The sequence below is a fragment of the Mesorhizobium sp. RCAM 05104 genome (assembly GCF_059683645.1).
On record NZ_CM185033.1, the window covers coordinates 2,023,073 to 2,080,049 of the forward strand.

54 protein-coding genes, 1 tRNA gene and 4 pseudogenes (2 of these 59 cut by a window edge) are annotated in these 56,977 nt (G+C 61.1%); 11 read left to right on the forward strand and 48 right to left on the reverse strand.

The window, feature by feature from the left end; genetic code table 11:
- From AC56QP_RS10090 to AC56QP_RS10240, 31 genes and pseudogenes are all read right to left on the reverse strand, one after another.
- On the reverse strand, positions 1-349 hold the beginning of the coding sequence (locus AC56QP_RS10090; RefSeq protein ID WP_497103992.1) for a hydantoinase B/oxoprolinase family protein. Its footprint begins 1,418 nt before the window's first position; the window shows 349 of its 1,767 coding nt (coding positions 1-349); the start codon lies at positions 347-349; the stop codon falls past the left edge of the window.
- A gap of 175 nt (positions 350-524) precedes the next feature.
- The gene (locus tag AC56QP_RS10095) at positions 525-2,552 is read right to left on the reverse strand and encodes a hydantoinase/oxoprolinase family protein (protein ID WP_497100575.1); all 2,028 of its coding nucleotides are present in this window, start codon (positions 2,550-2,552) and stop codon (positions 525-527) included.
- 530 nt (positions 2,553-3,082) lie between these two features.
- Positions 3,083-3,247, reverse strand: a complete 165-nt coding sequence (locus AC56QP_RS10100; RefSeq protein ID WP_489859837.1) for a hypothetical protein — start codon at positions 3,245-3,247, stop codon at positions 3,083-3,085.
- 33 nt (positions 3,248-3,280) lie between these two features.
- A complete protein-coding gene (locus AC56QP_RS10105; RefSeq protein WP_489859836.1) occupies positions 3,281-3,820 on the reverse strand; it encodes a LysR family transcriptional regulator in 540 nt (179 codons plus the stop codon).
- A 1,278-nt stretch (positions 3,821-5,098) separates the two neighbouring features.
- Complete coding sequence (locus tag AC56QP_RS10110) at positions 5,099-5,299, reverse strand: transporter substrate-binding domain-containing protein (protein ID WP_489859835.1); 201 nt, start codon at positions 5,297-5,299, stop codon at positions 5,099-5,101.
- 177 nt (positions 5,300-5,476) lie between these two features.
- Positions 5,477-6,862 (reverse strand): annotated as a pseudogene (locus AC56QP_RS10115) (VirB4 family type IV secretion/conjugal transfer ATPase); the annotation flags it as partial.
- 10 nt (positions 6,863-6,872) lie between these two features.
- Complete coding sequence (locus AC56QP_RS10120; protein WP_489859834.1) at positions 6,873-7,154, reverse strand: VirB3 family type IV secretion system protein; 282 nt, start codon at positions 7,152-7,154, stop codon at positions 6,873-6,875.
- Positions 7,154-7,438 (reverse strand): TrbC/VirB2 family type IV secretion system protein, encoded by a 285-nt coding sequence (locus AC56QP_RS10125; RefSeq protein WP_489863636.1) that lies wholly within the window; start codon positions 7,436-7,438, stop codon positions 7,154-7,156. The genes AC56QP_RS10120 and AC56QP_RS10125 overlap by 1 nt, the downstream gene beginning before the upstream one ends.
- 44 nt (positions 7,439-7,482) lie before the next feature.
- The gene (gene trbB, locus AC56QP_RS10130) at positions 7,483-8,466 is read right to left on the reverse strand and encodes a P-type conjugative transfer ATPase TrbB (protein WP_489859833.1); all 984 of its coding nucleotides are present in this window, start codon (positions 8,464-8,466) and stop codon (positions 7,483-7,485) included.
- A gap of 242 nt (positions 8,467-8,708) precedes the next feature.
- The gene (locus AC56QP_RS10135) at positions 8,709-9,641 is read right to left on the reverse strand and encodes a nucleotidyl transferase AbiEii/AbiGii toxin family protein (RefSeq protein ID WP_489859832.1); all 933 of its coding nucleotides are present in this window, start codon (positions 9,639-9,641) and stop codon (positions 8,709-8,711) included.
- On the reverse strand, positions 9,599-10,459 hold the full coding sequence (locus AC56QP_RS10140; RefSeq protein WP_489859831.1) for a type IV toxin-antitoxin system AbiEi family antitoxin domain-containing protein: 861 nt from the start codon (positions 10,457-10,459) through the stop codon (positions 9,599-9,601). Before AC56QP_RS10140 ends, AC56QP_RS10135 begins: the two co-directional genes overlap by 43 nt.
- Positions 10,460-10,634: 175 nt before the next feature.
- Positions 10,635-11,072 carry a CopG family transcriptional regulator gene (locus AC56QP_RS10145; protein WP_489859830.1) on the reverse strand — a complete coding sequence of 146 codons (438 nt, stop codon included), beginning with the start codon at positions 11,070-11,072 and terminating at the stop codon, positions 10,635-10,637.
- A gap of 5 nt (positions 11,073-11,077) precedes the next feature.
- Positions 11,078-13,065 (reverse strand): annotated as a pseudogene (locus AC56QP_RS10150) (conjugal transfer protein TraG).
- A gap of 21 nt (positions 13,066-13,086) precedes the next feature.
- Entirely contained in the window at positions 13,087-14,826 is a 1,740-nt protein-coding gene (locus tag AC56QP_RS10155) for a relaxase/mobilization nuclease domain-containing protein (protein ID WP_489859829.1), read from the reverse strand.
- Positions 14,827-15,380: 554 nt separating this feature from the next.
- The gene (locus tag AC56QP_RS10160; RefSeq protein WP_489859828.1) at positions 15,381-16,469 is read right to left on the reverse strand and encodes an IS110 family RNA-guided transposase; all 1,089 of its coding nucleotides are present in this window, start codon (positions 16,467-16,469) and stop codon (positions 15,381-15,383) included.
- Positions 16,470-16,683: 214 nt separating this feature from the next.
- Positions 16,684-17,334 carry a lytic transglycosylase domain-containing protein gene (locus tag AC56QP_RS10165; RefSeq protein ID WP_489859827.1) on the reverse strand — a complete coding sequence of 217 codons (651 nt, stop codon included), beginning with the start codon at positions 17,332-17,334 and terminating at the stop codon, positions 16,684-16,686.
- Positions 17,335-17,460: 126 nt separating this feature from the next.
- Positions 17,461-17,796 carry a DUF736 domain-containing protein gene (locus tag AC56QP_RS10170; RefSeq protein WP_489859826.1) on the reverse strand — a complete coding sequence of 112 codons (336 nt, stop codon included), beginning with the start codon at positions 17,794-17,796 and terminating at the stop codon, positions 17,461-17,463.
- A 69-nt stretch (positions 17,797-17,865) separates the two neighbouring features.
- Positions 17,866-18,411, reverse strand: coding sequence for a S26 family signal peptidase (locus tag AC56QP_RS10175; RefSeq protein ID WP_489859825.1), 546 nt, complete (start codon positions 18,409-18,411; stop codon positions 17,866-17,868).
- Positions 18,408-18,926: a DUF2840 domain-containing protein gene (locus AC56QP_RS10180; RefSeq protein WP_489859824.1), complete on the reverse strand. Its 519-nt coding sequence runs from the start codon at positions 18,924-18,926 to the stop codon at positions 18,408-18,410. The genes AC56QP_RS10175 and AC56QP_RS10180 overlap by 4 nt, the downstream gene beginning before the upstream one ends.
- 104 nt (positions 18,927-19,030) lie before the next feature.
- Positions 19,031-19,312 (reverse strand): helix-turn-helix transcriptional regulator, encoded by a 282-nt coding sequence (locus tag AC56QP_RS10185; protein WP_489859823.1) that lies wholly within the window; start codon positions 19,310-19,312, stop codon positions 19,031-19,033.
- Positions 19,313-19,441: 129 nt separating this feature from the next.
- The gene (locus tag AC56QP_RS10190) at positions 19,442-19,942 is read right to left on the reverse strand and encodes a DUF2285 domain-containing protein (RefSeq protein WP_489859822.1); all 501 of its coding nucleotides are present in this window, start codon (positions 19,940-19,942) and stop codon (positions 19,442-19,444) included.
- A 124-nt stretch (positions 19,943-20,066) separates the two neighbouring features.
- Positions 20,067-20,147 (reverse strand): annotated as a pseudogene (locus AC56QP_RS10195) (transcriptional regulator domain-containing protein); the annotation flags it as partial.
- Positions 20,148-20,319: 172 nt separating this feature from the next.
- Complete coding sequence (locus AC56QP_RS10200; RefSeq protein WP_489859821.1) at positions 20,320-20,589, reverse strand: DNA -binding domain-containing protein; 270 nt, start codon at positions 20,587-20,589, stop codon at positions 20,320-20,322.
- Positions 20,590-20,766: 177 nt separating this feature from the next.
- Positions 20,767-21,093 (reverse strand): DUF736 domain-containing protein, encoded by a 327-nt coding sequence (locus AC56QP_RS10205; protein ID WP_489859820.1) that lies wholly within the window; start codon positions 21,091-21,093, stop codon positions 20,767-20,769.
- A 1,439-nt stretch (positions 21,094-22,532) separates the two neighbouring features.
- Positions 22,533-22,742: a cold-shock protein gene (locus tag AC56QP_RS10210; RefSeq protein WP_489859819.1), complete on the reverse strand. Its 210-nt coding sequence runs from the start codon at positions 22,740-22,742 to the stop codon at positions 22,533-22,535.
- 406 nt (positions 22,743-23,148) lie between these two features.
- A complete protein-coding gene (locus tag AC56QP_RS10215) occupies positions 23,149-24,024 on the reverse strand; it encodes a PfkB family carbohydrate kinase (RefSeq protein ID WP_497103996.1) in 876 nt (291 codons plus the stop codon).
- A complete protein-coding gene (locus tag AC56QP_RS10220) occupies positions 24,021-24,890 on the reverse strand; it encodes a MurR/RpiR family transcriptional regulator (RefSeq protein WP_489859817.1) in 870 nt (289 codons plus the stop codon). The genes AC56QP_RS10215 and AC56QP_RS10220 overlap by 4 nt, the downstream gene beginning before the upstream one ends.
- On the reverse strand, positions 24,887-25,864 hold the full coding sequence (locus tag AC56QP_RS10225; protein ID WP_489859816.1) for an ABC transporter permease: 978 nt from the start codon (positions 25,862-25,864) through the stop codon (positions 24,887-24,889). The genes AC56QP_RS10220 and AC56QP_RS10225 overlap by 4 nt, the downstream gene beginning before the upstream one ends.
- Before the next feature lie 3 nt (positions 25,865-25,867).
- A complete protein-coding gene (locus AC56QP_RS10230; RefSeq protein ID WP_497100571.1) occupies positions 25,868-27,388 on the reverse strand; it encodes a sugar ABC transporter ATP-binding protein in 1,521 nt (506 codons plus the stop codon).
- A gap of 64 nt (positions 27,389-27,452) precedes the next feature.
- Positions 27,453-28,508 (reverse strand): sugar ABC transporter substrate-binding protein, encoded by a 1,056-nt coding sequence (locus AC56QP_RS10235; protein WP_489859814.1) that lies wholly within the window; start codon positions 28,506-28,508, stop codon positions 27,453-27,455.
- Positions 28,509-28,563: 55 nt separating this feature from the next.
- Entirely contained in the window at positions 28,564-29,550 is a 987-nt protein-coding gene (locus AC56QP_RS10240) for a sugar phosphate isomerase/epimerase family protein (RefSeq protein WP_489859813.1), read from the reverse strand.
- Between the two features lie 640 nt (positions 29,551-30,190).
- On the opposite strand from AC56QP_RS10240, the gene AC56QP_RS10245 reads away from it, so the two are divergent.
- Positions 30,191-30,835 (forward strand): VC0807 family protein, encoded by a 645-nt coding sequence (locus AC56QP_RS10245; RefSeq protein WP_489859812.1) that lies wholly within the window; start codon positions 30,191-30,193, stop codon positions 30,833-30,835.
- A 350-nt stretch (positions 30,836-31,185) separates the two neighbouring features.
- On the opposite strand, the gene AC56QP_RS10250 is transcribed toward AC56QP_RS10245, so the two are convergent.
- Positions 31,186-31,647 carry a phasin gene (locus AC56QP_RS10250; RefSeq protein WP_489859811.1) on the reverse strand — a complete coding sequence of 154 codons (462 nt, stop codon included), beginning with the start codon at positions 31,645-31,647 and terminating at the stop codon, positions 31,186-31,188.
- Between the two features lie 769 nt (positions 31,648-32,416).
- On the opposite strand from AC56QP_RS10250, the gene AC56QP_RS10255 reads away from it, so the two are divergent.
- From AC56QP_RS10255 to AC56QP_RS10275, 5 genes are all read left to right on the forward strand, one after another.
- Positions 32,417-32,854 (forward strand): hypothetical protein, encoded by a 438-nt coding sequence (locus AC56QP_RS10255; protein ID WP_489859810.1) that lies wholly within the window; start codon positions 32,417-32,419, stop codon positions 32,852-32,854.
- Between the two features lie 212 nt (positions 32,855-33,066).
- Positions 33,067-33,504, forward strand: coding sequence for a c-type cytochrome (locus AC56QP_RS10260; RefSeq protein ID WP_489859809.1), 438 nt, complete (start codon positions 33,067-33,069; stop codon positions 33,502-33,504).
- Between the two features lie 520 nt (positions 33,505-34,024).
- Entirely contained in the window at positions 34,025-34,258 is a 234-nt protein-coding gene (locus AC56QP_RS10265) for a hypothetical protein (protein WP_489859808.1), read from the forward strand.
- An 83-nt stretch (positions 34,259-34,341) separates the two neighbouring features.
- Positions 34,342-34,545: a hypothetical protein gene (locus AC56QP_RS10270; RefSeq protein WP_489859807.1), complete on the forward strand. Its 204-nt coding sequence runs from the start codon at positions 34,342-34,344 to the stop codon at positions 34,543-34,545.
- A gap of 304 nt (positions 34,546-34,849) precedes the next feature.
- A complete protein-coding gene (locus AC56QP_RS10275; protein ID WP_489859806.1) occupies positions 34,850-35,044 on the forward strand; it encodes a hypothetical protein in 195 nt (64 codons plus the stop codon).
- A 1,053-nt stretch (positions 35,045-36,097) separates the two neighbouring features.
- On the opposite strand, the gene AC56QP_RS10280 is transcribed toward AC56QP_RS10275, so the two are convergent.
- Positions 36,098-36,826 (reverse strand): hypothetical protein, encoded by a 729-nt coding sequence (locus AC56QP_RS10280; protein WP_489859805.1) that lies wholly within the window; start codon positions 36,824-36,826, stop codon positions 36,098-36,100.
- Between the two features lie 169 nt (positions 36,827-36,995).
- Between AC56QP_RS10280 and AC56QP_RS10285 the strand changes: the two genes are divergently transcribed.
- Entirely contained in the window at positions 36,996-37,637 is a 642-nt protein-coding gene (locus tag AC56QP_RS10285; protein ID WP_489859804.1) for a TetR/AcrR family transcriptional regulator, read from the forward strand.
- A gap of 90 nt (positions 37,638-37,727) precedes the next feature.
- Entirely contained in the window at positions 37,728-38,108 is a 381-nt protein-coding gene (locus AC56QP_RS10290) for a hypothetical protein (RefSeq protein ID WP_489859803.1), read from the forward strand.
- Between the two features lie 180 nt (positions 38,109-38,288).
- Here AC56QP_RS10290 and AC56QP_RS10295 read toward each other — a convergent pair whose 3' ends face one another.
- Complete coding sequence (locus tag AC56QP_RS10295; protein ID WP_489859802.1) at positions 38,289-38,456, reverse strand: hypothetical protein; 168 nt, start codon at positions 38,454-38,456, stop codon at positions 38,289-38,291.
- A 210-nt stretch (positions 38,457-38,666) separates the two neighbouring features.
- Between AC56QP_RS10295 and AC56QP_RS10300 the strand changes: the two genes are divergently transcribed.
- Positions 38,667-39,710, forward strand: coding sequence for an IS110 family RNA-guided transposase (locus AC56QP_RS10300; RefSeq protein WP_489859762.1), 1,044 nt, complete (start codon positions 38,667-38,669; stop codon positions 39,708-39,710).
- Between the two features lie 505 nt (positions 39,711-40,215).
- On the opposite strand, the gene AC56QP_RS10305 is transcribed toward AC56QP_RS10300, so the two are convergent.
- The 5 genes and pseudogenes from AC56QP_RS10305 to AC56QP_RS10325 form a co-directional block, all read right to left on the reverse strand.
- Positions 40,216-41,145, reverse strand: coding sequence for a DUF2493 domain-containing protein (locus tag AC56QP_RS10305; RefSeq protein ID WP_489859801.1), 930 nt, complete (start codon positions 41,143-41,145; stop codon positions 40,216-40,218).
- Positions 41,146-41,466: 321 nt separating this feature from the next.
- Positions 41,467-42,528 (reverse strand): DUF7146 domain-containing protein, encoded by a 1,062-nt coding sequence (locus AC56QP_RS10310; protein ID WP_489859800.1) that lies wholly within the window; start codon positions 42,526-42,528, stop codon positions 41,467-41,469.
- A gap of 221 nt (positions 42,529-42,749) precedes the next feature.
- Positions 42,750-43,337: pseudogene (locus AC56QP_RS10315) on the reverse strand (ParB/RepB/Spo0J family partition protein); the annotation flags it as partial.
- 65 nt (positions 43,338-43,402) lie between these two features.
- A complete protein-coding gene (locus AC56QP_RS10320; protein ID WP_489859799.1) occupies positions 43,403-43,810 on the reverse strand; it encodes a DUF2958 domain-containing protein in 408 nt (135 codons plus the stop codon).
- Positions 43,811-43,937: 127 nt separating this feature from the next.
- Positions 43,938-44,027 (reverse strand): zincin-like metallopeptidase domain-containing protein, encoded by a 90-nt coding sequence (locus AC56QP_RS10325; RefSeq protein WP_497109058.1) that lies wholly within the window; start codon positions 44,025-44,027, stop codon positions 43,938-43,940.
- A 457-nt stretch (positions 44,028-44,484) separates the two neighbouring features.
- Between AC56QP_RS10325 and AC56QP_RS10330 the strand changes: the two genes are divergently transcribed.
- A complete protein-coding gene (locus tag AC56QP_RS10330; RefSeq protein ID WP_489859662.1) occupies positions 44,485-45,231 on the forward strand; it encodes a tetratricopeptide repeat protein in 747 nt (248 codons plus the stop codon).
- Between the two features lie 242 nt (positions 45,232-45,473).
- On the opposite strand, the gene AC56QP_RS10335 is transcribed toward AC56QP_RS10330, so the two are convergent.
- The 9 genes from AC56QP_RS10335 to AC56QP_RS10375 form a co-directional block, all read right to left on the reverse strand.
- Positions 45,474-46,406: an ArdC family protein gene (locus AC56QP_RS10335; protein ID WP_489859661.1), complete on the reverse strand. Its 933-nt coding sequence runs from the start codon at positions 46,404-46,406 to the stop codon at positions 45,474-45,476.
- Positions 46,407-46,628: 222 nt separating this feature from the next.
- Positions 46,629-47,069 carry a hypothetical protein gene (locus tag AC56QP_RS10340; protein ID WP_489859660.1) on the reverse strand — a complete coding sequence of 147 codons (441 nt, stop codon included), beginning with the start codon at positions 47,067-47,069 and terminating at the stop codon, positions 46,629-46,631.
- Positions 47,066-49,228 (reverse strand): hypothetical protein, encoded by a 2,163-nt coding sequence (locus tag AC56QP_RS10345; protein WP_489859659.1) that lies wholly within the window; start codon positions 49,226-49,228, stop codon positions 47,066-47,068. The genes AC56QP_RS10340 and AC56QP_RS10345 overlap by 4 nt, the downstream gene beginning before the upstream one ends.
- On the reverse strand, positions 49,228-51,069 hold the full coding sequence (locus tag AC56QP_RS10350; RefSeq protein WP_489859658.1) for a site-specific integrase: 1,842 nt from the start codon (positions 51,067-51,069) through the stop codon (positions 49,228-49,230). Before AC56QP_RS10350 ends, AC56QP_RS10345 begins: the two co-directional genes overlap by 1 nt.
- Positions 51,066-52,487 (reverse strand): tyrosine-type recombinase/integrase, encoded by a 1,422-nt coding sequence (locus AC56QP_RS10355; protein WP_489859657.1) that lies wholly within the window; start codon positions 52,485-52,487, stop codon positions 51,066-51,068. Before AC56QP_RS10355 ends, AC56QP_RS10350 begins: the two co-directional genes overlap by 4 nt.
- 251 nt (positions 52,488-52,738) lie before the next feature.
- Positions 52,739-53,599, reverse strand: coding sequence for an ArdC family protein (locus tag AC56QP_RS10360; protein ID WP_497109037.1), 861 nt, complete (start codon positions 53,597-53,599; stop codon positions 52,739-52,741).
- A 334-nt stretch (positions 53,600-53,933) separates the two neighbouring features.
- Positions 53,934-55,295 (reverse strand): DUF6538 domain-containing protein, encoded by a 1,362-nt coding sequence (locus tag AC56QP_RS10365; protein ID WP_489859798.1) that lies wholly within the window; start codon positions 55,293-55,295, stop codon positions 53,934-53,936.
- Positions 55,296-55,420: 125 nt separating this feature from the next.
- A tRNA-His gene (locus tag AC56QP_RS10370) sits at positions 55,421-55,497 on the reverse strand.
- 348 nt (positions 55,498-55,845) lie between these two features.
- A complete protein-coding gene (locus AC56QP_RS10375) occupies positions 55,846-56,304 on the reverse strand; it encodes a phasin (RefSeq protein WP_489859797.1) in 459 nt (152 codons plus the stop codon).
- Positions 56,305-56,553: 249 nt separating this feature from the next.
- Between AC56QP_RS10375 and AC56QP_RS10380 the strand changes: the two genes are divergently transcribed.
- Positions 56,554-56,977, forward strand: the 5' portion of a protein-coding gene (locus tag AC56QP_RS10380; RefSeq protein WP_489859796.1) for a PAS domain S-box protein. Its footprint extends 3,440 nt past the window's final position; 424 of the gene's 3,864 nt are visible here — the first part of the coding sequence; its start codon is at positions 56,554-56,556; its stop codon lies off the right edge, out of view.

The window sequence follows — 56,977 nt, forward strand, 5'->3', positions numbered from 1 at the left end:
TGAAGACAGTATGCTCTGGAGTGTGCAACCCCCCCCGATAGGGATCATTGTGAAGAATTACGTCTCCCTCCTCGATCGTGTCGAGAGGCGTTTCCTGGATCATTGTTCGGACGAGGAGCGGTATCCCGCCGATCTGCGACGGGCAGTGGTCGCCGTTCGCGATCAGTTCACCTGTTGGCGTGGCCAGTCCGCAACTGAAATCTTCTGACTCACTGAAGAGAGAAGAGTAGGCGGTACGCATGAGATTGATGCCCATCTCGCGACAGATGGACGTCAGCAAGCCTTCGATCACCGAGATGTCCACCGCCGATGCCGTGGCAACCGCACCTCCGCCGGCGTCGGTGCCCAATGGGATCTGCGGTGAGGCGATACCCCGCGCCTTTTGCGCGGACCACTCATTGCACCAGGCTGAACAGAACAACGTTTCTGATCCAACGTGGGTCTGACCCGCAAAAAGTAGCGCCCCGCAGTTTCTACACTTTAGGTATTTTTCGACGTAATACTTGTTCGGTGATAATTTCATGTTAGCGGAGTCCACTCTTGCGCGAAATAATCAAGTTGCCGAACTGATCCACCTTCATTGTTGCGTATTCAGGTACGACCGTCACCGAAGCAATTTCTTCTACCAGTGCTGGTCCATCAATCGTTGAACCCGCCCCAAGGTTAGATCGCCAGTATACTGGCGTATCCCGTGGCCCGTCCTCAAACACCACACGACGCATTCCAGTGGGCTGAACGTTCCTACCCGCCTCTTCGATCGTTTCGAATACCGGCTTTTCGGTCGCGCCGACCGCTGTCAGCTTGAGATTCACTATCTCAAGTTTTTCCTCGGGATTGTGATAGCCGTACCGCGATTGATGTGCTTCGTTGAATTTTCGGAAAAGACTCTTGGTGTTTGCCTCGTCGAAATTCATAAAATCGATGGGGACCTCGAGTTCATGACTCTGACCGAAATAACGCATCTCCACACTCGGCATGAGAATGACGTTGCCCCGATAGCCCTGCTCCTCCAATTCCTTCTCGGCTGCTTGTCTCAGAGCGCCAAGCACTTCCGTCAGCTTGTCACCCTGGAATGTGTTGGATGTCATGGGGACAGTGCGTTCGAGATCAACCCGAGCATCTGCTCGCAGAAAGCCGTAAGCGGAGAACTGACCGGGATAGTTTGGAACGATTGCTTTCTTGAGATCGCCTTCGGCCATGAGTTCCGCCACATGCAGCGGACCAGCTCCGCCAAAGCCAACAAGTGCGAAATCGCGCGGATCATGCCCCCGCTCAGTTAGCACAGCGCGCAGCGGCCCAAGCATGTTGTTGTTAACAATGCGCAGGATCGACCACGCGGTTTCTTCGAGTCCCAGCCCGATGGACTGTCCCAGGACTTCGATCGCGTGGACTGCCGCGTCCTTATCTAAACGATAGCTTCCCCCGAGGAAGTTATTTGGATCGATCCGCCCAAGGACCACATTTGCATCCGTGACGGTCGGCTTGGTGCCACCCCGTCCGTAGCAGATTGGCCCAGGCATTGCGCCGGCGCTCATAGGCCCAACGCGCAGCATTCCTCCCGTATCAACCCAGGCGATTGAACCTCCTCCCGCTCCGAAAGTCCTAATGTCGATCATCGGTACCTGGATGGGCAGGCCGAACTCGATCTCAAAGTTCGTCGTAAATGCTTCTGTAAAGTCAACGATGCTGGCGCAGTCTGTTGATGTTCCGCCTATATCGAGCGTAACGACATGGCTCTCGCCGATGGCCTTCGATAGATCACGCGCGCCGATGACGCCGCCAGTCGGCCCTGACACGGCGAGATTGATAGGCACCTTCGCGGCCGCGGTGAGCGCGACCTCGCCGCCGTTCGATTTCATCATAACGACGCGTGGATCGTCAGCTCTAGAGGAGAAGTACTGATCAATGCGCGCAACTTGCTGTTGAAGGAGCGGCTTTACATAGGCATCAGAGATCGTCGTTTGTGCCCGGGCGTACTCCTTCCACCTCGGCATCACGTCAAATGAAATCGAGATCGCGTGGTCCGGGAGTTCTTCGGCTAGTATCTCTCGCAGGCGCCGTTCATGTGCTGGATTAGCGTAGGAGAACAACAGGCACACAGCCACGGCATGAACTTGGCCTTTTGAACGGATCTGCCTAGCCACTTCCCGTGCGCCATGTTCGTCCAACGGCTTCAGGATCTTGCCATCGGCATCTATCCGCTCGTCCACCTCATAAGCATTTCGCCGTTGAATCAGAGGGGCCGTCTTGACCCAGGTGATATCGTAGCTTCCCTTGCGCTTTCCGCTCTGGATGAACGGGATATCCCGAAAGCCTCTTGTGGTTATATATGCAACGTCTGCGCCGCGGCGCTCCAGAAGTGCATTCGTAGCAATTGTCGTTCCAAGCCGAAGATATTCGATTGAATAGTCGCCGAACTTCTCCAGGCCTGTAACGATTCCTTTGATTGGATCGCCAGACGTAGTTAGGTTCTTCCAGGCTTCGACTTTTCCTGTTTCGCGGTCAAACGATACGAAATCCGTAAACGTCCCACCGACGTCTACACCAAGCATTTTTCCCACTAGATGACCCTTCAGGTTCCCACTGTCGGCACTTCTTGCGCCGCCGGTCCGTTAGTTCCCGCAACGTTATGAGGTCGCTGAGGCCTCGCAGCACTCTACAAAATTCGCCTGCTCTCATCGCTCGGCTTTGGAAGACGGAAACAGAGTTTCACAAAGGAAACAAAATGTCAACGGTGAATTTTTGTTGCGCAGACTGAACCGTCTGTTGCAAGAGTTGAAATGGTTCTTGTTGGATTCCGCACTCAACAATCCACCGGGAGCTGCCGGAATGGCCTCCTTTAGTCCAGCGCGGTCGAGATTTTACGACGCATACCGCACATGCTGCGAAGAGGTTGTGCTTCCGCCCAGCAGACCCGATTGCAATCGCCCTGAAGACAGGTCCGCGTGAAATCAGAAATTTCCCTCGTGCAACTAGGTTTCTCTTGCGAAAAAATGAGCGGTAGCTGTTGGTTGGCCAGGGCCCAATCTCACTAACCGGCACTTGCGAAGGGAATAATGCGGGCATTCAGCGCCTCGCTTGCTCAGCATTGGCGGCAGGTGTGGTCGATCGGGGTGATGCTTATGCCGCGGCCGGAGGCAACCGCCTGAAGCCCGGAGTTGACGGTGGCCGCCTTGAAGACCACGTTGGCCGGCCTGTCGAAGCGGTATTCATTGGCGAGCCAGTAGTCGCGCCATACGCCGGGCACCGGGGCGGCGACGTCGGCTCGTCGAATATGTCATCAAGTTCGACGAGCGAGATGGTGCCCCGTCGGCAGGCACACGACGCATTTCTCGATGTTGACAATTTCGATGTCGTCGAGATCGACAGGTGGCCGAATGATGCCGCAATCGACCTTGCCGTCCCCCAGGCCTGCCGTCGGATCCGAGAAATCGAACTCCTGCAGGTGCAGTGAGACACCCGGGCGCATTCGTTCGAACTCACGAATGATCGCCGGAATGAACTGAACGGCGGTGCCGATCATGTAGCCGACGTGCAAGCTGTTCTTCAGGGCAAGCTGCAGCGCCCTCGCCTCGCCCTGGAACAATTCGATGTCCTTGTCCCGCGTCCGCGCTCTTACCAGCAGCCTCTCTCCGGACTGGGTCAGGCTCACGTTGCGGGTGGTGCGCTCGAATACCGGAAAGCCAAGCGTCTCCTCGAACTGGATGATGGTCTGCGAAAGCGCCGGTTGCGAGACGTTCAGCCTTTCAGCGGTGTGCGCAAAGCTCCTTTCCTCAGCCACGGCGATGAAGGCGCGAATATGCCGGGCTTGGATATTCATAAGCCTCACCTATTAATCGTTCCGTCATTCGTCCTTGTTTTCAAGTGCTCCACATGAATAATCGCAAACTAGGCCATAAGTTGAGCTGAGCCATGAGTATCAGCCATACAGAGTCTTCCAGGGTCACCGCGTCTTGGAGCGCGGCATGCGATCTCTAATCCATGACCCGGTGAAGGGCGACAAGTCCAAGCTCACCCTGGTGCGTGCCAGTGGTAGGCTTTGGGCTCTGCTTTATTCCGACGCTGTCGGCATCGCTCGCCCCCCGCTTGCTCGGCGCGCCGTGCGGCGTGCTCAACGGCATGTCGATAGCGCAGCAGTTCGGCGAGTCCGGCACGTGCTCGGCGCGGCCACGGGCGATTCCACGTCCTGTTCGCCTCGCTGTCGAGCCGGCCGAACTTTCCCTATCCTCCGGAGTTCGACTTCAGGAGCTACATCAGGCTCTACGCCAACACCGTTTATCAGAGCGCCTTCCTCAGCAGCCTGATCATTGCGAGGTGCACTACGGCGTTAAGCCGGAGCCTTCTCAATGAGGCTTTGAAGTAGCGCGTATACCGTGAAAGATGCCGGCCCCGGCAACCGTCGGCACGCTAAGGAAGAAGGGCGTATAAACTGCAGTCCTGCGCGCGTCCGCAACAGTGGACGGTTGTCGCGCGCAGGACGGAGGAAATTCGCCCCCGCCGCGGGCGGTTAACGGGACAGCCGTAGGAGCGTCAGCATAGCGCCGGCCGCAGCACGGGACGCGGGACCGACTGTCCCCGTCCGCGGCGGTCCGCTTTTTTTGCGTCAGGATGGAAGCCAACCGGCCGAGATCGCGCGATCCCCATTCTCGACAAGTCCGGCGGCTGATCGGCGACGATTCTCTGCCTTCGGTGACCAAAGGGTTTGTCGCCGCTCGACTTGTTTCGGTCAGCCGCAGCAGCGAAGCCGGAACTGGTGGTTTGATGAGTGGGGGAAAGGCGGTAGCGCTCTCCCGCTACCAAAATCTAGTTAACTAACTGAAAAATATGAGAAAAGCTCCTCTTATGGTAGCGCCCCCGAGTGAAATTTCGCAATAAAATCAAGGGAGCATCCCAATCAAACCGCGCCTCACTGAGGCGTCACGTCGATACCAAAAACCGAAGCCGACGGTGACCTAATCGTGCCATCCTGCTAGGCCTTGTCGAACATTGCCTTGAGTTCGGTGCCCTGCTTGCGCATACCGACGCCAGCGCCATTGCCCATCACGCAACCTTGAAAACAGGGTGTCGCAAATGTGTAGCAGATCGAAGCACACGGTTTTCAAAAGGCGATAAGCTCTTCGCGCTCCCGCGTTGTGGCGACGTCGGCCATGAGAGCATCATACTTGCCAACGTTGAGTGCCGGGATCATGTTGTCGAAGGAGCAGTCAGCCGTGATCGCGTATTTGACCTTCATTCTGGCGCAGTGATCAGTGGCAAAACCAATTTCGAAGCCGGCGAGCGTACCATCCGGCTTGGTCATTCCTTGGCAGATTGTTTGATCCACCCGTTCGCAATTGCATCAACAAATATCATTTCGGCAGCGATGGCGAGTTCAGGAGCATTCTGATGGATTGCTTCTGTCAGCTTTCGCACTCTGGCCTCGTCGACGGCGAAGTCGACCCATGTGCCGCCTCCGACAACATGATCTAGCAAAAGTGGCTGAAAACGCAAGAAGCACCGACTTACCCGCGCCGGTGGGGCCGACGACGAGCGTGTGGCCAACATCACCGACGTGCAGGGACAACCGGAACGGGGTGGAGCCTTCGGTTTTGCCGTAAAGCAAAGGGGGGCTACCGAAATGCTCGTCCCGTTCCGGCCCCGCCCACATGGCAGAGAGGGGAATCATGTGGGCGAGATTGAGCGTCGAGAGAGGCGGCTGGCGGACATTGGCGTAGGCATGTCCGGGCAATGAGCCGAGCCAAGCATCGACGGCGTTGACGGTTTCGACCATAGCCGTGAAATCGCGGCCCTGGATGACCTTTTCGGCAAGGCGCAGTTTCTCGTCTGCGAGACGCGGATCGGCATCCCAGACTGCGATCGTCGCAGTGACATAGGCCAAGCCCGACATGTCGGCGCCGAGTTCCTGCAAGGCCATGTCGGCGTCGACCGCTTTGTTGGAGGCGTCCGTGTCCATCAGCACGGACGCCTCGTTGGTCATCACCTCCTTCAGGATCGCTGCTATGCTCTTGCGTTTGGCAAACCACTGGCGCCGGATTTTCGTCAGCAGCTTCGTGGCGTCGACCTTGTCGAGCAGGATCGCGCGCGTCGACCATCGATAGGGAAAGGCAAGCCGGTTGAGCTCATCGAGCAGACCCGGCGTCGTCGCGGTCGGAAAACCGATGATGGTGAGCATGCGAAGATGCTGGTCCCCAAGACGCGGCTCGAGCCCGCCCGTTAGGGGCTCGTCGGCCAACAGCGCATCGAGATAGACAGGCGTCTCCGGCATGCGCACACGATGGCGCTTCGTCGAAACAGTGAAGTGCAGGTAGGTCAGCGTCTCGACATCGTCCAGCCAACGGCATTCCGGCATGAAGCCATCGAGCAGCGAGAGCACGCGCTCGGTGCGGTCGACAAAGGCGCGCAGGATCTCACGCGGATTCACGCCGGACTGTTCGCGTCCCTCGTAGAGCCAGCCTTCCGTACGCGTGGCCTCCTCGGCGGGCGGCAGATAGAGGAAGGTGAGGAAGTAGCTCGAGACGAAATGGACGCCTTCTTCCTCGAAGTCAGCCTTGCGTTCGGCATCGACCAGGCCGGAGGCCGCGTCGGGAAACTGGCTCTCGGGATACGTTGCCGCCTCGTGGCGCTGAGCCTCCACAAAGATGCTCCAACCAGAGCCGAGGCGACGGAAGGCATTGTTGATGCGCGAGGCGACCGCGACCAATTCGGCCGCGACGGCGGAATCGAGATCGGGTCCGCGAAACTTGGCGGTGCGCTGCAAGCTGCCGTCCTTGTTCAAGACGACGCCAGGGGCGACAAGAGCGGCCCATGGCAGATAGTCGGCAAGGCGGCTGGCGCTACTGCGAAATTCGGCAAGGTTCATCATGGCCACGTCCTCAAACCGACAAATGACTGGGAAGTCGCAGATGCCGGCGGCCGACTTCGAAAAACAGCGGATCGCGCTTCGCGGCCCATACCGCGGCGGCATGGCCGAGCGCCCAGATGATGAGGCCGACCAGCCAAAGGCGCAGGCCGAGACCGACCGCGCCGGCAAGCGTGCCGTTCAGGATCGCGATGGAGCGCGGCGCGCCGCCGAGCAGGATGTGCTCGGTCAGTGCCTTGTGAACAGGAACGATCCATCCCGGCACCGCGTCGAGCTGTTCGAAAGCGGTCGCCATCAGATCAATGCTCCGCCGCCGAACGAGAAGAACGACAGGAAGAAGCTGGAGGCCGCGAAGGCGATCGACAGGCCAAAGACGATCTGGATCAACCGCCGAAAGCCGCCCGACGTATCGCCGAAGGCGAGCGTCAGCCCCGTCACAATAATGATGATGACGGCAATGATCTTGGAGACCGGCCCCTCGATAGACTGCAGGATCTTCTCGAGGGGCTGCTCCCACGGCATCGACGAACCGGACGCATTGGCGGCGGGAGCAATGGCGACATTGACAATAAGGATCATGGCAACGGCAACCGCATTGCGGTAGCCGCGTGTAAGGGCGGCGATCATGAGTTCTCTCCTGTGTCGGTAGGTTTGGCTTGAATGATGCGATAGTCGCCGTCGGGGCCGAGACCTTCGACGCGCGCGAGTTCGGCAAGCCGCCGCGCCGAGCCGCGTCCGGCAACCACCGCGACGAGGTCGATGGTTTCGGCAATCAGCGCACGAGGAACGGCGACGACGGCCTCCTGGATGAGTTGTTCGAGCCGACGCAACGCGCCGATACCGGAGCCGGCATGGATGGTACCGATTCCGCCGGGGTGGCCTGTGCCCCATGCCTTGAGCAGGTCGAGAGCCTCCGGACCGCGAACTTCGCCGATCGGTATGCGATCGGGCCGCAGACGCAGCGACGAGCGAACCAGGTCAGACAGGGTAGCAACGCCATCCTTGGTCCGCATGGCGACAAGATTGGGAGCCGCGCACTGCAGTTCGCGCGTGTCCTCGATGATGACCACGCGGTCAGACCCTCTGGCGACTTCGGCAAGCAAGGCGTTGGTCAGCGTCGTCTTGCCGGTTGATGTGCCGCCGGCGACAAGGATATTGTGACGGGTGGCGACGGCGGCGCGCAACGTCGCTGCCTGTTGTGCGCTCATAATGCCTGCCGCCACATAGTCTTTGAGTGTGAAGACAGCGACAGCAGGTTTACGGATTGCGAAGGCAGGCGCTGTCACGACAGGCGGCAGCAACCCTTCGAAGCGTTCTCCGGTGTCCGGCAACTCCGCCGAGACGCGCGGCGAGCGGCTATGCACTTCCGCGCCGACATGATGGGCGACCAGTCGCACGATCCGCTCGCCGTCTGCGGCTGAGATCATCTCGTCCGTCCCGGACAGACCCTCGGCGAGCCGATCGACCCAAATCCGGCCATCCGGGTTCAACATCACTTCGACGATTTCGGGATCGTCCAGGAACCGGCTGATAGCCGGCCCGAGCGCCGTGCGCAGCATGCGCGAGCTGCGCGCTCGTCCTTCGGTATCGTTGTGCGAAGCAGCCATGTTGTCCCCGTTTCGGTCGGGAACAATTCAGTCGGTCCCCGCTTGGGGATGATCAAAAGAGCCAGAAATTCCGCTGATTCAACAAGTTTCCATTGTCGTCGTAGCACAGCGTGCAAATACAGGTGAACGGCGGCGGGCCCGAGAACGTCAAATGCCGGGCGGCCGGCCTCCGCCAAGCTTGGTTACGCTTGAACGTCGATGTATTCGCTAATCAGCTTGGGATTCGTTGACCAGCGGCAGACCTACTTGGCTTGCCTGGAACTGAGGCCGAGCGCATTCTCCAACTTCTCATATGCCTGACGGTGCTTGTCTCGCTGCATGCGTTCCAGATTGTGCATTTTCCAGCGAACCGCGGGAAGCTTGTCGGCCTCTTCGATACCTAGCAGGTTCCAATCCGGGCGCCTTGCCTTGAAGGACAGGAGGAATTTGCGCTGATCCTCGGTCAGGGCCTTGTTGAGGTCTGCGATCAGGCGTTCGCGGACGGCCAGCAGTTCGTCGAGGCTGACCTCGATCTGGGACATACGAACGAATTCGCCCTCGTAGATGCCGGCGATATCCTTGCGCGTTGGCTGCAGCAGTTCGGCCATAGTCCGGTTGTGGCTGATCAGGTAGACCAGAAATGTCCTGACCAGGTCCTCGGTGAGGCCCTCGTTTTCAAAGAGCAGTTTCACATCGAAAAGATCCCGCGGGTGCTGCCTGTCGAGCGCGGCGCAGATCTTTCCGGCATAGAGGTCCGGGATGGAAAGAAGCTGCATTTCGATGTAGCCAAACTGCTCCTCGACCGCGGGCGACACTTCGCGCGGTTCCTCGGGAAACACGGATCCACGCAGGACCGGCGAGAGCTCGATCTTGATGCGATCGCTGCCTTGCGCGACGAAGAGGCGAAGTGCATCTGCCTGATGCTCGAAAGAGCGAACAATCTCGGTGCCAGGCATCGCGGCGATGACGGCGTCCGCGATGCGGGCAAGCGCCTCCGCGACGTTCCTCAATGCCGCGTCACGATCGTCCATTGGCAGATAGACAAGATCGATGTCGACAGAGAGGCGCGGCAGGTCGCGGATAAAAAGATTGATCGCCGTGCCACCCTTTAGGGCAAACGACTTCTCCACCGCCACCAGCGGCAAGATGCGGGTCAGGAGGCGGACTTGTCCGTAGTAGGGGCTGGCGGTGTCCACATCTCCTCCGGAACGGTTATGCGATACTTTGGATCGAGTCTGCCGCCCTTGGCCAGAACTCTGTTGCCGCTGCCAAGGCCGAGATCATCGAGCGCTTCGGGAGGGGGCAGCTTTTTAAGCCATGCGTAAGCGTTGCGTTCTGCCATCCAATAGAACAGCCGGCGGACCTTGACGTTGGTGCATTTGCGCAGCAGCTGCTCCATGCGCCGCGGCGAAAGCGTCGTCATACCCTGAAGCAGCTGATTGGCATGTTCGAAGGAGATCGCCTCGGGAACATCCATCAGCACCTCAAGGTAGGCCCGTTCTGGCGACGACAAGGTGACAGGCCAATAAACTTGCCGCCGGCCCGGAGGTTCGACATCTTTGAGTGTGCGCTCGACCGGATCATACTCCCGGTGAACGAAGCCGAATCCCAACAGCGAGGAAAGGCGGTTGTGGCGGACGAACCGTACGGCCGGTATCGCATGGTTCAGCCAGGCCGGCAAAGCATCCTTGCTGTAAAGATGCACTGATCGTTGGCGCGACAGCGGCAGGTAGTGCGCAAATCCTTGCAATTCCAGTGCGGTAAGCCCACCGACATTAAGATCCTTGCTGAATATGGTTTCCAAGGCGGCCACGACGCCTTGCCAGGTCAAATGCGTGCCTGGCCGCACATATACGCCCGGCGCCAGCGCTTTGAGCTGCTTGCTTTTGAGCAGGTTGTCGAGGGCGTGACGATCAAACTGCGGGCTTTGCTGCGTCAGCCAATGCTTCGTCACTAGAAGCCCCTCGGGCATCAGGGTTTGAAGCAGTTCTCGGCGATCGGCATTCGTGGGCATTGGGTTTATAGATTTTGATGTATGCGGCAATCATCGCCGCATTTCTTCATTTCGATAAACTAGCACATGTGGCCGCAGTTTACAATAATGTCAATTTGCGGCGACCATCGCCGCAACTATGAAAAACTGTAAACGCCGCCAAAGTAGAGGCGCCACTCTCGTGGCCACTGTCAGCCTAAATCCCACCTGTCTCGGTCGGGTGGATATCGTCCGAAATCTCCTGTCGCAGTTTCGGCCCTTTCGCCAGCCGCCTCCCCAAGGCGGTGACGAAGGCTTCGTAGCGTTCGGCGGCCTTGCCCCGCGCGGCCTGGGCGGCGGGCTCTGGCAAGGCAGGCGTTGCCGCGAGCCAGAAGCGGACGAACACCGCCAGGGTCTCGACCGCGATGCCTATATCCCGTTCCTGCCGGGCCAGACGGCGATCGACCTGGTCAAGGCGCTTGGCGATCGCCGCTTCGCGGCGCTCATCCGCATCCGGCGACAGGAACGACGCAATCGCAGCCTCCGCGATCATGGATTGGGATTGATCGCGCCGGGCCGCATAATCGCCAAGCATCGTCATAATGGTCTGATCGAGGTAGACCGAAATCTGCACCTTCTTCTTGCCACCTGTCATGGGAGCTACAACTCCATGCCATCATCAGGGTCGAGCGAGACCTGCCGCGCGACGCCCTGCATCAGGCGCGCTAGGCGCCGATTGCGAACCGCATCATCGTCGTCGCTGTCGTCGGCCGGGCTGATCTCGAACTCATTGTCGATCGGAGCGGTTTTTTCGACTGGCCGCGCACGATTGAGTTCGGGTTGATGACGTCGCTCCGATCCCGTCGGATCTCCATCGTCCTGCTGGGGCATGAGGAGATCCTCGCTGACTTCAGCGTGGACCAGCGACTGCAGGTGACTCCAGTCGTCAACATTGGCCGATTGGGATCGGCCCAACTCGGGTGGCGGGAGGACGCGTTCGCGGAAGCGGACATCCTCATAGTAGCGCGCCTTCTTCGCCCGGATCGGCGGTGCTCCCGCCACCATGACGATCTCGTCGGTCGGGGGAAGCTGCATGATCTCGCCTGGCGTCAGCAACTGGCGGGCTGTCTCTTGCCGCGAGACCATCAGATGTCCGAGCCAGGGCGAGAGCCGATGGCCGGCATAGTTCTTCATCGCCCGCATCTCGGTCGCAGTGCCTAGCGCGTCAGAGACGCGTTTTGCGGTCCTTTCATCGTTCGTGGCGAAGCTCACACGAACATGACAGTTGTCGAGGATAGAGTTGTTCGGACCGTAGGCCTTCTCGATCTGGTTCAGCGACTGCGCAATGAGAAAGCTTTTCAGCCCATAGCCGGCCATGAAGGCCAGGGCGGACTCGAAGAAGTCGAGCCGGCCGAGGGCCGGAAACTCGTCCAACATCAAAAGCAGCCGGTGGCGGCTGGCCTTGGTATGCAGATCCTCGGTGAGGCGACGTCCAATCTGATTGAGGATAAGGCGAATAAGGGGTTTGGTCCGATTGATGTCCGAAGGCGGCACGACGAGATAGAGCGTTGCCGGGCGTTTCTCACCGACGATGTCGGTGATCCGCCAGTCGCAATGCCGGGTTACCTCGGCGACGACGGGATCGCGGTAGAGACCGAGAAAGGACATCGCGGTGGAGAGCACACCCGAGCGTTCATTGTCGGATTTATTCAGCAGCTCGCGCGCCGCACTGGCGATGACCGGATGCGGGCCAGCGTCTCCTAGATGCGCGGTCTTCATCATTGCTGCCAGGGTGGACTCAATCGGACGCTTTGGATCGGAGAGGAAGCCAGCGACCCCGGCCAGTGTCTTGTCCTTCTCGGCATAGAGGACATGCAGGATCGCGCCAACCAGCAGCGCGTGAGAAGTCTTTTCCCAGTGGTTGCGCTTCTCGAGACTCCTTCCGGGTCGACCAGAATGTCGGCGATGTTTTGGACATCGCGGACCTCCCATTCGCCGCGGCGCACTTCCAGCAAGGGATTGTAGGCCGACGATTTCGAATTGGTCGGGTCAAAGAGCAGCACACGACCGTGGAGAGCGCGGAAGCCGGCTGTGAGCTGCCAGTTCTCGCCCTTGATGTCGTGGACGATCGCCGAGCCCGGCCAGGTCAACAGCGAAGGCACCACCAGGCCGACGCCCTTGCCGGATCGGGTCGGAGCGAAGCACAGCACATGCTCGGGACCATCGTGGCGCAGGTAATGGCGTTCATAGCGCCCGAGCACGACACCGTCGGCGCCGAGCAGGCCGGCAGCCTCCACCTCCCTCCTCTCGGCCCATCGCGCCGAGCCATAGGTGTAGACGTTCTTGAGCTCACGCGCCCGCCACACCGACATGCCAATTGCAACGACGATTGACAGGAAGCCGCCGGACACGGCGATCAATCCGCCTTCCACGAAGATACCTGGTGCATAGGCGTCGTAGAAGTACCACCACCAGAACAGTGCGGGCGGATAGTAGACGGGCAGTCCGGCAACCTCGAACCAGGGGTGACCGAGCCCCGTCTGGAAACCGAGTCTCCATGCGGTCCATTGCGTCGCCCCCCAGGTCGTCAACAGGACGATCAGGAAGACCGTGAGGATCTGACCCCATAGGATTTTCGTGGCGGACATTGCAGGTCCTTTCTGGGGTTGTCAGAGGCCAAGCCCCCTCTTACGGCCAAAGCTCCAATCGACACCTCCGCCATCACGGGCAACACCGGAGACGTGCTGGCCGAGATGCTTTTCGAGAGAGGGCGTCCAAGGAACGAGCTGGAAGCCGAGGCCGTCGTCGATCATGGCGAAGCGGCCGGAGGCCAGCATCAAGCGCTGACGATAAGTGCCGGCGACATAGCCTCCGGTAGCGACACGGTTGAAGGGCCGTCCGGTTTCGTCCGCGAGCTTGTCGCCATGCATCTCCAGTTCCCGGCGGCGCAGCGTGTCGAGTAGGTTGCGAGCGAAGACAACCCGCCTTCCCTGCCGCTCTGCGAGCCCCTGATCGACAAGGTGTTCGGCGCGCCTGTTCAAGGCGTGGCGGACCTCGTCGCCGAAGCCAGCTTCGGCCATGGCGACAGGCTCGCGGGCGATCGCCTGGCGGTCGAGCCAGGTCGCACCCGATGCCGCAACTTGTTCATCCAAACCAAGATCGGAGCGCACTGCCAGAGCTGCCCGGCGTTGGCCGCGCGCGTCATCGAATTTGCGCAACTCGACGATCGATCCGGGCAGGCTGTCGCCCGAAGCTTCCAGGTCGGAAAGTTTGATGTGATGCGTGCGTCCGTCGACGCCGTCAATGACAGCATAGGCTGTCCCGCGCAGTTCGTCGTCGAGCCCACGCTCGAGCAGCCGCCCGATAATGGGCGCATCAAGACTCTCTGCAGCCAGAACGTAGCTCGCTGGACCGCGCTCGATGCTTTGTTCACTCAGCGCGCGGTGCATGCGTTTGATGATGTCGCCACGTTCGCCGAGCTCGCGCAGCGCGGCTTCGGCCCGCTCGTCGACTATCCATTGACCAGGTCCGAGTTGCTCGGCGAGACCGAGGGATTCGAGCTTGCGCAGGCGGCCGACCTTCATCGCATGAAACTCGTCGGGTGGCTTGTCGGCCCGTGGGGCGAGATCGATGACACCGTCGTCGCGCCCGTCGCGAACCAGCTGGCGGTCCAGTTGTGTCCAACGCTCGGACTGGATCTGGCTTTCGAGCGTCCGGCGGATATCGAGATCGGTGCGTGGCCCCAATTCCTGGGTGATCAACTCCCGAGCCCGGTCACGCATGCCTTCCTTGATATAGTCACGCGAGATGACCAGATCCTGGCCGTCGTCACGAACACCACGCACGATCAGATGGAGATGCGGATGCCCGGTGTTCCAGTGATCGACCGCTACCCAGTCGAGCCGCGTGTCCAGGTCCTTCTCCATCTGTCCCACCAGTTCGCGGGTGAAGGTTTTGAGGTCCGCCATGTCGAGGGCGTCGTCCGGCGAGACGATGAATCGGAAATGGTGCCGGTCGTCCTTGGCGCGCATAGCAAAGGCCGCACCATCGGCTTCCTCGGCCCCCGGGCCAAACAATTTCGCCTTCTCTCCGTCGCGGGTTACTCCCTCGCGCCGCAAGTAGGTGAGGTGTGTGCCAAGCGAGGCGGCCCGCAGGGAGTGGCGGACAACGCGTGCCTTGACGACAGCGCCACGCGATCGTGAGGTGACGAAGCGATTGGCTTGGATGCTGGCACGCTGGCCGTGGCCAAAACGGGAGCGGTTGCTGGGAACAATCCGGCCCGAGCGCGAGATGGCGCCGCCAGCCTTTTTCGCCGCGGCGAGGGCCTGCGCGATGAAAGGCCGGGCCTGCTGGGCGCGGGTCGAGCGGATCCGGCCAGGCCGAATGCGAAACTCCCGCTCCCTATCCATCGCGCGTCACCGCAACGTGTAGAAAAAGGCGCAAATTCAGTAATGTAGGCGTTTCGCACACATTGCGCCGGTGGTTGGCAATGTGCGCAACACGCCAGAATATCGAGCAAGAACAACCGCCCAACCGACGCACAATGTGCGGCCTTTTATCCTGCCGTCTTAATCGGTCGTATTTTCCGCGACTTTCTTTCCATCGTCGTTCCTCTTCAAAATTACGATAATAGACTATTCTATGCCCTAAACCACGATCCCGTACTCTTGCGTCGAGTTCCGATGCGCCGTGCAGTCTTCCGCGCTCTGCGACGGCGTAGCAGCGCTGCTTATTTGCAGCACGGGAACCGTCGTGGCGCACTTTTCCATCGGAGTGACGGAGCATCGTCACAGGCAATCCGGCGCGGTCCGGCCGTCTCGCGATCGGCGCGGCCGCAGGCAAGATAACGTGCGTTCCGTCGTTCCTGGTCTGCATCGGTCCTCATCCGCCGGAGCGGATTCCTTGTCTCAGATGGCGTCCGTCAACGTGCCGGTGCCATGCGTTTCAACTGTCGGTCTTCTGCTCATCGATGCGCTCCGAGCAGCTTGCGGGCTTTGTCATGGGCACGGCGCGCGGCGTCCGCCTGGCTTGCCGCCGGATCGCCGACATAGAACGTGCCGTCGGTCCAGATCGCGTGCATGATCACCGCCAGCTTGCGCGCCACGGCGACACAGGCCTTGCGGTGGCAGGAGCGTTTGGCGATCGCCTGGCCCCAGCTCTTAACCTTGTCCCTGCCCTTGAAGCGCGTCATCAGCCCCGACGCCGCCTCGTAGAGCGAGCGTCGAACATCGGCATCGCCGGCCTTCGATATACGACCCTGAACGTCGATCGAGGTGCCCGACTGCCAGCGCCGCGAGGTCAGCCCGAAGTAGGCCGCGACGTCGCGTGAGCGACGGAAGCGTGACGGATCGTCAATCGCCGTCATGAACGAAAGTGCTGTGACGGGGCCGACGCCAGGAATTGCCATGAAGCGTCGGCACAGTTCGCTGCGCGCCACCATTTTCACGACGAGATCGTGCAGCCGGCAATACTGTCTCCACAGCGCTGCGCGCGCCGACAGCATGGCGTCCATCAGCTCGGACGACAGCGGGTCGTCCGCCACCGCGGTGCGCACCGTCTGCTCGAAAGCCCCTCGACCGACCTTGCCTAGGCGGATGCCGAACGCCTTCAGCGAATGGCGGATGGCGTTCTCAAGGTCGAGGAACTTGGCCTTCAGATTGCGCCGGTGCGTCAGCAGAAGCTTGGTCCGGTAGCAGCTTTCCGACTTGATATGGGCCTGGCGGAACCAGCCGGTGCGCATGATATGGGCGATGCCGAGCGCATCGGCCTTGTCGGTTTTGTTGCGCTGCGCCGACATCGCGGCGCGCACGTGCTGCGTCTCCAGGCAGACGGCCGGCAGGCCGAGTTTCTTGAGTTCCGGATGCAGCCAGGGCGACAGTGATCCTGCTTCGTGGCCCACACGCCGCAGGCGCGGCAGAAACGGCTTCAACGTCGCAAACAGCGCGTCGGGATCAGTCACCGTCGTCATCTCAAGATGCACAACGCCATGATCGTCGACGACGCACACCGCTGTTTCGTCCATCGCCACGTCCAGTCCGCAAAAGAATTCCATCGTTCGCCTCCTGCGTTGCTTCACAGGAGCAGATTTTGCCGCCGAGTCGCCGGCCATCGCCAGTTGACTAGCGGTCGACGCACAGTTTTGCTGCTCGGCCATGCGCTCGCCCCGATTACGGGCGGCAATCCCCCGGTCGTGGTGCCTGCCCCTGTCCTTTCCGCGCGCCTTGGCACGCTGAAGCACGAGATGATGCGACGGGCCCCGGGGTGTCTCATGGCGCGGCCCTTTCGTTTGTTTTAGGCACGAACAGGCCAGTTGACTGCGGCGCGACGTTTGGCGGTCCGCCCTTTGTCTGGGACCTTGAGGCGTCATCGCGCGGACGGCCCTGCTGCATTGCATAAGCGGTCGCACTTCCGTTCCGCTGCGCGACGAAGAGCGGCGCAAACTTCCAGCCAGGCCGTGCGGATACTGCCGAACTGATTGCTTTTGTCATGCCGTCGTCGACGATGGCGGCCGCAACGGCGGCGACATAGGCGCGCGTCTCCGCAGGCAGGCGCCGGCCTTGTAAGGACATCTCGTAGCGCCCCGGACCAGCATTGTAGGCAGCAATCCAGCCAGGGAATCCGTAGCGATCAAGCAGTTCGCGAATATAGGCCGAGCCCGCGATGATGTTGTCGCGTGGATCGTAGGGATCGCCGCCAAGGCGATACCGGGCGCGCAGATCGGACCAGGTCTCGGGCACGATCTGCATGAGGCCCATCGCGCCCTTGCGCGATGTGGCGCGTACGACGCCAGCGCTCTCGGCGGCAAGGACCGCGCGGATCCATGCGGGCGGAAGACGGAAGCGACTTGCCGCTTCCGCGATGTGGGCCTCATAAGGACTTCGCACCGACGGCGTGACGACTGTCCGGTCGTGCGCCACCGCAAGTGCAGGAAGGACGCATGTGATGCAGAGGCCGCCAAGCAGCGCGAGAGCCGGCCGTGTGGCCGAGCGCAGCAGGCTGTGCGATCCCGGATGGCGTGTCGACCGTCGGCGCGCGGACATCGCTCAGTCCTTCTCGGCGCGGTCGCGCGGACGGGACCACTGCAAGGACCAGGACTTCTTGTCGTGGCTGTTCTGGAACAGATTGGCGCGGATCGGTTGCGCGAAGGTCGGGTCATCTATCAGGAGCGACACGAACTCGCCGGCCTTTTCACCGGAGCGTTTCCACCCAGCCCCGATCGCGGGGCCGTCCTCGCTGCCAGCGTGCACCCGGTAGTCGGGCGCGTTTTCCACATCGCTGGCTTCGGCCGCGATGATCGCGACATCGAGGTCGAGGCTGAGTGTTAGGATGTGTCCCGAATAGCCGGTTGTATTGCGCGTGAATTCTCCGATCTGAGGCATGTCGTGTCTCCTGGGGCTGATAGACCGCGGTGATGAGAGGCGGCATGAAATGGACCGCCGTTAGCGCGCTCACCGCGTTCGCGCGCGCCATTCAAAGCGACCGTCGCCTTGCTCGTCGGTCCACAGCGGGACCGCGCGGCCAATAATCTGATCGGTGGAGACGAGGCCGAAATATCGGCCGTCGAGGCTGTCTCGTACCTGCCGGTTCATGAGGAAGACGGCGCCGACCGGGATACGCTGGCAGCCCTGCCAGCGTGGCAGATCGCGCCCGGCGCGATCGCGCTCAAGTGCAACGCCGACTACCAGACCATCTACCGAGATGGTGAGTTCATGCCGGCACAAGGTTTGACCGGAAACCGCCACGATGTGCTTGAGCAAAAGCACGCCCTTCGGTAGATAGGCTCGGGCGGCAAGGAATGTTGCGAGCGGCTCAGGCGGCACGACGGCGACGAGTTCGCTCACCGACAACGGCCCGCCGCCGTCGATCCGGTAGAGGCCAACCGGAGCGCTGGCCGAAGCATTCCAGACCAGCTTTGGCGTCAGAACGGTGAGACCGGGGAAGAGCACGCCTACGGTCGCCAGCCCAGTAGCGAGCATAATTGCGGACCGGCTCATAGCTGCACCTGCCGCCGAAGCAGGTAAGCTCGATGAAGATCAAGCGTGTAGGCGCGAGGATCCTGGCCAGCCGTCATCCGGTTGTGGACGTGCCGCCAGTGGTCGGGCGAAACCGCTTCCGGATCGATGTCGAGTTGCTCGATACCGTCGATCGTCTGCAGCACACGCTCGACCTTGGGCCAGCCTTCCATCTTGAGCAGGATGTCGCCGCCAGGGCGCACGAAAGGCAGCGTCTGATGGGCTTGGCTCTGCCCGACAGCGCGCACGATATCGACGCGCGAGATGATCGTGCCGAAGTCGTTTGCGGCCCAGCGGACGAAGGCAAAGACAGTGCCGGAGCGAAATGAAACGATGCGCCGGCGTCGATCGAGTACCTTCTCCCTGGCAACCGCACCGAAGCGGATCCAGTACTCGATCTTCTTCTCGACCCATGTCAATTCGACATGCGTGAGGTCTTCGTCCTGCATGGCGCCGGGCGCCGATCTGCCTGTACGGAAGTCAACGACAACGGCCATCGTCTGTCTCCTCATCTTGTGGGCGAGCACGGCTGCGTTGCGCTGTTGCTGTTGCTGTCCCTGGTCTGCCTGCGCGATGAACGGCCGCGCAGATCGTCCGCGGCTTAGCGCCCATACCGTCCGGTCTGGCTCGAAGGCGTTGGCAAATGGCGCTTGGCGGGAAGGACGGAGCCGCGCGGATCAGAGGTTGAGGTCACGGCCCCGCGTTCGGCCCAGGCCTGCAGATCATCGACGGCATAGACGACGCGGCCGCCGAGTTTGCGATAGGCAGGACCGGTGCCGTAGGTGCGGTGCTTCTCGAGCGTGCGGGCTGACAGGCTGAGGAATTCGGCGGCTTCCTTCGTGCGAAGAAAGCGTGGCGGCAAAAGAGCTAGATCCGGTCGCATGTTTCAGGCCTCCGTGGGGGTTCAGCGAACCGCTGGCGTTCAGCGGCGGACGGCGATCACGGTGGCGGAAAGACAGGGTCGGAGGGGATGGGGAAGATCAGGGGAGCCAAAATCACCACCCCGATCCCGCTAGGAGCGGCGGCGATGGCGTAGGAGTTGCAGATAGCCGCCGCCGATCATGGCAGCGCCAGCTCTGGCGAGACCAATCACCGTGTCCCGCAACGAGGAGGTTTTCCAGGGAGCAGAAGCGACACGCTCTGTCCCAAAGAAAGTGAAGGCGATCTCGCGGTAACTGGCGCCGTTCGTGCGACCGTCGGAGGCCTGCATCATCAGACGCAGGCGACGCCGTTGCTGAACGGTCATGCGGGTGTCAGGCGGCACAGACCACCCATGATAGCCGCGCCAGAAACGGACAAGGGCTTCGACCCGCTCCAGTGTCTGGGAATCCAGTGGGATCAAGGCCGACAGTGAACGGCTTGTCTCACTACCGGGAAGAAGGAGCAGCTGTGTGGCGATGCCCCTGTCGTGGACGGCATGAGACCCTTGAGGGCTGTCGCGATAGGTGCCGAGTCCGACGAGCGCAAAGGGCTCGGCCGAAAGGAATTCCGGAGACGGCATGAGGGTCAGCACAGCCGGATCGGCCAGGGGCGACCAGAGAACGTCTTGCGTCAACGCGGACAAATCCGGCCGGGCCGGGAAATCGCAGCCCCCAGCGCCGCTGTGCTTCCAGCGCGAAGGGTTCCTCCTCGGCTCCTGCACTAGCGAGCGCTTGATAGTACCTCTGGTACGAATTGGAGCGTCGCAGACATTCCCAAGCGAGGCCTTCGATTGGCAAGCTGTCGAAGAAGTCGTAGCTGTTGTTGTCCCGCCAACGCGACGTGTTCGGTTTCGTCGAGCGGTTCCTCGCGAAAACTGCAGGTTGTGCTCGATTCGATTCCGAACTCTGGCGGATGACGGAAGACCCAGCGGAGGCATCGCGTGATGCTCTTTCGGCATCACCTGCCGGACTAAGTTCGCTTGGGGTCAGTCTGGCCCAGGAGATAACGGTAGCCGGTGCGCGTCATCCAGCGTGCCCGCGCCAGGTGACTATCATGGACGCGTCGGGCACGCTGCGGCTCCACTGCTGGATCGATCCCGAAGAGAACCTTGACCACCTCGCGCCAATCGGCGCCGTCAGCGTCGGCGTCGAACAAGCGCATGTAGAGCTTGACGTGGCTGCGATCATAGTCGGTTAGTTCGTCGCCGGTCGGTGCAGTTTCGTCAAAAGGCCCAATCATCGTTATTCCCTCGCGCGACGCAGAGGCAAACCTTACAGGTGCGACGTCGTTCTTGGAGGAGGCCAGGCGCGCATCACGCGATGCTGTCCTAGCATCGCCCCTGCCGCTCGCTATGCCGACTATTGTTTGATCGAGAGGTCCCGCCCGGATGGACCGGGCGGGACCGATGCGAGCGAGCTACTCAGCGTTCCGACGGCTGGGGCGAGACCAGATGAGGCTGTGGCCCTCACCGTCCTCGTCATCGAAGAGGTTGGCGAAGATCGGAGCGGTGAAGCTCGGATCGTCGAGCTTGAGCCCCAGATAGGCGCGGCCTTCGTTGGACTGCTTGGCCCAGGCGGCGCCGATTTCTGCGCGGCCGACGAAGACGCGGTGGCTTGGAGCGTTGTCGCCGTTTGCGCGGGTTTCGGGGACGATGCGGACGCCGCGGGCCTGGACGCTGAGGGTGACGATTTCGCCAGTGAATTCGTTGTTGCCGGACTTCTTGAAGGTGCCGATGGTAGCCATGGTAATTCTCCTTGATCCTGTCTGTTAACGAGTCGCACCATTGCGGTCTCGATGATGCTCGCAAGGCCGGAGGCGACCGCCGGCGCACCCAAGGGCCGCAGCGAAGCGGAGGACGGCGCGAGAGCGACTTTGTTGTGCCGCGAGGAATGACGGCGCAGCCGTCAGGGGAAGAAAGTCGCGTTGCGCCGTTGCGTTACAGGCGGTCGAGGCGAAGCCGGTCTTCGGACTAAAAACACCAATCGATGAGACCGCTTCGGTGTGCTCGCTGCGACAGGGCTGAACCAAGGAGATGTGGCGGCCAATGCCCGACTTTGCCCGGCATGTCGCTTCACGGTCGAACGGTACTCTTTTGTCTCGGGCTCGCCCTTTCGCCTCCGCATTGGCCGGGGCGCCATGGCGAAGCCCTGAAACGATCTGTTCGACCGCCATGCAGAAGCCCCCGAGGCTCACGCGGTCCAACGGCAGTTAATCAACGCCCACACCGAGATCCGTTCAGCAAGGCGCATTCGCCAACTTCGATGATGCGGGCGAGGCAGCCCTGCTCGGCGTGTCCTAAGGAGCTCAAACTAGCCGTTTTGAGCGCCAGATCTTGTCACGCGAGTTAAGGCGCGAACCTCGCTTGGAGCCCGTTCGGCATTTCCGCTCTTGGGCCAGCTCTGCGCGATGCCCCTAGGCAAGCGATGTCCCACCTTCGCAAGAACTCGAGTGACCGGCTGCGTCAGATGATCATCTCGAAGCCTGAGGCGGTTTGTGACCGATTTCGGCTTTGCGAATGCCAGCCCGCCAGTTTGCGACAAACCGCCAACCTCGGCGGCGATCGCTACTCGTTCTGCCCTGCAGGCCTCTAATGTCGCCCTACGCGGGCCTTGTGCCTCGTATTGACCGAGTAAGTGCCAGAACCGCGGCCCTGGTGGTTACAGTACAATCACGGCCAATCGATCCTGACATGAATGCGCGAACCGTCGTGTTATAGGTACGCGGTGTCTGAGGGCCCGAGCTGGCAGTGCGTCATGAAGCGCAGAGGAGAGTACACCACGTCCAGGATCAACCGCCGCGCCTTGATTATCCACTCCGGTAGCGCCTTGGTCGCCTCGACGCTTGCGGCAACCGCTGTTGCCACGGAGCAGCCGCGCCGAGACCAAAAACTGTCCAACGATCTGAGAACGCTCATTGAGGTCCACAAGACAGCATACGCGGCCTTCGGCAAGGCGGTCCACGAAATAGGCGGCAGCAGCCGCAGACACGACAGAGCGAGCCGAGTTGGGGAAATGGCGCTGCGGGCCGTCTGCGCCTACCCGGCGGTCAGGGAAGGCGACCGCTTGGCCAAGGCCGGATATCTGTTGGAGATCGAGGCGCGCGGCGAACTCGATCTGGCAGACCAGATGCAGGCTCTTCTTCGCTCAACGATGTGGACGGATGAGACCGCGGGTAGCCCCCTATCAGATTGTTCGAAGCTCGCCGGCCGATGTCTTTCCGGAACGTTTGTCTTGCACCAGTTCGTAGCTAACTTTTTGACCCTCATTGAGGCTTCGCAAGCCGGCGCGCTCGACAGCTGAAATGTGCACGAACACATCCGTGCCGCCCTGATCAGGCTGAATGAAACCAAAACCCTTTTGCGAATTGAACCATTTTACCGTTCCGGTAGCCATAGAGAACCCTTCTTGAGATATGACGGACGAGCTGACCGGTGATTATTTTATCGTCAAGATCAGCAGCACAAGCATATCCATCAGGGTCATCATTTGCCAACATGGAAAGCAAACCGGCCGCAGAGTTTCTGGAACGTGAGATCGTTCGCCTACGTATTCGAATGACTGGATTTGGGCCGGATGCGGACGGGCGGGTTTTGGAGTGGCCCAGACAAAGGCTGCCGTTGCGCGACGGATACACCTCGAACTCCAAAATGCATGAGGGCCACAGCGGCTTGTGGCTTAACGCAGCCCGGCGGATCATAGCGCTTCCGGCCAACCGGTCGGTTGGGCGACGGATCTGAGGCACCGGTGGAGCATCTGCGCAGCACGCATTCGCGCCACACTTCGGAGGACTTTCTGCCACCTATTGGGGGGGCACCTCCGATACGTGACGTGCTGCGGCACGGTTTGCAGAGTCGATAGAGGCCGAGAAGGAACGATCGGTCGCCAGTCCTGCTGCCAACGTGCCGACGAACACGTCCCCGGCACCATGTGTACTTATCAGTTTTACAGGAAGTGCAGGCAGGCTGACCAAAGTCTCGCCACGCTTCACCCCAACCACGCCGTCGCCACCCGCGGTCACAACCACCGACGGGAACGATCCGGACAAGGCCTCAGCGGCCGTAGCAGCGGCCGACAGATTCGTAACCGGCACCCCGCACAGTTCTTCGGCCTCGATGGCATTGACGATCAGCACGTCGATCAGTTCCGTGAACTCGCCTGCCATTGGCCGATATGGCGCGGCGTTGACACACACGACGGCGCCAGCAGCCCGTGCGGCACGAGCCGCGGCAATGTTGATGGCCTCTGGCATTTCGTTCTGCAGGATCAGCACCCGCGAGCCTCGCCAGATTTCTGCCAGCGCCACTGCGTTGGGATCGACCTTGAGATTCGCTCCGGAGACGATCACCGCCCCATAGTCCCCGCCATCATCCGAGATGGCGACGCTCATGCCGGAGGCTGTATCAGAAAGGCGCGCAACCTTCGAGATATCGACGTCACCCTGTTCCAGTGCAGTCAGAAGGAACTGGCCGAAAGCGTCATCGCCCACCGCGCCCGCGAACCGGACCTGTGCACCAGCCTTGGCGGCGGCCACCGCCTGGTTGCCTCCCTTGCCACCAAACTTTGGTCGCCAGCCATAGCCTGTCACCGTCTCGCCCTTGCGCGGGCGATCGGGTGCGTCGACCATGATGTCGTAGTGAAGGCTGCCGACTACGACGACAATTGGCCTGTACGTCATGTCTGCCGCCGTTTACTGGTTACCGCGCCCATGGTCGCCGCCAGATTTCTTTCCGCGGCCGCGAGGTCGCGCTGAGCGACAGCCGCGAACACGGCGTCGAAGACCACCAACTGGGCTATGCGGGCCGCTGCGTTTTCGCCGAGCAGCGGCGAGCCCTGTGCCGTCGAACACAGAACCACGTCAGCAATCGAGGCGATCGGAGAACCGGCGTAATTGGTGAGCACGATGATGCGAGCTCCGTTCTTGCGCGCTAATTCCAGCGGCTCGATGACAGCGGTGGTGGTGCCGGAATGGGAGAAGCCGATCGCCACATCACCATCCGACAACAGCGCAGCCGACATCAGCATCATGTGTGCATCGTCAAACACGCTGGTGCGCACGCCGATGCGCAAAAGCTTGTGGGAAACGTCCCTGGCGATCTGGGCCGAACCGCCAATGCCATACAAGTCGCGCTGCCTCGCGTTGAAGATCAGGTCGGCCGCACGCTCGAAGGCTGCGGGATCGAAAATCGACAGGGTCTCTTCAAGCGCATGAATTGACGTACGGAAGACCTTTTGCGCGATCTCCAGGCCAGTATCTTCAGGAGAAAGTTCCTGATGCAGTTCGGCAGTCGGCAGCCGGTTGTAGTCGTCCAGGGCGCTGCGAAAGTCCCTGAAGCCTGTGAAGCCCAGCTTCTTGACAATTTTGATGACCATCGCCTCCGAGACACCGGCGTCGTCGGCTATCGATTTCAGCGGTGTCGCCGCATCGAAGTCCCGTCGTCCGAGGATCATGTCGACCACGCGAGCTTCCAGAGGTGTGAGGTGGGGCATCATCATCCTGATGCGTGGCCCCACCGTCCTGGGATCATTGAAAGAAAGGTTCATTCTCGGCCTCTCGTCGCGCGATCAATCAGCATCGCGACGAGGATGATAATGCCAGTGGCGAGAAGTTGGTAGAACGCTTGCACATTCAACAGGGTCAGGCCGTTGCGCAGGCTCCCAAGGATAACCGCTCCGAGCAACGTGCCAACGATCGAGCCCTTGCCACCCATAAGCGAGGCACCGCCGATGGCGGCAGCGGCAATCGCGTCCAGCTCCCACAAATTGCCAAGAGTGGGATCGGCGGCGCCGAGGCGACCAACAAGGATCAGTCCAGCGACCGAGGCCAGGCCGCCCGAAATTACATAGCTGGCGATTTTGGTCAGCGAGACCGGTACGCCCGCAATGCGCGATGCTTCCTGGTTGCCGCCGACCGCGAGGAAATATTCGCCAAGCGGTGTCTTGTTCAGCACCACCCATACGGTAACCGCCAAGACCGCAACGATCACGACCGGATTGGGCACTCCCATGATGCTGGAATTGGTGAGAGCCCTATAGGCCGGCGGTATGCCGAAGATCGGATTGCCACCCGTGTAGATCAGCGAGATGGCCCGATAAAGAGACAGTGTTCCGAGTGTGACGATAAAGGGTTGCAGACCACCGAAAGCGACTAGCGACCCATTGATCGCACCGGCGGCCGTGCCGAAAAGCAGCGCGATCGGAATCGCCAAGGCGATCGACACTCCCATCGCCATCAGCACCGCAACCGAAACCGCCGCGATTGCGGCTGTCGGTCCAACGGAAAGATCGATGCCGCCCGCAATGATGACGAGGGTCATGCCAAGCGCCACGCAAGCGTTGATCGACGACTGCTGCAGGATGTTGAGAATATTCGGCTCAGTGAGAAAATTCGGGCTGAGCACGGAGAAGACGACGACGATCGCGACAAGGCCAAGCAGAGTGCCCGCATCGCGGATACCGACTGGCAGGGCAAACTTGGGCTGATTTTTGGTCACGGCAGGAGTGTTCGAAGCGGACATGGTTCAGGACCTTGAAACGGAGGGAGCTTGAGGCGACGATTGCGGCACGGCCAATGCAACGATGGCCTCTTCACTGAGGCTGTTCCGTTCCAGGACGCCTGCAATGCGGCCTTCCCGCATGACTAGAACCCGGTCGGCGACCCGGAGAATTTCTGGCAGCTCGGACGAGACGACGATCATCGACCGACCTTCGGCGGCCAAGCGTTCGATCAGTGCATAAATTTCCGCCTTGGCACCGACGTCGATGCCTCGGGTCGGTTCATCGAACAGCAGGATCTGCGCGCCTGCCGCGATCCATCGCCCGATGATCGCTTTCTGCTGATTGCCACCCGAGAACTGGCCGATCGGCCGTTCGATATTCAGTGGTCGGAGATTTAGGTCTCCCATGAGCGCCTGGCTCTCCTTGGTAACCGCCTTTCGCCGGACGAAACCAAACCGCGAGAAGCGGCGCATTGACGGCAGCGCGATATTGCTGCGCACAGGGCGACGGGCGATGATGCCTTCCCGCTTGCGCTCTTCCGGCAAGAGTCCGAACCCCGAAGCGATGGCAATGCGTGGATTGCCGAGTGCGAGCGGTTTGCCCTTTAAGCGGATCTCTCCGGCATCCGGCTTGTCGACGCCCGCGATCAGACGCAGAAGCTCCGTTCGTCCTGCACCGACCAGTCCCGATACTCCAAGCACTTCTCCTCGGTGCAGTTTGAGTGAAGCGTCACGAACGGCCGTGCCCCGCGAAAGCCCCGATACTTCCAGAACAACATGATCCTGTGCGAAGCCCTTGTGCTCCGCGGCCGCTAGCTCGCGACCGACCATCCTGGCAATAACGGCGCTTTCGGATGTTTCCGACATCACCACATCGGTAACCTTGCGCCCATCGCGAAGGATCGTTGCCGTGTCGCAAACGCGGAAGACCTCATCCATCTTGTGAGAGACATAGATGATCGACACGCCCTTGGCGGCGAGGTCGGCGATCAGAACCGCCAGCCGTTCGAATTCCGCCGGCGTCAAGCTCGATGTCGGCTCGTCCATCGCCAGCACTTTGGCGTCTTCCATCATGGCGCGCGCGATTTCGACAATCTGTCGCTGCGCGACTTTGAGGGTGCGGATTGGCACCGACGGATCTATCGAAGGGTCGAGCGGCGCCAATGCTTCGGCTGCGGCGCGCTCCTGCGCGCGGCGAGCCACGAACAAGCCGCCACTCTTGATAGGGCGGCCGAGAAACATGTTCTGCGCGACTGTGAGTTCGGGGACATGCTGCAGCTCCTGATGGATCATCACGATGCCGGCCCGTCTCGCGGCCACTGGGCCGTGGCCGATCACCCGAACCCCATCGATCTCGATTTGACCTGAAGAGGGTGGGAAAACCCCCGAGAGGATGTTCAGCAGCGTCGATTTGCCGGCGCCGTTCTCACCCAGGAGGCCGTGAACCGTGCCGCGCTTGACCTGCATGTCGACGCCATCAAGCGCGCGCACCGGTCCAAAGCTTTTGCCGATATTGGTCAGCTTGAGACGATAAGTCTCGTGCATCAGATTTCTCCTCCCGGAAGTTGGTGGGAACAGGGCCCGGCCCCCCCAGTCGAGCCCTGTCAGTTCACTCAGCCGGCTGGGCGAGCAATACCTTGCGCAGTTCGTCGCCCTTCACCGCGTAGGTGTCGACGTTGTCCTTGGTGATCAGCGCCTGCGGGGTCGAAACCACGCGGGGCAGCGCCTGCTTGCCCAGCAAGCGCAAGGCGACTTCCAGACCCACTTCGCCGGTCAGGACCGGGAAAGAGTCGACTGTACCCGTCAGTTCACCAGCCTTGATCGAGGCGTAGGCATCCGAGATGCCATCCGTGCCGAACACCACCACCTTGTCCTGAAGCTTCGCAGCCTTCACAGCTTCAACCACGCCCAATGCCATGCCGTCATTGTTGGCGTAGAAGCCGACCAAATCGGGATTTTGCTGAAGAATGGTCGCGGCATTGTCGTACGCAAGTTGACGATCCCAATTGCCGGGAACGCTCGCCACGACCGTGAACTTGCCGCCTTCGACGATTGTTTCGCTGAAACCCTTGGTGCGCTGGCCTGCCGCGAAAACGCCCGCCTGCCCTTCAATCACCGCAACCTTGCCACCCTGGGGCCGGTTCTTGAGGAACCACTTTGCGACGCGTACGCCATTGTCGCGCTGCACATTGCCGACGTAGTGCTTGGCGCTCGGAATGACGGCGTCATTCACATTGATGACCGGAATGCCCTTGCCTTCGGCCTCTTCCATAGCCGGCTGCAGATTGTTATCGGTCTGCGGCGAGAACAGCAGTGCGTTGAAGCCCTGTGAGATTAGGGTCTCGGCTGTTGAGAGCTGGCCGAGCTGGTCTCCTTCGCTGGAAGCAGCCTGGTAAACCACTTCCACACCGGCCTTCTTGGCGTAAGCCGCGTATCCTTCGCCGAGGCTGCGCCAGTATTCGTTGGTGAGGGTTTTGGAAACACCACCGATCTTCGTTCCTGCGGCTGCTGCGGGAACGGCTCCGAACTTGGACTCCAGCTGCGACCAGTCAATGCGATCCTTCTCGGTGTCAGAGTTAAGCGGCGCCAGATCTTGTGCGTGCGCGTAGCTGCCGAGAAGCGCAAAGGCGCAGCCGGCGATAAGAGACTTTATGCGTAAAGACATCAGACTTCCTCCTGCTTAAAGCCGGTCAATGCGCCGCCGGCGAGCGAACGTTCGATCAGGCGCTGCCGATCAATGCCGTATTGACGATTCTTTGGCTGGCGACTGCGTCCTGGCTCGCCATGGCAGCTCCCAACTGGTTGTTGCCGTCGAGGCGCTCGACGATAGCGAGCAAGCGGTTGACAGTGGCGATGTTGGCTTCGCATTCCGCAACTGGATCGAGCCCGCTGACATCGGGAAACGTATCGAAATAGAGTGCTCCGCTGTAGCCGTCGTGGCGGATCTGGCGCAGCAACTCCATGGTCGAGCGGAGATGCACGGAGCCTACCATAAGACCGTCATCACGCTTGGCGTAGGCGTCGTTGAGGTGGACGCCGAGCAGCTTGCTGCGGCGATGAATGAGATGCGAGGCGAATGCCGGTTGTTCGCCGGCATAGAGAGAGTGAGCGAAATCCATCGTCACGCCAAGGTTTGGCGAGCCCGCTTCTGCAATTGCAAGCAAGGTTGTTGAGGCGTCGCGTAGCAGGCTGTGCGCACGGGGCTCATCGGGCTTGTATTCGATGCTGATCTGACATTCAGGGTCGTGCTCGGCGACCTCGCGGATGCCTTCAACCTCCCAATCCCAAGCCTGCTTGTAGTCGAGCTGGAAATTGTAGTCGAAACCGTCCTGGCCAAGCCACACAGTCATGAGATGAATACCCATCTCGCGCGCCGCGTCTATGCCGTGCTTGGTGAGGTCGATTGCCTCGCGCCTTACAGATTCATCAGGATTTGTGAAGGCGCCTCTCTTGAAACCTAGGTTAGTATAATAGCGCATGGCCAGACCGTTGATGTTGAGACCGAGGTCTCCAATGCGCTGCGCCAATGCTTTGGGTTCGTCGCTCACGTGATCGGGATAATTCAGGTCGAGATCCGTCAATCCCTTGGCAGTTGAAGCCCTTTCGACCATCTGCATCATGCTTGGCTTGGCCGTCAGATCGGGCCAGAATAGCTGTGGGGCAGACCCGAAGGAGTTCAAGCGAGTAGCAAAACGCGGAGCAGTCATGTCGGTCGCCTTGTGTTGATAACCTCACAAAAAACACAAAAGTTGTGAAGTTGTCAAGTGACGCGACGACTCTTTTTGCGATAGGCATCAACTTGAGGAAGCGCGGTTCGCTATGAAGGTCTCGTTGAGTTCATTCACACCACTTCTGCACGTGCTTAATCAAGGCGTCGTACCTTCGTCAGGCGAGTTTGTCCCGGGTAGAAGGGTGTACGGTGCCCCCCGTGATGGCAGTGACACAGTGACCGCTTTCAGGGAGTGACAACGCCAACTTTAACAGCCGAGAAGCGGCGCAAAGCTGCCATCAAAATGGTGCCAGCCTTTGACCAGAAGCCAACTTGCCCCCGCCGCAATGTCGAGAGCAGCTTCGCACCGGGGAAGGGACGCTTAGCTTCGTTGTAGGAAGGTCCGTGCACGAGGGGCGAGTCGCCCTCAACGAAGTCGAGACCGGCGACCCATAGGCGGCCATTGCGGACATTGCCCAAGCGCCAGGCGAGTCCGGCCACACGATAGGAAGTAGATTATCAACAGCCGTCGATTCCGAACTACCATCCACATGGAGGCCGTCACGCCTCCGGAATTGCATGCACATACCGCGCGATCCTATACTTAAAGCGCATTCCTCCAGATGCCCGGAGCAATCATGAGGATACGCGCAGGTCTTGTTGTCGAGCTCGTGGTCAATTTGCTGCTGCCATGGCTCGCGTACCGCATGGCGCTTCCTCATTTCGGAACGATGGGAGCGCTCTATGCGTCCGCCGTTCCGCCTGTCGCGTGGGGGCTAATCGAGTTCGCGAGATTTCGCCGCGTCGATGCGCTGAGCGCGCTCGTTCTGCTCGGTATCGCCTTGTCGCTGATGGTGATGGCGCTCGGTGGCAGTGCGCGGTTCCTACTGCTTCGCGAATCGCTCGTGTCGGGGGCGATAGGCGTTGTGTTCCTATTGTCGCTCGCGTTCCGGAAGCCGGTAGTTTTCTACCTCGCGCGGGCGACGATTGCGAGGGAACTCGAGCACGGCGAGGAGCGTTTCGAAGCGCTGTGGCGTGAACGGCTGAGCTTGCGCTCGTCGATTCGATTGATGACGCTCGTCTGGGGCGTCGGACTCTCGGTGGAGACTATGATTCGTAGCTGGCTCGCATGGAATTGGCCGATCGAGCAGTATCTGGTCGTTTCACCGGTCATCAGCTACGGCATTTACGGCGGGCTAACGCTCTGGACGATCTGGTATCGAACACGGATGAAGCAACGAGGAGAGGTTGCCGCTGGCGACGGAACGCCGTCAGCTAGCTAGGCGGAGCGTCCCCCTGGGTAATGTTTGTCCCAACTCGCGACGAGAATGCCTCGCTAGATGTCGTTCCGCAGCTCGGCTTCCGACCGATGCGCGCTACCGAGCCATTGGGCCGAAATGACTTTCAATTGCTGATGAGTCCTGTTTTGACCATGCAAAAACTCCGCTACCGGATAGCGTTGGCGGTTGTGACGACAAGGTGGCCGTTCTACACCAAGGATGTAAGCCACCCGAAAGGCCCACTGCATCCTCCCGTCGCAGTGGGCTTTTCTGTAGGGCAATAGCGGGATTACAGGCGGGGCTGGGCGAGGCAAAATAGGTGCGGCTAGCGAACAAGCGCTACCCAAGAAAAGCTAAGCGACTGCGAGCTCCTTGATCGCCTTCTCGAAAGCGGACGTGATCGGATTGGACAAATCCTCGGCGGCTTTGGTCGTGACTGCCTGGAGTTCCTTGGCCTGTTCGATAGCCTTTTCAACCTGCTTGCGGACGAAGGCGGTCTGAAGTTCAACAAATTCGGAAGGCGTCCTAACGGCAAGCAGGGCTTCAAAGTGCGAGAAGCCGGCGTCGGCATTGGCGCGCAGCACGGAAATGGTCTTCAGCGAGAGATCGCTGCCAACGGCTTTTGCGGTTTCGAAACTCGACTCGAGCGCTTTCTGGGTCGACTCTGACCCCACCTTGAATTTGGCATAGGCCTCTTTCGACTGCTGGACACCTTTTTCGGCAACAGAGCTCATATATTCGATAGCCTTGGAAGCGTCCAAGGCGGGGTATACGTCGTTGATAAATTCAGCGGTCTTTTCGGTAGTGTTGGGCATCGATTCCATCCTTTCCGGGGGGCAGCTTTCCAAAAGCAATATTAGCATTCCCTAACGGAACTTTGGGTGCAACGCAACATCTTTGTTGCAGTGCACCAAGATGTGCAGGGCCGACTTTGACGCCAAGCTGCGCCTTAGTGTCCCCCCAATTCAGCCGTTTTTACGCGCATACTTAGCGAAGGTCGGCGCCGGAAACATGCTGCTCGCACCGCCCGCCAGCTGCTGGAAAGCCCGGGAGCCTTCGTGGTGACTAGGGTCGGAAAAGGAAGTGCGGGTACCGCCGGGACATCTGGCGGCAGCAACGCTGATCCGTAGGGCAAGTAGGGTTTTTTCCATCAGGGGTTGACGCGCCCCTATTTGCAGGGACGCGCCATAGGGACCCTCAGTCAGTAGCAGAAACTGATGAGCACCTGCCGCACCGGCTTAAGCCATGCTCAGCGATGTTCCGAGCGAGAAAAGGACCAGCTCGCCAAGGCCAGCGGGCGGGTTTCTATGGGATCTGGGATCGAAGTGAAGAGTTGATCCGGCACCGCAAAGCTCAAGATCGCGATAGGTGCCATTGTCCTGGCCATGAAAGAGCGCCGGCTTTGACTGGTGGCGGGCCGACGCGAAAGAGCCACGCGCGTAGTGTCTCAGTTTGAAATTTGCCCGCCTTGACGATGCGCGTCGAATGTTGCTGATCATTCGCGTATGATGGTCGGCAATCAGTCATGGGGAGGCAGCGAATATGTGAACAATCGATCTTTGTGCGGCCTTTGCTCTGTGCATCGTGCCACCCAGCCTGCTGGCGGCCGACGAAGTTTCAGTCGAACGCGGCTTTTATATTTCGATCATCGGCGGCTGCCATTTCTGCCACACGGAAGGATACCGTGAAGCCGATGGGAAAATCGACCCGGAGAAAGCGTTGAAAGGCTCGTCCATTGGCTGGCAAGGTCCATGGGGCACGACCTACGCAGCAAACCTCAGGGACTCGGCGATGGGCTTTAACGAGGACAAATGGGTCGACCACCTCAAGAACAAAGTCAATTTGCCGACGATGCCCTGGTACCAAGTCCAAGCCATGACCGACAGCGACTTGCGTTCGGTGTATCTTTACATCAAATCACTCGGACCACCCGGCGAGTTGGCCCCGTTTTACCGGGAGCCCGGCAAGGAGCCGAGGACACCTTATGTTATACTAGCACCACCTCAGACGCCGAAGAAGTAACGACCTAGCGCCTGTCCTTCATCCTTGGGATTGCGTCTACATTAGCTTCAGCTCAGATTGCCGGCCAGCCGGAAGGAGTTCACTAACCCGCTCCGGTCAGGCCCGGTTGCTGTCCCCTGTGTCACCCATAAGGAGTGCGGCGGCCGGGCCGTCTAACCATCGGCCACCAGGTGGTGAACGCTAGCCAGTGCGGCGCACATGGGAGGTAGTCCATGTCTCATCAGACGAGATTTGCGGTATTGTTACTTGCTTTTGTAACGGTAGGTGCTGCTGTCGCGGGGGACGACCCGATAGCCGACCGCCGCCAGATCATGCTGATGAATTCGCATTTGGAGGACGTTGCCCTCCGGGTAATTCTCGGCAAATACCCCATCGAAAAAGCGACTGCCGCTATGAGAACGCTTCAGGAGAATATGACCGTTTTCCCGACTCTTTTCCCCGAGGGCAGCGACAAAGGCTATACCGAAGCCTCTCCGCTGATCTGGGAGAATATGGACGATTTCAGGTCGCTTGCAGCGAAGCTTGTCACCGACGCAAAGGTGGCGGAAGGAGCAGCGATGAACGGACTGGACGCGTTCGCGCTTGCGTTCCAGGCAGTCCAAGCAGACTGCAGAGCATGCCACTCGAAGTACGATCCCAGGAGAAACTGAGCGCTGTCAAAGACATGATGACACACCACCCTCAGGGCAGGGTGCTGGGCTTGCGGCTCGAGAGCTGAGGCTGCCAGCCGTTAGGTTCGCAATAGCTGCAAAGCTTCAACCCGCTTCAAGCGATTTTTAGCGGTCGTGCCACTCCAGGTCGGTTAGAACCTCAGCCTCCACGGTTATGTTTTCCGCGTACTCCCTGGCACGGTCGTGGCCGGCCTCGGCGCCTTCGTCTTGTTGCGCCTAGCGTCTGCAGCTCGACAGCCCGCTGCCGCCGGGGGTGGGCAGGCAGCGGGCCATCGGCGGGGAATGTGGGCCCCCGATAGAGCAGCAAAGGGACGTGCGCTGCCGGCTGCGACTCTAGCCAGATCCGGCTTGATTCGGCGACTTACTGATTCGTAAGGAATGGATCGGCGCCGGCCACTGATCCTTCACAGCCCAAATCCCGATCCACTTTCCCTCTTTACCAAGGGCTGCCTACACAGGATGATAATCCTAGGTCGGGCGACTCTCGTAGGAGGTCGCAGTGGTCCGATACAAACATTCCAAGCAGCTACCGCAGGCAGATTTGCAGCGATTCCTGGAGGCAGCAGAGGGACTGCATAAAAGCATCGTGAGCCCGCTGATATCGCCGCAGTGCGAGCACTACCGCTCGCTCCAGCTTCTCCACTCCGCGCTGCTGAAGACCGTGCGTGAAGTTACTGGCAAGGAAGTCGCGTTCATTCGGTGGAACGGCACAGGCCCGGTGCAGAGCCCTTAGCGCCAGCCGCCTTTGTTTCGACACCCGGGCAACGTTTCATTGCGTTCGGGTGATCACTCCGAGAGCGACAATAAGGAATTTCCATGGCTACCACCGCAGCATTGGTCTGGTATCTCGTGGTCGCCGGCCCACAAGGGGGCATGGTCATTTTACCCAGCACCTTCGACACCCGCGAACAGTGCACCAACGCCATCACCGAATATCACAAGCAGCCGACGCCGGCAGGTTGGTCGTTGCAATGCGTGCCGAATGCCTCACCTTTTGCCAACAATGGATCGGCCGAGTAGCCGGAGCCAGGCGCGTCGGCTACCCGCCGGCAACAGCACGACTGCTGTCCAGTCTATTAGAAAGCGTTAATATCCTGCCCTTAAAGAAGTGGAATGATTTCGTCCAGCGCCGCACTGGAATACGCCCTACTCGCGCGTTCTCATTGGTATGGCGATCTGGCCGGGGTTTGCGGATTCGCTAGAGCTAACCCCGGTAATCTTCTGGTTTTAGTCGCCGGAAGCCGGAGCAGTTTAAGCAGAATTAACAACGCTAATAGGCCGTTGCCTGTATGTTAGGCGGCACATATTTTTTGTGGAGGGACAGGTGCAGATCGTCGCTGTCGAGTTGAGGGCGAAGCTTCGTGATGCGATCGAGGCCATCAGCGATCACCTTTTGCAACTAGATGATCTCAACCTCCAGGCGTTAGAAGCTAGGTCGCCTCGCAACCCCCCGGCTGGCAGCGCGGAAATGGTAATGTTGTTGCTTGTCTATCGCGAGATGGAAAAGCGGAAACGATAGCCTTCCTTCTCCGCTGCTGCTCATGAAGTCGTCGCCGCGGCCCTCGCCTATCGTGCGATGATCCAGTCCAGAATGCCCGGCTCGATTTCGTCTAACTCGATCAGTTAGAGCGCGAGGAGCAGGGCGTGCAGGCGTCTATTTCTTTTTGCAATGCGCCTCTCCACGACCAATTTTCGGAAGACGCTGCGAAGGATGTCGCACTGCAAAAGCGAACCCTGTTGTCCGGGTCTCGCGCCATCGTGCTCCCAACGTCCACCATCTGGCGAGAGGCAGGGTAGCACTGCCTTCGCCCTCCGGCGGCTTTTCCACCAGGGTAGGCATCAACGGCTCAATGAACTTCCGACCCATACGATACCCGCCTCCAGCGGTTAAATTAGCATGTGCTGAAATGGTTTTGGTAGTGTACAGTTCGCGCGACGACATCCCTTGCCCTTTGAGGGCCATGAAAGTGTATGAGGTCGGAACACGGCACATGGCACTGGCAGGCGCGATAGTTACGGCTGCCGCGCTGGAGAATGGTTCTGCGCTAGCGCACGGCCCTGATGGAAATTGGAGCTATCCCCCAGCTTGCTGTCATGGCGATCCGGTGACCGGAGAATGCGGCAAGATACCCAGCACTTCGGTGACGCCGCGCCCAGACGGATATGTCATCATCCTACGACCCGGCGACCACCGGAAAGTCACCCACCAGGACCGCTACTTCGTCCCATACGACGTCGTGATCCCATCCGGAGACGACAACTTTCACATCTGCCTGCACCCAACCGAGGAGCACGAGAACTGCTTCTTTGCTCCAGCGGACGCTATGTAACCGCCGTCAAAGGTTCGACTAAAAAGCCCGCCGGCGTTTGAGCCAGCGGGCTAACACAAGGACAGATCGCCAGGCGGTAACCGGCTGGATGAAGGCATTGACCCATGAGGCAATGGTGTCCGTGGTGACAAGATAAGCAGGACGCCGTCAAGGCATGCTATCAGGAATGGGTGCAACACTAACCCGGCATTGATGGCGTCGCACAAATCGGGTCCCTCGGCGCTTCCCTGGATATTGTTAGATCACGCCGCACCGGGCGATAGGTGCAACACACCTTCCGGCCTGAAATCTTCGATGGTGCTCGCGCGTATCCACAGCCAGCCGGCCAGGCAAGCGATGGCTATCGCAAGAACCACCAAGCCAAGGTCGAGGGCCCACTCCGGCACGAACGCACGGAGCGCAATAGGCACTGCGCCAATGACATAGAGAGCGAGTGGGATGCGTGGCACGCCTCTTACAAGGGCGAGAGAAATTACGAAGGCAAGCGTCCCAACCAGGAAAAGCAACGAACTTGCGACCAGAGCCAGCCCGAGTGGCCCGGCTCGCAGGTCGATGATCGTTGTCAGCGGAAGCTTCGAAAATACGAGATTGATCACAACCTCCACACCTTCCAAACTTGCTAACGCAACGAAGTTTAGGACAAACGCTATAGTGCCAAGCAGGCCAGCACGCCGTCCAGACGCTAGAAACAATCCCGCCACAAGACCGAGCGCCAGTATCTCTGCAAGTGGCGCCAGAAGCTGCGTTAGATCGGTGGTCGGGATGAGCGAGCTGCGCTTAGCCGCGTTGACCAAAAGAATAAATGCGCTTCCCACTCCGGCGATGGATGCAAGCCGATAAAGCGTAGCGCTGGTTATAGCCACGTTCGATTGGACGGCCGCTGAACTCAACGTCGGTCGAGGGTCTTCAGCTGGGCTTTGGACCGAAATGGACGATTGCGGTGGGTGCGTTTCGGCGTTTGTGGCGAGCATGTTCATTTCCTCCATCTGGGAGTTCGGCAACCGCGAAAGCCGCAGGCCTGTTCCGATCCCATTTGTAATCACTGATTACATCTTATCATCCATGTTGTAAACAGTGATTACATGATGCTCGCAGTCGTGATAGGCATGCGTTGTGCTGTTCAAGAGAACGAAGGACGAAATGCCAAAGGACAAGACGCCTGGCCGAACTGGCTACCACCATGGCAATTTGCGGCAGGCGCTGATCGATGCCGCTGTTCACCTCATCGAGGAGGATGGCCCCGACAATGTCAGCGTGCGCGAAGTCGCAAAGCGAGCGGGCGTTTCCCCCGGCGCTCCCTTTCGTCATTTCGCGAGTAAGACCGCATTGATGACGGCTGTAGCAGAGCAGGCAATGGGCCGATTCCGCGCGGAGATTGCGAACGCGGTCAAGAATGTCGCTACGGACGACCCGATTGAACGCTTTGCCGCTGTGGGAATGGCCTATTTGCGCTGGGCACTTCGAAACCCCACCCATTTCCAGATCATCTCCGCCAGGAGTCTCATTGATTGGGATAGTTCGGAGTCGCTGCGTCGCGATAACGAAGCGGTGCGTGCTTTGATGGAAGGGTCGATGGTAGAAGCTCAGCGACGAGACATGCTCCGGTCAAACGACATAGCAGAGACACAGATCGCCGCGAGGGCGCTGGTCTACGGGCTCGCACGCATGTGCATTGACGGACATTTTGCACAGTGGGGAGTGACGGGAAACACAGCAGAGCTAACCGCAGAGAATGCACTAGCACACTTCGTGACACTGGTTAGAAACGACCGGTCTTGGTGAACTAGCGCAGCTAGACAAATCCTGTGAAAAACAGCCGAAATAGCTGAATGTCGGCTATGCCAATCACGGCAAGCGGCGCACTGTCGCCGAATGGTGGCCGGGCACGTTGAGATGGTCCTGTTTGAGCAGTCTCTTGCTAATGCCGACGGCTTTCAGCGACCGTTTTCTGACCGCATAGCAGACGCCGCGGCAAAAACCTCAGGTTCAGTGCTGTTTGATGTCCGTATTGATGGTGACGCCAGCGTACAGCGAATGGCCGCGATTGGGTACAATGACGCAGAAACTGCAATCGTTGTGCTCGAGAAGACGGGTTATTTAAGATGCACGGCGGTTGACGGTGATGCCTCGACTTTGGTTACGGATTTGGCCGCATGGGAATCGTCTCCGCTACGCGAGCACGTGCAATCTGAGTACCATGGTACGGCACTGATCCTGCTGGCGAAGCTTCGTGTGTCCGGTCATCTTTCATGATCAGCGTTGTCATCTACCTCCGGCGAGCGTAAGCCGCCGCGCGGCTGAGTTTGTCGTACACACAATCGATCACGTATCGCTAGTCCAATGTTTTTGCCGGCAATTTAGTGGCTACAGCCAATGGGGCCAAGGCACATCGGCATGCCAGCGCCTGCCGGCCGTCAGGCGAGGCTCCCTCACCTATGCGGCGTGGGGGTCGATTTCAACGACGATCTCCGAGGCCTCTCCGTCAAATTCGTCCGCGGGCACGACCGTGAGCGCACCGTCGCCGGCCCGGAAAATGACGATGCTGACCATCAGACTGGTGGCGAGGCTGAAGGCGAAGGCGTTTGCTTCTGCGAGGGACATCGATCCGGCTCCTGTTTGGAAGCGGGGATCCGCCCCCCGTGACAGGCGCCCGATGTGTCCGGCCGAGGGCCGCAATCACCGCGAAGGCGAAGTCGAAGCGGCGGCACGCTTTGCGTAGTCTGACCCTTGATGAGGTGGAACGGCCCGCTCCGACAGCATCAAAGTGCTAACGTGGTCGTTGTTGCAAACGCCACAAGGAGGGACCGTTCCGTGAAAGATGTTACCACTATCGGGCTGGACTTGGCCAAACAGGTTTTTCAGGTTCATGGCGCCGACGCTGACGGCGCGCCGCTGTTCAACCGGAAGCTACGCCGCGCCGAGGTTTTGCGCTTTTTCGAGAAATTGCCACCGTGCCTGGTTGGGATGGAAGCATGCGCGAGTGCGCATTACTGGGCGCGAGAGATCGCGGTCTTCGGTCACAACGTCAAACTGCTACCACCTCAATACGTGAAGCCGTTCGTCAAACGCGGGAAGACAGATGCCGCCGATGCGGAGGCCATCAGCGAGGCCGTAACGCGAAAGACCATGCGGTTCGTCCCGGTCAAGACGGCTGAGCAGCAGGCAGCCGTGATGGTGCTCAAGACGCGTGCATTGCTCGTCCGTCAGAGAACTCAGACGATCAACGCCCTGCGCGCTCATATGGGCGAGTTGGGCATCATCGCTCCAATCGGGATTGCCAACGTCAAGGCATTGGCCGTCATCATCCGGGATGGGGCTGATAGCCGCTTGCCGCCGGCTGCGCGATTTGCTCTCACAGAGATGGTCGACCAGATTGAGCTTCTTGCAGCGCGGATCGATAGACTTGAACGTGAGATCGTTGTTCAAGCCAGGCAAGACTCGGATATGCGTCGGCTCGCTACCATCCCCGGCGTGGGGGCCATTATTGCCATGGCCATCAAAGCGCTCGTTCCTGATCCCGGCGGATTCAAATCGGCTCGGCACTTTGCTGCCTGGATAGGCCTGACACCAAAGGCCCATTCGAGCGGCGGCAAGGATCGCCTGGGGCGCATTTCCAAGATGGGCAATTCAGAATTGCGATCGCTGCTTGTGACTGGGGCCGCATCCGTCCTTCGCCATGTGCGAACTGACGACAAGGCGCGGCCGTGGCTGAAGGACTTGCTTGGCAGACGCCCTTTCAAGGTCGTGGCAGTTGCGCTGGCCAACAAGACGGCGCGGATCATCTGGGCTTTGTTGACCAGAGGTGGAGTATACCGCAACCCAATGGAAACAAGGGCGAACGAGATCCCCGCTTAAGGATCCGGACCGCCCATACGAGCTGACCGGCAAGGGCCGGCAGAAGCGAGGTGCAAAAGCAGACGATGAACCCACGGGACTAAATCCCGAAACAGGACAGGCCGAAACCCGTGACGCGCACAAAAGCGCGCCCCCTTGATCCAGCCACCTGTTTCGCGGACTTCATCGAGGCCAGCGGTCATGTGCCGCGCAGAAAGGCCGGACATATGACCGCACCGTCCTCATGTGGTGAAATCGACTGAAAAGCATCCTTGCACCGCGGGCCGTTCCACATATCATGGGTTGATGGCATCAGGCCCTAGGATGGACCAAGGAATCGCGCCTATGAACGCGGTGATCGATTCACAGTTTCGGTCGCAGGAGCCGATGAGACGTGAGGGATCGAGGCTTGCCCGACGCGCCTTCATCGCAATCGCCGCAGGAAGTGCCATGCCCCGGACTTCCACGCCGGACGAGCCCGGTCGCCGACGTGCACATCATGCCTCGCGCCGGTCGAGGCGCCCCTTCATGTGGCGCCGAACTTCATGACCGGGATGCCGAGCTTTCGGGCCTTGTCGGCGAGGTTGTCCTGGATGCCTGTGCCAAGGAAATGGATGACGCCGATCGGCAGGGCGTCGAGCATGACGTCGTTGCGTTTGAAGGGAGCGGCTTTGGCGTGCCTGGTCCAGTCGGGCTTGAAGGCGATCTGCGGAACCTTGCGGTTGTTGGCCCATTTGGCCGCGATCAACTCGGCACCCTTGGGCGATCCGCCGTGAATCAAGACCATATCCGGATGCTTGGCGTGGACCTGGTCCAGCTTGGCCCAGATCAGCCGATGATCATTGAAGTCGAGCCCGCCGGTGAACGCGACCTTTGGCCCCGGAGGCAAGAACGACTCGCTGTCGGCATGCTTCTTCGCGGCAAGGAAATCACGGCTGTCGATCATCGCCGCGGTGAGATTGCGGTGGTTGACCTTGGAGCCCGCGCGGGGTCGCCAGATCGAATGGGTATAGCGCTCGAAGTGCTCGGCTGCCTGATCGCGCATCAACTCGAAGGCATTGCGGCGTTCAAGCAAGGTCTGTCCTTGGGCGGTGAGCCGTTCAAGTTCGACGGACTTGACCTCGGATCCGTCCTGTTCGCGCTGTAGGCGCAGCTGCGACAGTTCGTTGTCATCGAGTTCGCGTTCGATCCGATTGGTCGCCCGATGGTACAGGTTGACGGTGCCCCAGAGCAGTTCCTCAAGGTCGGGCTCGAGGCGCGTATCGGAGAGCGTCGCCACGAGGGCATCGAAGATGTCGGCGATGCTGCCTGCGACCACGCTGGCCTCTGGAAGCGGGCGCGGATCGGGTTCGTCTTCGAAGGGCCGGTAGCCATAGAGTTGGAGTTCCTGGAGCACATGCTCCATTGAGGAGGACGCGTGCGGTGGTTCGAAGTCGAGGTGATTGTGATCGCTCATGGCGGCTTCCCTTGTGCCGGATCGGCCGCGCCCATCGCGGCCTTCATGGCGACGAGAGCGACGGGCGGACAGGTCTTGCACCCGCGGCGCCAGCCAAGGGCCGAAACGTCAGTGGAGGGTGGCGAAGCCCGGCTATTTTGTCTCGCGATGAAAAGGCCCGCAGGGCCGACGGAAAATAGCCGGGCGCAGCCATTGCCTGACCGGGTCGCGCGGCGCACCCGACCGCCCTCTTGAAGGCCGTGGGGCCGTCACGCCTGGCAAGGGAACCGAGCGCTGCCGCAACGATCGCTGCGACGTGCGCCACCGCTCACCTCCTCCCGGTCAGGCCGGCTGTGCCATGAAGCGGGCGATATCCTTAGGCGCGATCTGAAGCCGCAGCATCGCCCTGAGGGCATCGAGGCCGAGGAGATGCAGGTCCTCGTTGAAGTCACCGAGTTGCGGGGTCAGGACGACCGCTTCGATGCCTTCGCAATTGGCGCGTTCGATGAGGGTCGCCACCGCTCCATCCCCCGCCGGATCATTGTCGCGAGCGATGTAGAGACGCCGCAGCGTTTCGGGAAAGAGGATCGCGGACAGGTGCGCCGCCGAGAGGGCCGCGATCATCGGCATGGTGGGTAGCACAGAACGCTGCGACAGCATGGTCTCGATTCCCTCTCCGGCTGCCATCACGTCATTGCAGACCCCGAAGCGGACGCCGTGGCCAAGAAGATCGCCCATGGCCCGTCGGGGTGTATCGATCGGAGCTCGGCCGAGATGCGCCTCGCTGAAACCGGCTGGGTCGAGCCAGGTGCGATGCGCGCCGGTAAGCTTGCCGTCAAGGTCGGTCACCGCCGCGATCATTGCGGGCCAGGTGTCGGTCGGCGCCTCCTCGTCGGAGCGGTAGTAGCAGCGCGGGTGAAACCGAAGGCTTTCAGTTTCGTGCAATGCCGTTATGCCGCGTGCGTGCAAATACATCTCAACGAGCGTCCGTGAAATCGACCGCGACATGGAAAACAGCCGCCGCGCCGCCTCGACAGAACCCGCCGGGGCTGGAGGTGCATGCTTCCTACCTTGGGTTGAATCTGGAACTGGCTGGGGGATAGCCAAAAAGCTGCGCGCCTCGTCGGTCACATCCTTGAAGTCATGCAGGCCAAGCGATTCCTGGATGACGTCAAGCAGATCGCCATGCTCGCCGGTGGCGGCGTCGGTCCACTTGCCCGCAGCGCCCTTGCCCGAGTCCGGTCCTTTGAGGCGGACAAACAGGGAGCGCCCGGGTGCATTGTGGACATCGCCCACCAGCCAGTACCGGCCCTCGCGATGACCATTGGAAAGATAGCGGCGGCAAACCGCCTCAGCCTGACTACCAAGACGACGCGCCAGTTCGGAAGCATCTCGACGAGGCATCAGGCGACTTCCTTCTCGCCGATGCGTTGGACCGGATAGCGATCAAGTACCTTGGCAAGCACCGTGGGTCCGGTCGCGTCGGTGGGAACGAACATGCGCAGCTTCCAGGAAATGATCTCGTGGAACAGCCCGTAAGCAGAGAGCTGCTCGCGGATCGTGTCGGCAAAGCCCGACAGTTCGATGCGGTTGGCGCCCATGACGCGCACGCGGCGAAGATGGAGCTTCTGTCGTTGGTGATCGTTGCTGACCGAGAACGCCTCGAGTTGGGCGATCGTCATGCCGTCGTCGGCATAGATGTCGAGGAGCGCCGGTGACGCGGCGGTGAGCTTGAGCCGCTGCTTGACGATGTTGACCGAGATGAAGAAGGCCGACGCGATCTCCTCCTCCGATATGCCCTTGTCGCGCAGATCCTTGAAGGCCCGATACTGGTCGAGCGGATGAAGCGGTGCGTGCTCGATATTCTCGGCCAGCGAAATTTCCTCCGCAAGAATGGCGCCAGAGGAACTACCGACGACACACGGCACCGGCGCGGTCTTGGCAAGGCGCTTCTGCCTCATGAGCATTTCGAGTGCGCGATAGCGGCGGCCGCCAGCCGGTATCTCGAACATGCCGGTCTCCTGGCCATCGGCATCGGGGACGGCACGAACATGGATGCTCTGGATCAGGCCGCGGCGGGCGATCGAGGCGGCAAGGTCCTCGATCGAGACGCCGGCTTTGATGCGCCGGACGTTGGTTTGCGCAAGCAAAAGCTTGTTGAAAGGAATGTCGCGCGCGGACGACAGGGTGATCTTCTGAACGGCAGTGGTCATCTGGGTTCTCCGCGACGGGCGCCGAGAGCCTCTCTCTCAGTCCTGAACCCGTCGCGAAAATCCCTTCAAACCTCTTCCTCTCCTTCCCCTGGACATGATCTCGCACGCCGCTGCCCGTCGGCAGCGGCGTGCAGAACCTGTTCGCCCTGCGGGATGCTTCCAGTTGCCAGGGCAGCCTCGGCATAAGCCGAGATAGGCAACCGCCCCACGAAAAGGAGATCGCGTTCGATCGCCATGCCGAACGGCAGGCGAACCGACTGAAATTCCGAGAGACTGAAGCTGCTTAGTTCGGGATAGCCTATACCGAGATCGGCCAAGCCGAATAGGGTATCGCCGTCCTCGTCGAGTTCGGTCGCGAGCCAGGTGCCGGCGCCGACCGGATTGAAGAAACGCACAACCGGGACATGGTCGGCATCACGATCGCGGCCGTTGGCAAGAAGGCGCTCGCGCAGCTCTGGAGTCAAGAGGATCATGCCGCCCTCCTGTCGTCATCTCCTTCCACCTCAATCGGCGGTGCGACACCCCCGGAAGATGCCCTAGGAGCCAGTCGGCCGCTTTGCTGGCCTGGCCCGCGGCGCGCACAATGGCGCGATTGTCCTCTCACAAAACCTCGAGCCAGGACCCGATGTAGTCGGCATGCCGTACGGTGGGGACGATGCCCAGCGCGGCACAAGCGAAGGCCGCGCTGATCTCGGCGACTTATCTGAACAGTCAAGCTGTCTCAGACGTTGTTCATAGCGAGAAACCGCTCGCTGCACTGGCTTTCTTGGATGGTGCTCGACGTGAGACAGTTTTGTGCGATTGCGCCCACTTTGTGCAGCCCTTTCACAAACCGATGTCAGGTGCTGTTTGGCGCGGTACCCGCGGCGATTGGGGCAAAGCAGACTCCTATCCCCGCTCTCATTCCGTCCCGGATGACCCGAAAACGGACAGTAGAGCTCCGTGTCGAAACACGTTACGTCGGGCCGGTCCGTATACCTAGCGAGCCGTTCAGAAGTGCACTGCATTTTAGCGATGGCGCTTACTAACAATATACCAGCCCGCTATTGATGCGCCCGGGCAATCCCAGCATTTATTTTTCCTTGCAGATTGCGTGTCCTAGACTTCCGCTACTCGCTATAAGCGAGTGGTCGTTGGAGGCTGTGAGATGGAATGCGTCCTGTGCAAAACGTGCGAGGCTGCGCGCGCGGCGTTCACAAAGAAAATGGATGAATGGTTTTACGCGCAGAGCAACAACGTTGAAATCATGACGAAAGAAGCGGATCCGGCGGCGATACACCAAGCTTACGAGCTGCTCCAGGCTGATCCGGCGGAGTCATTCGGGCAATATCTTGCGCTCGCCGAAAACGGGTCGGTCTGGAGCATGGCTGCGGTCGGGCAAATGTTTTACGTTGGAACCGGCACGGCGCAGGACTTGGAGCAAGCGGAGAAATGGCTGCTCCGCGCCTATCAAGCCGGATCGGATTATGGTCTCGTCTGCCTTGGGTCTCTCTACGAGCGATCGAAACGCCACGAGGAGGCGCAAGAGGTGTACAAGACTGGCGCTGCGCGGGGCTTTGTCCCAGCGATGCTCTATTTGGCGGCGTGCTACCGGAGGTCGCCGAACTGGGCTCAAAGCCGCCGCGAGACGCTGGCGCTGCTGGAGCAAGGCCCGGCCGCTAGCGATCTTTTCGTCCGGCATTGGCTCACAACCGCGATGGTGCGCGGTTGGTTCGGGCTAAGGTATATTCCTGAAGGCATCCGTCGGTTGCCCGACGTTGCCCACGAGATGGCTGTTCTCGTCGAGTACGGTACAGGGCAGTTGCAGGGCGACAGCAAAAAACAACAGGGCTTCTTTAGCCGTCTCGCAGCACAGGTCTGGCTGGTGGGCGCCACCCGACACCCAGCATCATAACCAAGCCTAGCGGACTCGGTCCGTTCGTCGGTCTTATGATGAGCGGCAATTTTGCTTCTGGCCCATCACGTCGATCCAGGGATTGATCGAGAGCTGCTATCGAAGGATATCCTGGCGCCTCCGCAAATCGGGAAGATTTGCGCCTTGCTTGGCGTTGCGCAGGATCGTACCCATCGCAGATTGGTCGGCCGCATAGCGCCAAAGCGAAGCGATACTGCCCATCCTTGTAGACCTGGGCGCGCCTATGCGGCGCCCCGGACCTTGTGTTGGCGAGCGCCCGCCTGCTGCGCGTGCATCCAGTCGGCGATCTGTTGCGCCTTGGCGGCGGCGGTGAAAATGGCGCGCTTGTCGGAGCGGAGTACCTCGAGCCAGGACACGACATAGGCGGCGTGATCCGGCCGCGGCTCGAGGCTGAGGTTGAGGTCGGCGCAGATCATGGCGCTGAGAAGCTCGACCGTGCATTCCTCCATGGCGTAGGCGGCCGAACCGAACCGTCCGGAGAGATCGCGATCGAGGCGGTGCTTGGCGCCGGAGGCATGCCCACATTCGTGGAGTAGCACGGCGTAGTAGGCGACGGCGTCGCGGAAGCAGGCGAACTCGGGCATCTGCACGTGGTCGGTGGATGGGCGGTAATAGGCCCGCGCGCCGCCGTGCCGAATGTCGATGCCGAGTGCCGCACAAAAGCGCTCGGCGCGTTCGACGCGCTCGGCTTCGGGCAGCATCGGCATTGCGGGCGGCGTGTAGCCATCGACCTGCGCGCAGTTGAAGACCGTGTAGCCGCGGGCGAACATGCGCCGGGCGGGCTCGTCGTGATCTTCGTCCCCGTCGTCGGCGTCGGCCTCGCCGTGGCGATCGGCGATCTTCCAGAACACGACCAAGTGCCCGCGCTCGCCCTTGCGGACCTGGGCGCCAAGGGCCTGCCATTGCCGATAGGTGCCCCAGATGCCGGCGGGATAGCCCGTCGCATACGCCGCGGCCCAGAGTGCGATGACGTTGACGCCGCGATAGGTCTTGCGCGAGGCGACGTTGACGGGCGTGGTGATCGCCGAGCCATTGTGATGCCAGGGCATCCGGTAGTCGGCGGCGCCGGCTTCGATGGCGGCGATGATCTGACTGGTGACGCGCTCGTAGATGTCGTTCCGGGTCTCGGCCTGATGGTTGCGATCCGTGGTCATGGGTGCCTCCTGTGCTCGCCCTCTCCGTCGAGGGCGAGGCGGCAGGGACAGACGCGGATAGCCGGCTCGTCACACCCTGTTCTCGGTGCTGGTGCGGAACAGGGTTGACGGGCCGGCAGCGTCTGTCACAACCCGAGCCCCTGCCTCGTCGGGCGAGCGCAGGAGGCACCCATGATCGGCGGGCCCGGCCGGACCGGGATCGGTTACGAAGCTATACGGCTATCAGCCAACGCCGTCGTGAGACGGGCGCCGTAGCGGCACGACCCTGGTCGCAGGTGATCGAGCCAGTTCCTCCCGCAGGCCGTCGATCACCGCATCGCGCTCGGCGACCTGCAACGTCAGCACCTGGATGTGCTGTGCAAGTGTGCGGGCGAGCGCCCGCAGCTCGGCCATCTCGGCGCCGCGCACGGCGCGGAGCTCGGCTTCGAGGGCGCGGATGCGCTCCTTGAGGACTCTGGGGGAGGATCGTTGGCGGCGGTCTTCGGCGGCACGGAACTCGGCGAGAAGAGCGCCGGCCCGGTTGGCCGTCGCCCGGCTGACGCCGGCTTCGCGCGCCAGGTTGGCGACGGTCAGCGCCCCGTCGGTGCGCTCGGCGCGACCGTCGAGCAGCCGCTCCATGGCCGACCTCAGCGCGGCTTCGCTCCTTGGCCCGAGCGCGGTCATGCATCACCGTCCACGAGAGGAGCGATCAGATGGCGCTTGCGCTCATTGTCCTTCAGGATCGCCGTGCGCTGCAGCGGCGAAAGGCGCCGGTCGGCCAGAAGCGCTTCGCCCTCGGCGATCGAGGCCTGCCATGGCTCGCGGTGCCGGGCGGTCAGGCAGGCATTGGGGCAGCGGTCGGGGCTGCAGCGCGACAGGGCCGGCGCCGTCCGCTCGTCATCCGGTGCATCTTTGAGGCAGAGCGCGGTCGCCGCGTCGAAGAGGCAATCGTTGAGGAAGCCGACATGCAAGGTTCGCCCGAGATGGGCGAGCATAGCGCGCAGCCGCTTCCGGTCCATGATCCGGCCGGGAAGATCGCCGAGTTCGTCCTGCACGCGGGCGAACTCTCGGCGCAGTCGCGTCGCACCCGGTCCCGCCGGCCCGTCTTTGCGAAGAAACGCCTCGTAATGGGCGACGACATCGTCGAGCTGGCCGAGCGCACGCTCGCGCTCGACGGCGCTTCGGAAGTCGGCCTGGGCCGATCCAGCGTAGCCCTCGAACATGGCGATGGACGCATGCTTATACTGGATCTTGCCGGCGACCGTGCCGAACGGCCGGTTGGCGATGTACCAGGCGATGGTGCGGCGCAGCTGCCGCGTCGTGAACTTCCAGGGTTCGTCGTCGATCCGTGGGATGACCGGTCCGTCGCTGGCGCGCGCATCGAGCCCGTCGCGGAACAGGTTGAGCGTTGGCGTCGCGCCCATCCCGAGATGATCGTTGCTCCAGGGCCAGTCCTTCAGCGCCACCCACAGGGATGACAATCCTTTGTCGCGGCGATTGCGCTCCGAGAGAACTTCCATCACCGCAACGGCGCGGGCGACCGGCTCGATCGTGATCCAGTCGGCCGTCGCGCCGCGCGCCCCTTGGCGTTTGTAGACGGTGCTGCGCAGCCGGTAGCGCTCGACCAGGCCGTCGGCGCTGCGCACCGGCGACACGCAACCCGGCTGCATCGCCTGCACCTCGCTGTCGCGCATCCCGGTCAGATAGGCGCAGACGATATAGCAGGCGCCCTGCAGCATCCGCTCCTCACGTGCGAGGCTGAGGCCGTCGAAGCGATCGCGCCAGGGCAAGCCGGTGTCCAGATCGATCGAGATCGGTGTGTCGAGTCCGCCGATCTCGGTGCCAAGTTCTGTCGCTGCCTCGTCGATCAGCCGCGCGGTTGGCTCGGACTGGCTGACGCGGCCGCTCTCCGGAGCGCCGGCGTGAAGGCGCATCAGATGAAGATTGTAGGGTGGCGTCTCGTCTCCGGTGAGCGGATCGGTGCGGCGGGCGACGTTAGGCGCGCGCTCCCAGATCGGCACGCCTCTGCCCGTGGCCCGGCGCGCATCGAGCCACTTCGCCACACGGGCGCGATAGGTGCTGGCGACGGCCCGGCCGGTCCGCGCGTCCCGCGCCATCAATCGGGCGCAGCGGACTTCGAGAGAGTCAAGCTCGGCACGGGCGGCAAGGATATCCGGCGCGTAGACCTCGACATACCTGAGTGCCCAGCGCAGCATGGCGCCGATGACCGGCTCGGGAATGCGCGGCGTGGCGTTCTCGGCGGGTGCCGGCGGCCGTCCGGCGACGCGGTGAGCGGCTCGCCCACGCCAGGGAAGCACGCCGATGCCACCACCGGTCAGCCACGGCGCCAGGTGATGCAGATCGATCGGCACCTCGACATACTTCACCGTCTCGTGCGGTGTTCGCCGTCCGCCGTCACGGGCATGCACTAGGTAGGCGTCGAGCAGCGCCTGATCGACGCGGCCGAGATCGACGGCGCCAGTCTGTGCGTGGAGGAACGTCGCGAAATGCTGGACGTAGCGCAGCAGCCGGATCGCCGAGGTCGCGCCGCAGGGCGCCCGGTATCCCGGAATATGGATGCGCAGCCGGGCGATCACATACTCTTTTGCCAGCCGTCGCGTGGCGAGATCGGCGATGCGGGCGAAATCGAGCCGGTAATTGCTGTGGCGCGCGTTCACCCGGAAGATGGCGGCGCCCAGGTCCCAGAGATCGTCGCCGAAGCGGGGAAGCTCACCGCGGTCGACATCGTCCCTGACCGCGACACCGGCAAGCACGGGCTCGCCGTCGCCATAAATGGCCGACGGCAACGACGTCCGCAGCGAGAGCTTGATGGAACCCGGCATTATGGCGCTGCCGCTTCGGGTGGCAGGTAGATGAGCGCCGGGTCCGACGCCGCAATCCGGCGAGCGTCCTCAATCTCCGCGTCGGCAAACCGGGACAGAATCTGATCGGCGATGCGTCCGTGAACGCGGCCAAACTTGGCGATCCAGTCGCCTTCGCTGAGGGCCTGCCGTTGCGCGCGAATGAAGTTGAGGAATGCCAGAAGCGCAGGCAGCTTGCGGGCGGTGATCACCGCATTGCTGCATTCGAGACAGCCCCAGAAGGGCGACGGACAGGCTTCCCCTTCTAGCCCGAACGGGCTCTTGTAGAAGCCGGCGCAACTGGCGAGCCAGACATCCTGCTCGCCGCCGAGCAGCGCGCCGATGGCGGCGGTACCGGCAACGGGAAGACTGGTTGCCTGCTCGGGATCGGCCAGGACGGCGCCCTCCTCTTGCGAGGACAGGATGCACGGCCGCAGGGCGGCGTCGAGCGCATCGTTCATGGCGTCGGCAACGGTCGCCTCGTGCAGATGGCGAAGCGCGGGGATATCGGCGTAGTGGTTGGCCGCCACCGCGGCGCTGTGGCCGACGGCGAAGCGGTCGAGTTGGCCGCCCGTACGCCGATACCACGCCGCCTTGTGGGTCTTGCGCAGGCGTGTCAGGTTGAGGCGGAGCGGCTGACCCTGTTCATCGAGAATGCCATGTCGTGCAATCCATGAAGCGACGGATTCCTTCAGGCTGAGCACCCTCGGGGTCAGACGGCCCCAGGCGCAGTGGACCCAGAGCGTGTCGGCGCCAAGCCGGCCTCTCGCCGGACCGGTCCACTGCAGCACCTTGCGGATCAGGCCGCCCGGCGTCGAGGAGCCGCCATCGCGCGCGCGCAGCCGCTTCCACTCGGCGCCGCGCGCCCGCCGTTTGCAGTACTCGATCTCGACATAGCCGCCGGATGGGTTCTTCAGGCAGTCCGCCCGCAAGCTCTTGATCGCTTCGATCTCGAGACCCGTGTCGAGCGAAATGAGGACGATGAGCGGCACGAGGTCGGCGGCGATCAGATGCCGGCGGCTATGCAGATCGTGGATCAGGCGATCGTTCTGCAGGCCGCTCTCGCGGCGCAGCGTGTAGAGGCGCTTGAAGAGCGGATGCAGGTGCCCGATGGCGCCTTCCGCATCGATCACCGCCGTTACCTGTTCATGCGCCCTCGCCAGAACGCGGCTCCGATCGGCATCCTCGACGGTCGGGATGCGATCGGCCACGGCAAAGCGGCGGATGATGGCGGCGAGATCGGCGCGAGCGGCGGTCCGCAATGCCGTGGCGATGGCGTCGCCATAGGCATCGCGCGGCCGGGCGCGCACACCCGGCCGGTCGCTCGTATACATCAACCGCCGCGAGGCATCGGGTGGCAGAAGGCCGGGCTCCGCCGCCTCGGCGAGGCGGAGCAGGTTGAGCACCTTGCTCATCCGATGCAGCCGGTGATTGGGATGCAGGCCGCTCTCCTCCATCCAACCGTCGAAGCCGTCGATCAAGGCAGCGCTCACGTCGGAAAGGCGCGCGATGCGCAATCTGGCGGAATCGAGATAGCGCCAGAATGTCTTGAGCGCGTTGGTATAAGCATAGGCTGTCGAGATTGAGCCGGCCGGACCGCCGACCTGGCAGGCGCGCCAAAGCGCGCCGGCAAACGTCCAGGCCAGTGTCTTGCGGCCAGCGAGCATCGTTAGATCGATCCTCCTGCTGCGGTCCGCCAGCGTGACCGTGAAGCGGAGCGACGCGATCGCGGCGGCGGCCTCGCCCTCGGGATCGGGCAACGCCTCCGGAAAGAGCGCACGGCGGCCCGGCCGCCGCACCGACGCGGCGATCGGAGCGGTCATGCTGCATCACCGGCCGTATCGTCGGCCCAGCGATCCGCGGCTGCCTCGACCAGTTCCTGCGCTTCGCCGAGACTGTCGAGATAGATGTAGGTGCTGGTAATGCTCGCGTGCCCCAGAAGGTGCTGGAGCTTCTGCAAGGGGTCGCCGAGCATCCGACGATAGGCCGCGCCGTGCCGGTCGTGCGGATCGAACACGGTTCCGATCTGCTCGCGGATCAGCATGGAGAGCATGTTGACGGCGAAGGTGTGCCGCAGAGTGTGCGGCGTCACCTCGATCTCGATGCCGAAGCGGCGACAGCGGACGCAGGCGCGCCGGAAGGCGGCTTCCCAGGTTGCGGAGGGCACAGGCCGGCCGGCTTCCGTCAGCCAGAGCAAGCCGTGCTGCGCTCGGCCGGGCGCCCCGATCAGCACGCCGCGGCGTTCGGTCGACGTAAGCCGGTCGAGCCGCACGCGTTTGCCTGCCGCGCCTGTTGCCTTCCCGCTCTCCGGCATCAGCCAGAGCGGATCGAACACCGCAGGTTCGGAGCGGGCGGCGGAGATAGCGCGCTCAAGATCGACATAATCAGAGATCAGCGCCAGCACCCGGCGCGGAATGCGGATGCGACGTGGCCGTCCGCCCTTGGCGATCGGACCGGGAAGATCGAAGGGAACTGAGCGCGATCCCGGCTCGGTCAGGCGCGGAAGCTCGGCCAGAAGCAGGCTCCCAGCTTCTGTCAGCCGCAAACCAGTCGTGACCAGCAGTTCGGCAAAGAGCGCATTGCGCTCGCTGTTCCGCCCGCGGCACGCCGGATCTTCGGAGCCGTCGGGAAGCCGGCCGCGCAGCCCCACGTCGCGGAACAGGAGATAACGGCCGAGATCGACATAGCGGGTGTCGTGCCGGCGCGCTGCGCGCTCGCGGGCGCGGTTCGCCGTCACGGCGAGCACGGCCCGGCTGCCGGCAGCCCTGCGAAGGGTGACGCCGTAGCTGAAGGGCGAAACGGTGATGATCCCTTCCTCGACGGCCCAGCGATAGAGCTTGTCGAGCGCGGCAATGCTTCGGTTCCAGCTTGCCGCCGAGATGCGGTAGGGAGCCGCCGACAGGCGTCGTGCCCGATGAAAGGCCAGGACATCATGGCGGTCGGCCCTCCAGACCGTCTTGCCACCGCGTCGCTCTGCCAGAAAGCGTGCCCAGACCAGGATGTCGCGGGCGTAGGAGCGCCAGGTGTCCGGGGAGCGCGCGCCCATGCTTGGACAGGCGCGGAAGAAGCGGTTGAGATGAAGATCGTAACTGCCGTCATCCATCAGGATGAACGGCATGCCATCAATCAGCCCGGCGCGCTCGGCCACGTCGAGCGCGCCGAGCGCGGGGTTTGTTGTTGCGGAATTATCGAGGGGAAGCGGGCGCGACAGGGCGCCAAGATCGGTAAAGTACAGCTGCACGCACGTGACCTAAGCGGAGCGCCTGCGGCGCAAGTTATTGTCTTTATGTGCGAGGGGTTCCCCTCGCGCTCTCCCGCTCGCCGCGTGGCAGGGGTGCAGGACTAAGCCTGCACCCCATGAACAAGCTTGTGGTGCCGCCGCCGCGTAAAGCGTTGTCCTCGCTTCGCTGCGGGAACGCTTGACCCGGACGTCTGACGAGCTTCACCGGAACCGTCGGCAAGGTGCTTCCATTGCCTGATTCTGAGACAGGATTACAGAGTCAGGATAAGGCCACCAGTTCCGCGAACGCATATTTCCTGGTGCTGAAGATCCGGAAAATCGCGGCCAAGCCGTGAAGGATGACCGGTGGCATGACCAAGCTCATGGAGGGCTGTGCGATGCCAGTTGATCGGTTCGAAGAAGGCCTGCGGCGGCGGCACCTGAACATAGTCGTGGGCTGGCGAGTAGTAGGCCCTGTTCCCGCCGATGCGGAATTCTATGGCGGTTGCCTTGATCAGTGCCTCAACCCGCGGCTCGGTCAACCTGATGTCGGGTAGCGGAGAGGAAACTGCGATTTCGTCGGGTAGACCGTCGCATTGCTCGATGTTGAAGACCCTGAAGCGTTTGAGGAATGGAACCGCTCGGGCATCCTCGCCAATTTCGCTGGCGCGTTTCTTCTCATCGTCCGGGACGAAGCGATCAGCAAAGACGACAGTGGTACCACGCTCACCTTTCCGGACATTTCCACCGAGTGAGATGGCCTGCCGAAAGGTCAGCCAGCTTTGCGTTGGAAAGCCATGTTCGACCACGGCGCCCCAGAGAATGAGTACGTTGATCCCACTGTAGGCTCTGCTGGTGGAGGCGTTTCGCGGCATCGACAATGGCGCCTTGGCGGCGGCGGTTCCCCATGACTGGACCCAAGGGAAACGACCGGCCTCCAGTTCGGAGATGATCTTGTTGGTGATATCATCATAGAGGTTGCTCCGGTCGGCCCCGGCGCGCGCTCGATTGTTTTGAAAAGACATCGCGGTTTCTCCGCGACGGGCGTCGGAGGCCTCTCCTCCGGCTCTCAACCCGTCACGGAAAATCCGGTCCCCACTCTCCCTCTCGTTCGCAGGCGTGGTTGCCCGCAACCTTTCTCATCGCACATCCCTCCTATTTGCACGCCGCAGCCACCGTTTGCGGCACGAACAGGAACTGCCACTTCCTTCTCTTTCAAATGTTCGCCTAGCGTGGGACATGCCGTGTCCTTGGATCTGCAAAGAGGTGTGGCGGTGAAGCGCTCCGCACCTGCGCCCAGGCCGATCACCGCTGAGCGTATCGAGCGCGCGCTCGACCGCGTGGCGGAAATTATCGTGGCGCGAGGCGACCAAGGCGAGGCATGGCTTCCACTATACGACCATCTAGAGCGGGCCTTGCGGGATCACCAGGCTAAGGAAGAACGCCTCGCAGCGGTGCGCCAGCGTGTCATACGATCGCGGGATCGAACGGCAGCGCGATCTTCATGAGTTCCTCCTGCCACATCTTCATGTCGCCACCCTCGGCGTATTTCGGGCGATCAATGGTATGGCCCATCAGCATGCGGCGAAGCTCCTCATCCAATCTAGCGTTCTTCATCCGGTCCTCAAACGAGTGGCGCAGCGAGTAAACCGTGTGCTCGTCCGTCGGAAATAACCCGTGTTTCTTGAAGTGCTTGTTCACTGTGGCCGACAGCTGAGCCTCGCGATCCCTGTAGCGAGGAAAGCCTTCAGGGTGCTTCTTGAACACCTCTAGAGCCACGCCAACCAAGGGAACCCTGCGCACCGAGGATTCCGTCTTGATCTCCCGGGGGTCCTCAGGGTCTTCCCTGGGCTCGACTGAGATGTGAGGCACATCGTGATCGAGAAGGATGACCCCGGCATGCAGGTTTGCAAGCTCGCTCGGGCGGCACCCGGTCTCGACGAATGCCAGGACGATACCTCGAGCCTGGTCGTTGAGCTGGGCCAATGCACCTGGCGCGAGGATCTTGTCCTTGATCCAGTCGGTCGGGAACGGTGGCCGGCTCCGTTTTGACTTGTCCTTGAACGAGAGATCGGCAAACGGGTTCTTCTGTTCGGGGAACCCCAGATGGCGGTAGTAGTCGCCATACAGCGTTCGGAGGTTGCCCATGTTCCGGTTGCCGGTCGAAGCCGAACGGTCACCCGGGCCATCCTCCGGCGCCACGCGGTCCAGCCAGTATTTGTGGACTTTGCGCGCGTCATCGCGCGTGATCTGGCCCATAGGCTTGTCTTCGACCAGTTCGATGAAAACGTCGACGCTCATCTTACGCTTGGCCTTCCAGCGCTTGCGCTGATCAGGACTTTTCGTGCGCAGCTCGTCGCGGACTATTTCGGAGAAGTACAGCTGGAGCGCTTCGGATATCTTGTCGTCTGGCTGTGCCACCATGCCCGCGACCGCATCCAAGACCGGAGATTTAGCCGGTTCCACAGCGGTAGTCTCTACGCGCCGCATGATGGTCTCTAGCGGCTCGGAGGCAAGAATTTCGCCAAGGGGCCGGTAAACGAACCCAAGCGATTCTGCTCGCTTCACAGCCAGCTTGTAACGGGCCAGCGCGGCGTGGGGATTTTCTCCAAGCAGCATTGCAGCCCAGAGCCCGTTATCCGCAGCCTCGTGGAGATCGCGCGCGGTTCTGGCTTTTGATCTGTCCCTCGTGTCGAGCGATCGGCGCACGAATTGGCCGCGATCATCAAGACCAATGACCTCTGTAGGGACCCTTCGTCGGTAATGGAAATAACCGTCCCTCAGGTGGAGGTAGCGATCAGGATCTTCCTCTTCGCGCCTTCGTCCCATGGCCTCGCGCCATTTGTATCACAATAGGTAGCACAATTTGTGACACAAAACCGCCTCCAGGGCAAGCTTGGAAGCCAACAATCAGGATTTTCTAAAACGAAACAGCTACTTATGGAAGAAGCCGATGGTACCGTTGGCTGGGATCGAACCAGCGACCTCCGGATCCACAATCCGGCGCTCTAACCATCTGAGCTACAACGGCACGTTTGCTGAGCCAGACCAAGGTGGAAAGTTCACTTTCCGTGATCCGCTCTGTCGTTCGGCGATGCGTCCTTACGGGCTAATGGATCTTAATTCAAGACTTTTGCTCGGCAAAGGTCGCTTCCCCACAACGGCATCGACTTTTCGTCGGACAAAGAAAAAGGCCGGCGGGAGGAGGTGCCGGCCTTTTCCTGTTACGAGCCAGCGGGAGGAGGTGCTGGCTGGTCACCCCGGGGAGCAGAGGGAGGAGGTTCCACTCGCCGGGTATTCCTTGATGGCTACCATCATATGCCTGATCGTTTTTAAGAAAATGCGACCTTTTGTTGCATCTACCGATCATGCAAAAATGTTAGGCAACCTTGATTTCCTTCATCGCCTTCTCGAAGGCGGTCTTGATCGGCTTGGAGACGTCCTCGGCCGCCTTGGTGGCGACGGTCTGGAAGTCCTTGGCCTGCTCGACGGTCATCTCGACGCGCTTGCGCAGGAACGCGGTCTGCAGTTCGACGACTTCCGACAGCGACTTGGCGCCGATCAGGGCTTCGAGATGCGAGAAGCCGGCCTCGGCATTGGCGCGCAGGGCGGAAATGGTCTTGAGCGACAGATCGCTGGAAACGGTCTTGGCGGTCTCAAGGCTCGACTCCAGAGCCTTCTGGGTCTCTTCGGCACCGGTCTTCAGCTTGGCATAGGCCTCTTTCGACTGCTCAACGCCCTGTTCGGCGAAAGCGCGGATCTGGTCGGTGGCCTTGGAAGCGTCGAAGCTCGGGAATTCAACGTTTTCGATGGTCTCGGCGGTCTTGGTCCTGGACATTTTTCCATCCTTTTCAGCGGTAGCGGCTTTGACAGAAAGCCGTCTCGTTCAGTTATGATGGCAATATAAACGCAATTTTTGTGCATTGCAATATCTTTGTTGCAGTGCACCATAAATTCTTTACGGCCGTTAACCAAGAGCCCAAATTCCGGCCTTTGCACGTTCTGGCTTGTGGACCTTCGCGCCGCCGGCTTTTATTAACAAAGCGTTAACTGCAAATTCGCCGCTCCGTGAGGGTTCGCCAAGCGCATGCCGTCCGAATATTCCTTCCTCGACGTCGCCGTGCTCGATGCGGTCCGTCAGCGCTTTGCCGCCGGCGACGCGATCGCGATCCTGTCGGAGGATCTGGAACAGGTGATCTGGGCCAACGGGCCAGGTGCGGCGGTGTTCGGCTATCCCGACATCGAGGCCATTATCGGCGCCTCGGCGCAACTGCCGTTGATCGCCAGACGCCAGATCATGGCGACCAGTGGATTTCCAGAGATCGGCCGCGACCGCGCCATCATGGTGCGGCTGGCAACCGGCATGACCAGCCGCGCGGTCGGCTTCCTGGCCAGTGCGGTGACCATGCCGGACGCAGAGAAAGCGATCATGCTGGCGGTACCGGCTGCGCAGACAGGGTCGCGCAGCGCCGGCGAGATCGCCGCACGCGCCATTAGCGGCTTCACCGAAG

Bases quoted from the DNA above. Each gene is read 5' to 3' on its own strand.
- AC56QP_RS10155 (WP_489859829.1), bottom strand. From the start codon at position 14,826: ATGGATAGGGAGCGGGAGTTTCGCATTCGGCCTGGCCGGATCCGCTCG.
- AC56QP_RS10235 (WP_489859814.1), bottom strand. From the start codon at position 28,508: ATGTCTTTACGCATAAAGTCTCTTATCGCCGGCTGCGCCTTTGCGCTT.
- AC56QP_RS10330 (WP_489859662.1), top strand. From the start codon at position 44,485: ATGGAATGCGTCCTGTGCAAAACGTGCGAGGCTGCGCGCGCGGCGTTC.
- AC56QP_RS10175 (WP_489859825.1), bottom strand. From the start codon at position 18,411: ATGAGCCGGTCCGCAATTATGCTCGCTACTGGGCTGGCGACCGTAGGC.
- AC56QP_RS10245 (WP_489859812.1), top strand. From the start codon at position 30,191: ATGAGGATACGCGCAGGTCTTGTTGTCGAGCTCGTGGTCAATTTGCTG.
- AC56QP_RS10205 (WP_489859820.1), bottom strand. From the start codon at position 21,093: ATGGCTACCATCGGCACCTTCAAGAAGTCCGGCAACAACGAATTCACT.
- AC56QP_RS10305 (WP_489859801.1), bottom strand. From the start codon at position 41,145: ATGAGCGATCACAATCACCTCGACTTCGAACCACCGCACGCGTCCTCC.
- AC56QP_RS10225 (WP_489859816.1), bottom strand. From the start codon at position 25,864: ATGTCCGCTTCGAACACTCCTGCCGTGACCAAAAATCAGCCCAAGTTT.
- AC56QP_RS10110 (WP_489859835.1), bottom strand. From the start codon at position 5,299: ATGACCAAGCCGGATGGTACGCTCGCCGGCTTCGAAATTGGTTTTGCC.
- AC56QP_RS10270 (WP_489859807.1), top strand. From the start codon at position 34,342: ATGGCTACCACCGCAGCATTGGTCTGGTATCTCGTGGTCGCCGGCCCA.
- AC56QP_RS10240 (WP_489859813.1), bottom strand. From the start codon at position 29,550: ATGACTGCTCCGCGTTTTGCTACTCGCTTGAACTCCTTCGGGTCTGCC.
- AC56QP_RS10280 (WP_489859805.1), bottom strand. From the start codon at position 36,826: ATGCTCGCCACAAACGCCGAAACGCACCCACCGCAATCGTCCATTTCG.
- AC56QP_RS10170 (WP_489859826.1), bottom strand. From the start codon at position 17,796: ATGCCTCAGATCGGAGAATTCACGCGCAATACAACCGGCTATTCGGGA.
- AC56QP_RS10220 (WP_489859817.1), bottom strand. From the start codon at position 24,890: ATGAACCTTTCTTTCAATGATCCCAGGACGGTGGGGCCACGCATCAGG.
- AC56QP_RS10290 (WP_489859803.1), top strand. From the start codon at position 37,728: ATGGTGGCCGGGCACGTTGAGATGGTCCTGTTTGAGCAGTCTCTTGCT.
- AC56QP_RS10095 (WP_497100575.1), bottom strand. From the start codon at position 2,552: ATGCTTGGTGTAGACGTCGGTGGGACGTTTACGGATTTCGTATCGTTT.
- AC56QP_RS10105 (WP_489859836.1), bottom strand. From the start codon at position 3,820: ATGAATATCCAAGCCCGGCATATTCGCGCCTTCATCGCCGTGGCTGAG.
- AC56QP_RS10260 (WP_489859809.1), top strand. From the start codon at position 33,067: ATGTCTCATCAGACGAGATTTGCGGTATTGTTACTTGCTTTTGTAACG.
- AC56QP_RS10310 (WP_489859800.1), bottom strand. From the start codon at position 42,528: ATGCCTCGTCGAGATGCTTCCGAACTGGCGCGTCGTCTTGGTAGTCAG.
- AC56QP_RS10200 (WP_489859821.1), bottom strand. From the start codon at position 20,589: ATGATTGGGCCTTTTGACGAAACTGCACCGACCGGCGACGAACTAACC.
- AC56QP_RS10120 (WP_489859834.1), bottom strand. From the start codon at position 7,154: ATGGCGACCGCTTTCGAACAGCTCGACGCGGTGCCGGGATGGATCGTT.
- AC56QP_RS10145 (WP_489859830.1), bottom strand. From the start codon at position 11,072: ATGACAGGTGGCAAGAAGAAGGTGCAGATTTCGGTCTACCTCGATCAG.
- AC56QP_RS10215 (WP_497103996.1), bottom strand. From the start codon at position 24,024: ATGACGTACAGGCCAATTGTCGTCGTAGTCGGCAGCCTTCACTACGAC.
- AC56QP_RS10345 (WP_489859659.1), bottom strand. From the start codon at position 49,228: ATGCCGGGTTCCATCAAGCTCTCGCTGCGGACGTCGTTGCCGTCGGCC.
- AC56QP_RS10180 (WP_489859824.1), bottom strand. From the start codon at position 18,926: ATGGCCGTTGTCGTTGACTTCCGTACAGGCAGATCGGCGCCCGGCGCC.
- AC56QP_RS10160 (WP_489859828.1), bottom strand. From the start codon at position 16,469: ATGGAATTCTTTTGCGGACTGGACGTGGCGATGGACGAAACAGCGGTG.
- AC56QP_RS10250 (WP_489859811.1), bottom strand. From the start codon at position 31,647: ATGCCCAACACTACCGAAAAGACCGCTGAATTTATCAACGACGTATAC.
- AC56QP_RS10350 (WP_489859658.1), bottom strand. From the start codon at position 51,069: ATGACCGCTCCGATCGCCGCGTCGGTGCGGCGGCCGGGCCGCCGTGCG.
- AC56QP_RS10140 (WP_489859831.1), bottom strand. From the start codon at position 10,459: ATGCCCACGAATGCCGATCGCCGAGAACTGCTTCAAACCCTGATGCCC.
- AC56QP_RS10335 (WP_489859661.1), bottom strand. From the start codon at position 46,406: ATGACCACGGATCGCAACCATCAGGCCGAGACCCGGAACGACATCTAC.
- AC56QP_RS10365 (WP_489859798.1), bottom strand. From the start codon at position 55,295: ATGGGACGAAGGCGCGAAGAGGAAGATCCTGATCGCTACCTCCACCTG.
- AC56QP_RS10375 (WP_489859797.1), bottom strand. From the start codon at position 56,304: ATGTCCAGGACCAAGACCGCCGAGACCATCGAAAACGTTGAATTCCCG.
- AC56QP_RS10340 (WP_489859660.1), bottom strand. From the start codon at position 47,069: ATGACCGCGCTCGGGCCAAGGAGCGAAGCCGCGCTGAGGTCGGCCATG.
- AC56QP_RS10210 (WP_489859819.1), bottom strand. From the start codon at position 22,742: ATGGCTACCGGAACGGTAAAATGGTTCAATTCGCAAAAGGGTTTTGGT.
- AC56QP_RS10295 (WP_489859802.1), bottom strand. From the start codon at position 38,456: ATGTCCCTCGCAGAAGCAAACGCCTTCGCCTTCAGCCTCGCCACCAGT.
- trbB (WP_489859833.1), bottom strand. From the start codon at position 8,466: ATGGCTGCTTCGCACAACGATACCGAAGGACGAGCGCGCAGCTCGCGC.
- AC56QP_RS10320 (WP_489859799.1), bottom strand. From the start codon at position 43,810: ATGATCCTCTTGACTCCAGAGCTGCGCGAGCGCCTTCTTGCCAACGGC.
- AC56QP_RS10125 (WP_489863636.1), bottom strand. From the start codon at position 7,438: ATGATCCTTATTGTCAATGTCGCCATTGCTCCCGCCGCCAATGCGTCC.
- AC56QP_RS10285 (WP_489859804.1), top strand. From the start codon at position 36,996: ATGCCAAAGGACAAGACGCCTGGCCGAACTGGCTACCACCATGGCAAT.
- AC56QP_RS10185 (WP_489859823.1), bottom strand. From the start codon at position 19,312: ATGCGACCGGATCTAGCTCTTTTGCCGCCACGCTTTCTTCGCACGAAG.
- AC56QP_RS10230 (WP_497100571.1), bottom strand. From the start codon at position 27,388: ATGCACGAGACTTATCGTCTCAAGCTGACCAATATCGGCAAAAGCTTT.